The sequence below is a fragment of the Rhodococcoides kyotonense genome (genome assembly GCF_900188125.1).
GTDB classification, from domain to species: Bacteria; Actinomycetota; Actinomycetes; order Mycobacteriales; family Mycobacteriaceae; genus Rhodococcoides; species Rhodococcoides kyotonense.
Map to the genome: position 1 here is coordinate 1 of NZ_FZOW01000017.1, position 55,983 is coordinate 55,983.

The 55,983-nt window shown below is 62.9% G+C and carries 58 protein-coding genes (1 of these 58 only partly in view); 19 read left to right on the forward strand and 39 right to left on the reverse strand.

Annotation, left to right across the window (positions count from 1 at the left end):
* The 4 genes from CHB96_RS23205 to CHB96_RS23220 all read right to left on the reverse strand — a co-directional run.
* Positions 1 to 1,321 (reverse strand): DUF222 domain-containing protein (locus tag CHB96_RS23205; protein WP_141136541.1); only part of this gene is annotated, 1,321 nt, incomplete at its 3' end.
* 247 nt (positions 1,322 to 1,568) lie between these two features.
* The gene (locus tag CHB96_RS23210; protein WP_089250752.1) at positions 1,569 to 1,982 is read right to left on the reverse strand and encodes a hypothetical protein; all 414 of its coding nucleotides are present in this window, start codon (positions 1,980 to 1,982) and stop codon (positions 1,569 to 1,571) included.
* 35 nt (positions 1,983 to 2,017) lie between these two features.
* Positions 2,018 to 2,902 carry an SDR family oxidoreductase gene (locus tag CHB96_RS23215; protein ID WP_089250754.1) on the reverse strand — a complete coding sequence of 295 codons (885 nt, stop codon included), beginning with the start codon at positions 2,900 to 2,902 and terminating at the stop codon, positions 2,018 to 2,020.
* A 118-nt stretch (positions 2,903 to 3,020) separates the two neighbouring features.
* The gene (locus CHB96_RS23220; RefSeq protein ID WP_089250756.1) at positions 3,021 to 3,380 is read right to left on the reverse strand and encodes an Rv2640c family ArsR-like transcriptional regulator; all 360 of its coding nucleotides are present in this window, start codon (positions 3,378 to 3,380) and stop codon (positions 3,021 to 3,023) included.
* 94 nt (positions 3,381 to 3,474) lie between these two features.
* On the opposite strand from CHB96_RS23220, the gene CHB96_RS23225 reads away from it, so the two are divergent.
* Complete coding sequence (locus CHB96_RS23225) at positions 3,475 to 3,906, forward strand: ArsI/CadI family heavy metal resistance metalloenzyme (protein ID WP_089250758.1); 432 nt, start codon at positions 3,475 to 3,477, stop codon at positions 3,904 to 3,906.
* Between the two features lie 6 nt (positions 3,907 to 3,912).
* On the opposite strand, the gene CHB96_RS23230 is transcribed toward CHB96_RS23225, so the two are convergent.
* From CHB96_RS23230 to CHB96_RS29470, 9 genes are all read right to left on the reverse strand, one after another.
* A complete protein-coding gene (locus CHB96_RS23230) occupies positions 3,913 to 4,314 on the reverse strand; it encodes an arsenate-mycothiol transferase ArsC (RefSeq protein WP_089250760.1) in 402 nt (133 codons plus the stop codon).
* Positions 4,314 to 5,360, reverse strand: coding sequence for an ACR3 family arsenite efflux transporter (gene arsB, locus CHB96_RS23235; protein WP_089250762.1), 1,047 nt, complete (start codon positions 5,358 to 5,360; stop codon positions 4,314 to 4,316). Before arsB ends, CHB96_RS23230 begins: the two co-directional genes overlap by 1 nt.
* Entirely contained in the window at positions 5,357 to 5,677 is a 321-nt protein-coding gene (locus CHB96_RS23240; protein WP_089250764.1) for an ArsR/SmtB family transcription factor, read from the reverse strand. The genes arsB and CHB96_RS23240 overlap by 4 nt, the downstream gene beginning before the upstream one ends.
* Before the next feature lie 77 nt (positions 5,678 to 5,754).
* On the reverse strand, positions 5,755 to 6,804 hold the full coding sequence (locus CHB96_RS23245) for a zinc-dependent alcohol dehydrogenase (RefSeq protein ID WP_089250766.1): 1,050 nt from the start codon (positions 6,802 to 6,804) through the stop codon (positions 5,755 to 5,757).
* 38 nt (positions 6,805 to 6,842) lie between these two features.
* Entirely contained in the window at positions 6,843 to 7,868 is a 1,026-nt protein-coding gene (locus CHB96_RS23250; RefSeq protein WP_089250939.1) for an ABC transporter substrate-binding protein, read from the reverse strand.
* Between the two features lie 59 nt (positions 7,869 to 7,927).
* Positions 7,928 to 8,308 carry a polysaccharide deacetylase family protein gene (locus CHB96_RS23255; RefSeq protein WP_089250768.1) on the reverse strand — a complete coding sequence of 127 codons (381 nt, stop codon included), beginning with the start codon at positions 8,306 to 8,308 and terminating at the stop codon, positions 7,928 to 7,930.
* 106 nt (positions 8,309 to 8,414) lie between these two features.
* Entirely contained in the window at positions 8,415 to 9,470 is a 1,056-nt protein-coding gene (locus CHB96_RS23260; RefSeq protein ID WP_089250770.1) for an LLM class flavin-dependent oxidoreductase, read from the reverse strand.
* 87 nt (positions 9,471 to 9,557) lie between these two features.
* Positions 9,558 to 10,622: a phosphotransferase family protein gene (locus tag CHB96_RS23265; protein ID WP_089250772.1), complete on the reverse strand. Its 1,065-nt coding sequence runs from the start codon at positions 10,620 to 10,622 to the stop codon at positions 9,558 to 9,560.
* 19 nt (positions 10,623 to 10,641) lie between these two features.
* Complete coding sequence (locus CHB96_RS29470; protein ID WP_176444460.1) at positions 10,642 to 11,370, reverse strand: AfsR/SARP family transcriptional regulator; 729 nt, start codon at positions 11,368 to 11,370, stop codon at positions 10,642 to 10,644.
* Positions 11,371 to 11,464: 94 nt separating this feature from the next.
* On the opposite strand from CHB96_RS29470, the gene CHB96_RS23275 reads away from it, so the two are divergent.
* Both CHB96_RS23275 and CHB96_RS23280 read left to right on the forward strand, forming a co-directional pair.
* Entirely contained in the window at positions 11,465 to 12,376 is a 912-nt protein-coding gene (locus CHB96_RS23275; RefSeq protein ID WP_176444461.1) for an MBL fold metallo-hydrolase, read from the forward strand.
* A gap of 42 nt (positions 12,377 to 12,418) precedes the next feature.
* The gene (locus CHB96_RS23280; RefSeq protein WP_176444462.1) at positions 12,419 to 13,150 is read left to right on the forward strand and encodes an SDR family NAD(P)-dependent oxidoreductase; all 732 of its coding nucleotides are present in this window, start codon (positions 12,419 to 12,421) and stop codon (positions 13,148 to 13,150) included.
* A gap of 15 nt (positions 13,151 to 13,165) precedes the next feature.
* Here CHB96_RS23280 and CHB96_RS23285 read toward each other — a convergent pair whose 3' ends face one another.
* From CHB96_RS23285 to CHB96_RS23335, 11 genes are all read right to left on the reverse strand, one after another.
* Positions 13,166 to 13,477 (reverse strand): antibiotic biosynthesis monooxygenase family protein, encoded by a 312-nt coding sequence (locus CHB96_RS23285; RefSeq protein ID WP_089250778.1) that lies wholly within the window; start codon positions 13,475 to 13,477, stop codon positions 13,166 to 13,168.
* Between the two features lie 34 nt (positions 13,478 to 13,511).
* Positions 13,512 to 14,606, reverse strand: a complete 1,095-nt coding sequence (locus CHB96_RS23290; protein WP_089250780.1) for an alkene reductase — start codon at positions 14,604 to 14,606, stop codon at positions 13,512 to 13,514.
* Positions 14,593 to 15,024, reverse strand: coding sequence for a nuclear transport factor 2 family protein (locus tag CHB96_RS23295; RefSeq protein ID WP_089250782.1), 432 nt, complete (start codon positions 15,022 to 15,024; stop codon positions 14,593 to 14,595). The genes CHB96_RS23290 and CHB96_RS23295 overlap by 14 nt, the downstream gene beginning before the upstream one ends.
* Positions 15,025 to 15,056: 32 nt before the next feature.
* Positions 15,057 to 15,878, reverse strand: coding sequence for an AfsR/SARP family transcriptional regulator (locus CHB96_RS23300; protein WP_089250784.1), 822 nt, complete (start codon positions 15,876 to 15,878; stop codon positions 15,057 to 15,059).
* A gap of 115 nt (positions 15,879 to 15,993) precedes the next feature.
* Positions 15,994 to 19,059 (reverse strand): AfsR/SARP family transcriptional regulator, encoded by a 3,066-nt coding sequence (locus tag CHB96_RS23305; RefSeq protein ID WP_141136543.1) that lies wholly within the window; start codon positions 19,057 to 19,059, stop codon positions 15,994 to 15,996.
* Positions 19,060 to 19,081: 22 nt separating this feature from the next.
* Positions 19,082 to 20,677, reverse strand: coding sequence for an ABC transporter ATP-binding protein (locus CHB96_RS23310; protein WP_089250788.1), 1,596 nt, complete (start codon positions 20,675 to 20,677; stop codon positions 19,082 to 19,084).
* Positions 20,674 to 21,516 carry an ABC transporter permease gene (locus CHB96_RS23315; RefSeq protein WP_089250790.1) on the reverse strand — a complete coding sequence of 281 codons (843 nt, stop codon included), beginning with the start codon at positions 21,514 to 21,516 and terminating at the stop codon, positions 20,674 to 20,676. The genes CHB96_RS23310 and CHB96_RS23315 overlap by 4 nt, the downstream gene beginning before the upstream one ends.
* Entirely contained in the window at positions 21,513 to 22,469 is a 957-nt protein-coding gene (locus CHB96_RS23320; RefSeq protein WP_141136544.1) for an ABC transporter permease, read from the reverse strand. The genes CHB96_RS23315 and CHB96_RS23320 overlap by 4 nt, the downstream gene beginning before the upstream one ends.
* On the reverse strand, positions 22,466 to 24,067 hold the full coding sequence (locus CHB96_RS23325; protein ID WP_089250794.1) for an ABC transporter substrate-binding protein: 1,602 nt from the start codon (positions 24,065 to 24,067) through the stop codon (positions 22,466 to 22,468). The genes CHB96_RS23320 and CHB96_RS23325 overlap by 4 nt, the downstream gene beginning before the upstream one ends.
* Before the next feature lie 157 nt (positions 24,068 to 24,224).
* Positions 24,225 to 25,268 (reverse strand): LLM class flavin-dependent oxidoreductase, encoded by a 1,044-nt coding sequence (locus tag CHB96_RS23330; RefSeq protein ID WP_089250796.1) that lies wholly within the window; start codon positions 25,266 to 25,268, stop codon positions 24,225 to 24,227.
* Between the two features lie 68 nt (positions 25,269 to 25,336).
* Entirely contained in the window at positions 25,337 to 25,783 is a 447-nt protein-coding gene (locus CHB96_RS23335; RefSeq protein WP_089250798.1) for a MarR family winged helix-turn-helix transcriptional regulator, read from the reverse strand.
* Positions 25,784 to 25,969: 186 nt separating this feature from the next.
* Between CHB96_RS23335 and CHB96_RS23340 the strand changes: the two genes are divergently transcribed.
* From CHB96_RS23340 to CHB96_RS23360, 5 genes are read left to right on the forward strand one after another with little or no spacing between them, the layout of a single operon-like run.
* The gene (locus CHB96_RS23340) at positions 25,970 to 27,460 is read left to right on the forward strand and encodes a DHA2 family efflux MFS transporter permease subunit (protein ID WP_089250800.1); all 1,491 of its coding nucleotides are present in this window, start codon (positions 25,970 to 25,972) and stop codon (positions 27,458 to 27,460) included.
* Positions 27,461 to 27,497: 37 nt separating this feature from the next.
* On the forward strand, positions 27,498 to 28,421 hold the full coding sequence (locus CHB96_RS23345; protein WP_089250802.1) for a zinc-binding dehydrogenase: 924 nt from the start codon (positions 27,498 to 27,500) through the stop codon (positions 28,419 to 28,421).
* A 34-nt stretch (positions 28,422 to 28,455) separates the two neighbouring features.
* Positions 28,456 to 29,424, forward strand: coding sequence for a quinone oxidoreductase family protein (locus CHB96_RS23350; RefSeq protein WP_089250804.1), 969 nt, complete (start codon positions 28,456 to 28,458; stop codon positions 29,422 to 29,424).
* Positions 29,421 to 31,037: an FAD-dependent monooxygenase gene (locus tag CHB96_RS23355; RefSeq protein WP_089250806.1), complete on the forward strand. Its 1,617-nt coding sequence runs from the start codon at positions 29,421 to 29,423 to the stop codon at positions 31,035 to 31,037. Before CHB96_RS23350 ends, CHB96_RS23355 begins: the two co-directional genes overlap by 4 nt.
* A 58-nt stretch (positions 31,038 to 31,095) precedes the next feature.
* Positions 31,096 to 31,872 carry an SDR family NAD(P)-dependent oxidoreductase gene (locus tag CHB96_RS23360; RefSeq protein WP_217899980.1) on the forward strand — a complete coding sequence of 259 codons (777 nt, stop codon included), beginning with the start codon at positions 31,096 to 31,098 and terminating at the stop codon, positions 31,870 to 31,872.
* 6 nt (positions 31,873 to 31,878) lie between these two features.
* Here CHB96_RS23360 and CHB96_RS23365 read toward each other — a convergent pair whose 3' ends face one another.
* Together CHB96_RS23365 and CHB96_RS23370 are read right to left on the reverse strand one after the other, a co-directional pair.
* A complete protein-coding gene (locus CHB96_RS23365; RefSeq protein ID WP_141136545.1) occupies positions 31,879 to 32,919 on the reverse strand; it encodes a methyltransferase in 1,041 nt (346 codons plus the stop codon).
* A gap of 14 nt (positions 32,920 to 32,933) precedes the next feature.
* The gene (locus tag CHB96_RS23370; protein ID WP_217899981.1) at positions 32,934 to 33,989 is read right to left on the reverse strand and encodes a ketoacyl-ACP synthase III family protein; all 1,056 of its coding nucleotides are present in this window, start codon (positions 33,987 to 33,989) and stop codon (positions 32,934 to 32,936) included.
* Between the two features lie 132 nt (positions 33,990 to 34,121).
* On the opposite strand from CHB96_RS23370, the gene CHB96_RS23375 reads away from it, so the two are divergent.
* The 4 genes from CHB96_RS23375 to CHB96_RS23390 are packed head-to-tail and all read left to right on the forward strand — an operon-like array spanning position 34,122 to position 37,963.
* Positions 34,122 to 35,144, forward strand: coding sequence for an acyltransferase domain-containing protein (locus tag CHB96_RS23375; protein ID WP_176444463.1), 1,023 nt, complete (start codon positions 34,122 to 34,124; stop codon positions 35,142 to 35,144).
* Positions 35,145 to 35,178: 34 nt separating this feature from the next.
* A complete protein-coding gene (locus tag CHB96_RS23380) occupies positions 35,179 to 36,444 on the forward strand; it encodes a beta-ketoacyl-[acyl-carrier-protein] synthase family protein (protein ID WP_089250814.1) in 1,266 nt (421 codons plus the stop codon).
* Complete coding sequence (locus CHB96_RS23385) at positions 36,444 to 37,658, forward strand: ketosynthase chain-length factor (RefSeq protein ID WP_089250816.1); 1,215 nt, start codon at positions 36,444 to 36,446, stop codon at positions 37,656 to 37,658. Before CHB96_RS23380 ends, CHB96_RS23385 begins: the two co-directional genes overlap by 1 nt.
* Before the next feature lie 35 nt (positions 37,659 to 37,693).
* Positions 37,694 to 37,963, forward strand: coding sequence for an acyl carrier protein (locus CHB96_RS23390; RefSeq protein WP_089250818.1), 270 nt, complete (start codon positions 37,694 to 37,696; stop codon positions 37,961 to 37,963).
* Between the two features lie 58 nt (positions 37,964 to 38,021).
* Here CHB96_RS23390 and CHB96_RS23395 read toward each other — a convergent pair whose 3' ends face one another.
* The gene (locus tag CHB96_RS23395; protein ID WP_089250820.1) at positions 38,022 to 38,975 is read right to left on the reverse strand and encodes an aromatase/cyclase; all 954 of its coding nucleotides are present in this window, start codon (positions 38,973 to 38,975) and stop codon (positions 38,022 to 38,024) included.
* A gap of 88 nt (positions 38,976 to 39,063) precedes the next feature.
* Positions 39,064 to 39,414: a pentapeptide repeat-containing protein gene (locus CHB96_RS23400; RefSeq protein WP_089250822.1), complete on the reverse strand. Its 351-nt coding sequence runs from the start codon at positions 39,412 to 39,414 to the stop codon at positions 39,064 to 39,066.
* An 898-nt stretch (positions 39,415 to 40,312) separates the two neighbouring features.
* On the opposite strand from CHB96_RS23400, the gene CHB96_RS23405 reads away from it, so the two are divergent.
* On the forward strand, positions 40,313 to 40,813 hold the full coding sequence (locus tag CHB96_RS23405; RefSeq protein WP_245866079.1) for a hypothetical protein: 501 nt from the start codon (positions 40,313 to 40,315) through the stop codon (positions 40,811 to 40,813).
* 300 nt (positions 40,814 to 41,113) lie between these two features.
* Positions 41,114 to 42,040: an SMI1/KNR4 family protein gene (locus tag CHB96_RS23410; RefSeq protein ID WP_089250826.1), complete on the forward strand. Its 927-nt coding sequence runs from the start codon at positions 41,114 to 41,116 to the stop codon at positions 42,038 to 42,040.
* Between the two features lie 29 nt (positions 42,041 to 42,069).
* Here CHB96_RS23410 and CHB96_RS23415 read toward each other — a convergent pair whose 3' ends face one another.
* The 4 genes from CHB96_RS23415 to CHB96_RS23435 form a co-directional block, all read right to left on the reverse strand.
* The gene (locus CHB96_RS23415; protein WP_141136546.1) at positions 42,070 to 42,537 is read right to left on the reverse strand and encodes a hypothetical protein; all 468 of its coding nucleotides are present in this window, start codon (positions 42,535 to 42,537) and stop codon (positions 42,070 to 42,072) included.
* A gap of 155 nt (positions 42,538 to 42,692) precedes the next feature.
* On the reverse strand, positions 42,693 to 43,445 hold the full coding sequence (locus tag CHB96_RS23420; protein WP_089250945.1) for a class I SAM-dependent DNA methyltransferase: 753 nt from the start codon (positions 43,443 to 43,445) through the stop codon (positions 42,693 to 42,695).
* A 342-nt stretch (positions 43,446 to 43,787) separates the two neighbouring features.
* Entirely contained in the window at positions 43,788 to 44,477 is a 690-nt protein-coding gene (locus CHB96_RS23425; protein WP_089250830.1) for a hypothetical protein, read from the reverse strand.
* A gap of 1,363 nt (positions 44,478 to 45,840) precedes the next feature.
* The gene (locus tag CHB96_RS23435; RefSeq protein ID WP_089250834.1) at positions 45,841 to 46,440 is read right to left on the reverse strand and encodes a hypothetical protein; all 600 of its coding nucleotides are present in this window, start codon (positions 46,438 to 46,440) and stop codon (positions 45,841 to 45,843) included.
* A 131-nt stretch (positions 46,441 to 46,571) separates the two neighbouring features.
* On the opposite strand from CHB96_RS23435, the gene CHB96_RS23440 reads away from it, so the two are divergent.
* The 4 genes from CHB96_RS23440 (at position 46,572) to CHB96_RS23460 (ending at position 50,238) form a co-directional block, all read left to right on the forward strand.
* Complete coding sequence (locus CHB96_RS23440) at positions 46,572 to 47,045, forward strand: hypothetical protein (RefSeq protein WP_176444465.1); 474 nt, start codon at positions 46,572 to 46,574, stop codon at positions 47,043 to 47,045.
* 101 nt (positions 47,046 to 47,146) lie between these two features.
* A complete protein-coding gene (locus CHB96_RS23445; protein ID WP_245866081.1) occupies positions 47,147 to 48,454 on the forward strand; it encodes a barstar family protein in 1,308 nt (435 codons plus the stop codon).
* A 1,063-nt stretch (positions 48,455 to 49,517) separates the two neighbouring features.
* Complete coding sequence (locus tag CHB96_RS23455) at positions 49,518 to 50,027, forward strand: GNAT family N-acetyltransferase (protein ID WP_245866083.1); 510 nt, start codon at positions 49,518 to 49,520, stop codon at positions 50,025 to 50,027.
* A gap of 4 nt (positions 50,028 to 50,031) precedes the next feature.
* Entirely contained in the window at positions 50,032 to 50,238 is a 207-nt protein-coding gene (locus CHB96_RS23460; RefSeq protein WP_245866084.1) for a peptide deformylase, read from the forward strand.
* Between the two features lie 119 nt (positions 50,239 to 50,357).
* On the opposite strand, the gene CHB96_RS23465 is transcribed toward CHB96_RS23460, so the two are convergent.
* The 5 genes from CHB96_RS23465 to CHB96_RS29825 all read right to left on the reverse strand — a co-directional run bounded on the left by CHB96_RS23465 (position 50,358) and on the right by CHB96_RS29825 (position 54,096).
* Positions 50,358 to 50,990 (reverse strand): CG0192-related protein, encoded by a 633-nt coding sequence (locus tag CHB96_RS23465; RefSeq protein WP_089250838.1) that lies wholly within the window; start codon positions 50,988 to 50,990, stop codon positions 50,358 to 50,360.
* Between the two features lie 251 nt (positions 50,991 to 51,241).
* A complete protein-coding gene (locus CHB96_RS23470; RefSeq protein WP_089250840.1) occupies positions 51,242 to 51,961 on the reverse strand; it encodes a phosphotransferase enzyme family protein in 720 nt (239 codons plus the stop codon).
* Positions 51,962 to 51,987: 26 nt separating this feature from the next.
* Positions 51,988 to 52,593, reverse strand: a complete 606-nt coding sequence (locus CHB96_RS23475; protein ID WP_089250842.1) for a class I SAM-dependent methyltransferase — start codon at positions 52,591 to 52,593, stop codon at positions 51,988 to 51,990.
* Complete coding sequence (locus CHB96_RS23480) at positions 52,590 to 53,687, reverse strand: glycosyltransferase (protein ID WP_176444467.1); 1,098 nt, start codon at positions 53,685 to 53,687, stop codon at positions 52,590 to 52,592. Before CHB96_RS23480 ends, CHB96_RS23475 begins: the two co-directional genes overlap by 4 nt.
* Positions 53,688 to 53,889: 202 nt before the next feature.
* Positions 53,890 to 54,096, reverse strand: coding sequence for a PLD nuclease N-terminal domain-containing protein (locus CHB96_RS29825; RefSeq protein WP_176444468.1), 207 nt, complete (start codon positions 54,094 to 54,096; stop codon positions 53,890 to 53,892).
* Positions 54,097 to 54,426: 330 nt separating this feature from the next.
* On the opposite strand from CHB96_RS29825, the gene CHB96_RS23490 reads away from it, so the two are divergent.
* The gene (locus CHB96_RS23490; RefSeq protein WP_089250951.1) at positions 54,427 to 54,843 is read left to right on the forward strand and encodes a VOC family protein; all 417 of its coding nucleotides are present in this window, start codon (positions 54,427 to 54,429) and stop codon (positions 54,841 to 54,843) included.
* 34 nt (positions 54,844 to 54,877) lie between these two features.
* Here the strand turns inward: CHB96_RS23490 and CHB96_RS23495 are convergent, their stop codons facing one another.
* Positions 54,878 to 55,753, reverse strand: a complete 876-nt coding sequence (locus CHB96_RS23495) for a helix-turn-helix transcriptional regulator (RefSeq protein ID WP_089250848.1) — start codon at positions 55,751 to 55,753, stop codon at positions 54,878 to 54,880.
* Between the two features lie 22 nt (positions 55,754 to 55,775).
* Positions 55,776 to 55,983, reverse strand: partial view of an SDR family oxidoreductase gene (locus CHB96_RS23500; protein ID WP_089250850.1) — the 3' portion only. 545 nt of this gene lie beyond the right edge of the window; 208 of the gene's 753 nt are visible here — the last part of the coding sequence; the start codon falls outside the window, past its right edge — the gene reads right to left on this strand; the stop codon is at positions 55,776 to 55,778.

A 55,983-nucleotide genomic window follows, 5' to 3' on the forward strand; every position in this document is an offset into this window, starting at 1 on the left:
CGTTGGGGTACAGGGCTGCGGCGACTGCGGGGTTGGCGGCGATGGCGTTCTCCAGTGCGGCGATGAGACTGTAGGAGCCGCGGTAGGTCCCACCCCTACCCTCACCTTCACCCCCGCCCTGACCTTCACTGCTCGCCTGTGTCGAAAGCGTTTTGGGTGCAGGTATTTTCGGGACTCCGAGTCCCTGGCGACGTCGGCCGCGTCCGAGCGGGTGGAAGGTCATATGGTTCCCGGCGCTCGGGTGTCGCGTGGTGACGGGACCGTCGCCCTCGCGATCCGCGCCCTCGGCCTTACTTCCTGCGCCGTTGTTTTCTGTCTTGCGCTCGGCGTCGTCGGCTGGGGTGTCGTGGTCTGGGGTGATGCCGAGTTCGTCGGCGATGTTGCGGGCTTCGGTGATGACGATCTGCCAGTCACTGTTGGCGGCGAGTTCGCGGGCGTACTGGGCGTCGATCAGGCCGTGCCCGGCCAGATAGGCGGGGAGATCGCTCAGGCCGGCGAGGGTGGCGAGGTCGATGGTGATCGAGGTGAGCGGCACCCGACGGTCGGGTAGTTCACGTTTCGCGGTGCACGGGTGGTCTTCGACGTCGCAGGTGCACGCCAGATATTGTTCGCGCTGCATGCACGCGGTATAGGCGGCGGCGAGGCGTTGACTGCGGGTGCGGGGGTCGCGTGGGCAGAGGGTGGCGGCCATTTCGGTGATGGACTGCCAGCATGCGGCGGCGTCGGCGGCTTCGAGGTTCGCTTCGATGGTGGCGATGAGGTCTTTGTCGCGGTAGCGGACTCCGGTGAGTTTCTTGAGGTCTTCGCGGGCGTCGGCGGCTTCGTCGGGTGCGGTGCGTTGGATGATGGCGGCGATTTCGGTGGCGAGCGGTCCCGGGGACAGGCGACGGGCAGCGGCGAGCACTTCGGCTTCGATACGTCCAGTGGCACCCGGAGTTATCGAATTGGTGACTCGGTAGATGGCGCGGACGCGGGCGAGGTCGAGTTCCCCGGCGTCGAATGCTGATTTGATGGCGGGTAGTCGCAGGCGTAGGTCCATGCCGATCTCGGCGAACGTGTCGGCGACGGTTTTGGAGCAGCCGAGGGCTTTCGCGGTTTCGGAGGCGGCGTAGTTGCCGGCGTCGGTGATCAGGTCCCCGATTTGGATGGTTTGGTGGATGCAGGAGTCCCAGATCTGGGCTGCGAGGGCGACTTTGCGGGCGCATGCCTGGTTCTCACGGACCGCGTTCTCGGACAGCTCGGCCAGCAGCGTGGTGTCGATGACCGGTTTCTTCTGCGGACCTGCGTACTTGGCGAATGCGCTGCGTTGGTGGAACGCCATGGATTCAAGCCCCCCGACTCGATTCGAACGTACTTTCGATACTACCGGCAATGCGACGCCTGTCAAGGCCAAAATGACAGCACTGCAACTACTTACGGTTTCGCATGTGCATCCGGGAGTCCGAGGGAACTCAGTTACGCTCGAAGAGCGCAACTGGACGAGATCGAAACCCGTACTTATGCGGGCGAATCGGACAGAAAACTCTGCATAAGCGCGGATTCGGGCCAGGAACAGGCTCGCAGACGTCTTATCGCGCCGTATCCTGATTCCGAGAACCCTTGTAGAGCAACGAAATGCCGGACAGCAGAACAAGAGCCACGCCCACGACGGTCAACGCGATGAACGCCCGCGGAACCCACAGGTCGAGCACGAAAATCTGCCACAGTACCCAGCCGATCGCAATCAACCCGATCACGCCGGCTGCCGTCGACGCCCCAGTGATGTCCACGAGCAGCGCCGCCGCACAGATCAACGGCGCCATACCGAGCACCACCAGCACGAACAGGCCCGAATAGCGGTAGTCCCACGTATGCCAAGCAGGGAGCATGTCGACGCGTAGACCAAGGGAGCGACCCGAAGAATCGGACACCAAGGACACTCCGTTGAACAGTCCTGCGGCTCCGAGCACGGTCAAAACCGCTGCAGTCGACAATTTCCTCACGCACCCAGTGTGAACGACTGCAGCTCTTCTGTCAGTTACCGCCACACATCCGGCTGGGAACCGTCCACATCGGTGAACCCGTACACCCTGGCCAACATGCCGACAGTCACCGACTGCTGATTCCACCGTGTCTTGTCGGGATCGGCTGCAAGCGAGGCGATTCCGCGCCCCACGAAACGAGGCGTCTCCGATTTCGCGAAGTCCGCCGGTGCCGTCGTGCCCACCGCGTCGCGCCACGTGTCCTCGGTGACGCCGAACGCGTCGAGCATCATCTCCGAACGCAGCCACCCCGGCGTCACCGCGACGGCCGTGCATCCATGCGGCGCGAGCTCATGCCCCTGCGAGTAGGCAAGCCGGCTGACCGCGACTTTCGCCAGGTCGTAATACACCGAAATGCGGTAGTTCCGATCGTTGTAATCCTTCGTTCCGTCCGTCATCTCGACCAGCAGCCCGCCCGGCCGGGAGATCAGCAGCGGCAACAAATAATGCGACGTGATGACGTGCGTATCGATCGCCAGCCGAAGGATACGCAGGCCGTCGTCCAGTGAGTGCTCCCACACCGGGGTATTCCATTGCGGTGGAGGTCCTTTGAGAATCTCGGCACCCCAGATGTCGTTGACCAGGATGTCGATGTGTCCGTAGTCGACTCGAATGCGCTCCGCCAACGCGGCAACCTGATGCGAGACAAGATGGTCGACGGCGATCGCAACGCCGGTTCCGCCGAGGGCTGTCACCAGTTCGGCTGTCTCCTCGATGGTTTCGGGTCGGTCGTAGTCCGAAACCAACGTTCCGGTGCGACTCGACCGCCCCGTGCAGATCACCGTCGCACCCGCTTCACCCAGCGCGGCGGCAATCCCCCGGCCGGCACCGCGCGTGGCCCCGGCGACAACGGCAATGGCGTCGGACAGTGGTTTGCTCATGCCTTCGATTGTGCGCCGAGGCGCAGCAAGCGACAGGAAAATCAGCGCTACCGCGGCACCGAGCGTCGTCCCGTTCCGTCGCTCCCGCACAATCGCCTTTGCATCGTCCCCGACCCGGTCAGGCGCAGCAGTTGGGGTTCAGGACCACTCGCAACGCTTCGAGCGACTCCGCCCGCGCCGAGTAGTACACATTCATGCCGCGCCGAGTGGCGACGACCATGCCCGCCTTCTTCAGCTGCCCGAGGTGGTGGCTGACAGTGGACTCGGCCAGCCCGACCGACGTCGCGAGATCGCACGTACATATCTCACCCGCACTGTCGGTGAGCAGCACCGACAGCAGTTTGATACGCGCCGGATCTGCCAGGGCTTTCAGTCGGACGGCGAGTTCGAGGGCGGCGTCGTCGGACATCGGGGCTGCAGAGACGGGCGCACAGCAGATGGGGGCTGTGGCATCGATCAGCGGCAACGTTTTCGGCACGCAGCCGATCGTACACCTTCTTGACATATATCGAATTAGCGGCAGTGTGGGACGGGCACGAATTCGATATAAGTCTCAGAGGTGGAGGAATCTCATGTCTCGCGCACAGCTCGCATTGAACGTCGACGATCTCGATGTGGCAGTCACGTTCTACTCCAAACTGTTCGGTACCCAGCCTGCGAAGTCGAAGCAGGGCTACGCGAATTTCGCCATCGCCGAACCTCCGCTGAAGCTGGTGTTGATCGAAAACCCCGGTAAGGGAGGCACTGTCAACCATCTCGGCGTCGAGGTCGAGTCCTCGGAGAAGGTGCATGCCGAGATCGCCCGGCTCAGCGGCGAGGGTCTGTTCACCGACGAGGAAATCGGCACAACCTGTTGCTTCGCCACGCAGGACAAGGTGTGGGTGACGGGGCCGGCGGGAGAGAAGTGGGAGGTCTATACGGTGCTGGCCGACTCGGACACGTTCGGGTCGAGCCCGCAGCTGCTCGACGACCGATGCTGCGGCAGCGAAAAGTCCTGCTGCTGAGAGTGTTCAGTCGCGGAGGCGTCGGGCGAGTTCGGTGACGCGGGAGGAGATGTCGTCGCGCACCAGCCGCATTCGCTCGATGCCGTCGATCCCGCGTTCCGATGGCTCGTCGGTGTCCCAGTTCAGATAGGTTGGTCCGTCGACTGTCTCGACCGTCGCCTCGCGCCCGAGCGTGACGACGTAGTCGACTCGGGAAAGTAGTTCGGGATCAATGGGTTTCGGCTGTTCACCCGTGAGGTCGACGCCCACCTCCAGCAACGACTGCGCCGACAGTGCGTTCACGGAACTTCCGGGTTTCGTTCCCGCCGAGTGCACTTCGACCGACGGGCCTGCGATCTTCCGCATCAGACCCGCCGCCATCTGCGACTTACCGCCGTTCTTCACGCACACGAACAACACGCTGGCCATCAGAACTCCTTCACGAGTTCGAAGCGCTTCCGAAGCGCGAGAGACACATACACCAGCCCGACGAGCACAGGCACTTCGATCAGCGGGCCGACGACGCCGGCCAGGGCCTGCCCCGACGTCGCACCGTATGTCGCGATTGCCACTGCGATCGCAAGCTCGAAGTTGTTGCCCGCAGCGGTGAATGCGAGTGTCGTGGTTCGTGCGTAGCCCAGGCCCAGTGCTGCGCCGAGGGCGTAACCGCCGCCCCACATCACTGCGAAGTACACCAGCAACGGAATCGCGATGCGCACGACGTCGAGAGGCTGCGACACGATCCGATCACCCTGTAGCGCAAAAAGAATCACGATGGTGAACAACAATCCGTAGAGCGCCCAGGGCCCGATCCTCGGCAGAAGTGTCGTTTCGTACCAGTGTCGCCCCTTCGCTCGTTCTCCGACGACCCTCGACAGGAAGCCTGCGACCAGCGGTATGCCCAGGAAGATGAGTACGGACTTCGCGATCTGCCAGGGCGACGCCTCGATCACGGTCTGGTCGAGCCCTAACCATCCGGGCAGCACCGACAAGTAGAACCAGCCGAGCACCGCGAACATGATCACCTGGAACACCGAATTGACGGCCACCAGCACTGCGGCGGCTTCGCGGTCTCCGCAGGCGAGGTCGTTCCAGATGATGACCATCGCGATGCATCGGGCCAGGCCGACGATGATCAGTCCGGTGCGGTACTCCGGCAGATCCGGCAGAAACACCCAGGCCAGCGTGAACATCAGCAGAGGGCCGAGGACCCAGTTGAGTACCAGCGATCCGATGAGCAGACGCCTGTCGCCGGTCACGGCGCCGAGCCTGTCGTACCGAACTTTCGCCAGCACCGGATACATCATGACCAGCAGGCCGATGGCGATCGGCAGTGAGATGCCGTCGATAGAGACCGTGGAGAGTGCGTCGTCGAGACCCGGTACGACGCGGCCGAGTCCCAAGCCGAGCGCCATCGCGATGCCGATCCAGAGTGGCAGGAAACGGTCGAGCGTCGAGAGTTTCGGCTCGGTCATGCCGGTACTGCCGAAAGATACTGCAGCGCAACCGGAACGGCGCGGTAGTAGACCCACGTGCCGCGGCGTTCTGATTCGAGCAGCCCGGCCTCGCGCAGAACTTTGAGGTGGTGCGAGATGGTCGGCTGCGAGACGTCGAACGAGCCGGAGATGTCGCACACGCACGCCTCCCCGCCCGCATGGCTCGCGACGAGGCTCAGCAGCCGCAGCCGGACCGGATCGCCGAGCGCCTTGAACATCACCGCCAGCTCAGCGGCCCGATCCGCGGACAACGGCTCGCCGACCGGCGTGGACGGGCAGCATTCTTGATTCGACACCTGTCTATATTGACCGCTGTCGAATCAGTAGTCAAAGTATCCTGGCGCCTCTAGGCTCGTCGCGGCCGGAGCGACCGCTACCTCCGCGGATCCACCAGAACCTTGGCGTGCACGCTGGTGCCCGAGTCCAGCTCGTCGAACATGTCGGTCAGCTCGTCGAGACCGATGGTGCCCGTATGCAGTGACAGGACGTCGATGCGGCCCTCGGCGATGGCCGTCATCGATCCGACGAAGTCCTCGTGCGAGTAGGCCAGCGATCCGATGACGGTGAGCTCGCGGCTCTGCCAATCGCCGTAGCTGACCTGCGAATCCGTGCCCGGGTAGCCCAGCAAAGACAACACCCCTCCACGCCGGACGAGCTCGGCCGACGGCTGGAAAAGCTGTGCGACGCCGGTGCATTCGAACAACACGTCGGCACCCAACCCATTGGTGGCCGCGCGCAACACCTCCGCGAGGTCCGCCGGCTCGACGACGTCACGGAACCCGAGCTTGACCGCTGCCTCACGACGGTGCGGCGACGGCTCGGAGATGATGATGCGTCCCGCGCCGCTGTTGCGGGCGTGCTGTGCGGTGAGAAGTCCGATCGGTCCGGCGCCCTGCACGACGACCGTCGACCCGAGCGTCATCGCAGTGCGTTTCACGGCGTGGAACGTGACGGTGGCCGGCTCGACGAGGGCGGCTTCCTCGTCGGACAACGCGTCGGGCACGGGTACGACGCGTCGCGCCGAGACCGACAGGACCGTGCCGAAGCCGCCGTGGACGGGCGCGTCGTCGGTGATGCCGTTGGCCTCGGCGAACGCGAGGTCGCAGTGCGCGGCGTGACCGGCCGTGCACTGCGGGCATCGACCACACGCAGGCCCGACACCGGCAACAACCCGCTGCCCGACGGCAACAGTCGTCACGCCCGTCCCGACGGCGAGCACCGTTCCGGTCCACTCGTGCCCGAACACCGCAGGAGGCAGAGCTGCCGACGAGTACCCGTGGGTGTCCGTCGCGCAGATTCCGCAGTAGGTGATGGCGACGACGACACCGTTCTCCGACGGTTCGGGCATGCGCGGCTCGTCGACCGTCTCGGCCTGCTTGGGTGCTACGACGTGGACGTACCGGTTGGCTTGCAAGACTGACATGGCGTCATCTTACTCTTTAGTCTGTCAAGTAAGTAGGGTCAGTTCGACGCGACTGCGGTGGCCTCGGCGAGCCCGTCGACCAGCGTCGGGAGGAAGAACGGGATCGACAGTGCTGTCGGGCCGATGGCTGCGCCCGCTTCCTGGCCGACGAATCCCGCCACGGCGCCCTCGGCGACCGCGGGGATCTGGCGGGACGTCTCGGAGCTCAGGAACTCCTGCAGGGCGGCGTCGGTGTCGACCTGGGTGAACACGACGTCGGCGTCGATCTTGGAGATGTTCTCGGGGGAGACGGTGGTGGAGAACGGTGAGCTGCCGGTCGTGAGCGTGGTCACCGACGGCGCGGATGTGAAACCGAGGTTCTCGAGCAGCTCGACGCGCGGGTCGGAGGGCAGGAGGAGGTAGTAGACGGATTCGGCCTCGGACACGTAAGCGATTGTGCGGCCGTCGAATTCGGGGTGCTGAGCTCCGGCGTCCGTGACCTGCTGGTCCAGGTCGGCGACGACGTCACGTGCTTGGTCGCTGAGACCGAGAACGTCGCCGGTCGTCGTGATGACGTCGCGCCACGGCGTCGACCACAGTTCTTCGGGCGGTGCGACGACGGGGATGCCGGCCGCTGTCACCGCGTCGTACTCGGCTTCGGTGAGGCCGGAGTGGGGAGCGAGTAGCACGTCGGGGTCGGTCGCGAGGAGCTGCTCGACGGACAGTTCGTACGTCGCGTTGTCAAGGAGTGTGGGCTGGTCGCCGCCCAGCTCGGCGATGGCGTCGGACACCCAGGGGTACATGAGGTCGTCGCCTCCGCCGTACTCGGCAGACGGGATGGCGACCGGGACGACGCCCAGCGCGAGCACCGCATCGGTCGTGCCGAAGCCCCAGGTTGCGACGCGCTCCGGTAGGGCGTCGATGGTGGTTTCGCCGTACATGTGCTGCACGGTGACCGGGAAGGAGCCCGTCGAAATTGCTTCTGCTGGAGCGTCGTTCGTGGTGTCGGAGGACCCGCAGCCTGCCAGCGTCAGGGATACCGCGGTGAGAATTGCGGCCGTGCGGAGGGTTGTTCGGAGCGTCATCGAGATCCTGTTCATTTCTTCGGGCGAAATGTCCAGGTTAGCCTTAGCTTGGTTACTGTCTACACCTGCACCAGAACGGCGGTGGGACTCCTGCCTCCGTACACGACGACGACCACCGGCCCCGCGCCCGTGACCAGCTGCTCGGCCCCGTCGGAGACCCCGGAGTCGCCAGTCCGAAGGTTGACCCACCCGACCTGCACAGCCGTCGGAACGTCGGTCACGCTCGGCGCGGAGCGGTCGATGACTGCGTCGACCCCACCGGCGACGACCGTCGGGTGCGCGGCCAAGACGGCAACTTCCGTGGGCACGCCGGCCGCCTGCAGAGCGCTGACCGGGTCGACGGGTGGGCTCGCGTGCCCGACCGAGCCGACGCCGAATCCGACCAGGACCGCGATCACGGCCGCAACGATCACCGACGCGGCTCTGGTGAAAGCCTTCATCGGTCTCCGATCGTCGCCGCGAGTCCTCGGGTCCAGTGTGACCCGCGAGCGCGGCCGGTGGGATCGAAGTGATCGGATCGTGTCTGGGGCGAAACAATCGGCGAAGCTAACGGAAGTGCGGCAGAACGTGCTCGGCGAACAAAGCGACGGTTCTGCGGGCCTCCTCGAACGGAACGGCACCGGAGATGGCTTGCAGGCTGACGGTGATGTCGCCGTACCAGTCGCGGATCTCCTCTAGCTGGTGGAGTACCTGACTCGGTGTTCCGACGAGGGCCTTGTTGTCCGAGATCTGTTGTTGGAAGTCGCGTTCCTCGGCGCGGCGGGCAAGCTTCTCGTACCCGACGTAGTTCGAGCTCGAGGTGGTCGCCCAGTCCGCTGTTGCCTCTTTCAACGCGCGACCCGCTCGACGTGAATACGCTTCTCCGCGCGTGAATGCTTCGATCGGGTCCTCGGCGATGTACGCGTTGTAGCTCATGTGGACGTCCTCCTGGGTCACCGTGTGACCGGCGGCGGCCGCAGTCTGCCGGTACAGGTCGAGGGTGGCGGTGACGTCGGATCGTGAGTTGATCGACGGGACCAGCATCACCCCGAACCCGCGTCGTGCCGCGTTCTCGGCAGAGGCCCGAGTCTTGGCGGTGGCGACCAGAACTCGGGGGTGGGGCGTCTGAACCGGTCTGGGCAGCATGGTCACCGGACCGAAGTTGTGAAAGTCGCCCGCCCACTTCACATGTTCTTCACCCAGGAGCGCGACGGTCGCGGCGACGCCTTCGTCGAACCTGGCTTGGCTCTCGTCCATCGGTATCTCGAATGCGGCGAACTCGCCGGGAAGAAACGCTCGACCGAAACCGATGTCGAGGCGGCCGCGAGAGATGTTGTCCAGCATCGCCAACTTGCCTGCGAGCTTGAGGGGATGAGTGAACGCCGGAAGTACAGCCCCGGTGACCACCCGAACGTTGCTCGTCCGTGCGGCGACCGCGGCGAGGAACGTGACGGGGTCGGGGCTGTAGCCGCCGTAGTCGTAGAAATAATGCTCGACGGTCTTCACATGGTGGAATCCGAGTTGGTCGGCGAGTACCGCCAGGTCGAGTGCGCCGGCGAAGTAGTCGTCCGCCGCGAGTTCCTCCGGATTGACGGTAGGAAACAGATTGATTCCGAATTTCAACGGTCTCTCCCAGTGGTCGTCGAGTGGGCGGGCAGATTCTCGTTCCAGAAAGGTAGGTTCGGCCGGTCGATTTCGGGTGTATCGGCGCTAGAGAGCACCTGCTTCGTCCAGAACTGTTTCGAGCAGGCGGGTTGCATTGCGGTGCAGTGGAAATTCGCCGCCCGGTGGCACGATGCCGGACAGGCCGAGCAGATGGACGACGCGTTTGGTGACGACACCGAATGCGACGGCGGCCAGCACCTGGAAGTAGGGGAGGTGCCGCAGCGGCTTCCCCGTCCGTGCTTCGTACTTCTCGACGGACTCCTCTGCAGTCGCTAGGCCGGCCAGACGCTCGGCTCCGATCCCTTCGGACAGATGTCTGTCCATGTGCAGGAACCAGGCGACGTCGCTCTCGGCGTATCCGTATCCGGCCATCTCCCAATCGAGCAGGCCCACCACACGTTCGTCGCGGAAGACGATGTTGCCCAGGCGCGCATCACCCCAGACGAGGGTGTCGGGTGCTGGGAGATCGGGAACGTTCTCCTCCAGCCAAGCCAGAGCGCCGTCGTAGATTCGGTGTACCGCGAAGTCGATGCCGAAGAAGTGCCCGTGCTCACGCAGGTACGAAATCTGTGCAGGAACGGACCCGACGTTGATCCCCCCACCCGATGCCACGGGCGGTGGGACAGCAGCCACATGTAGGTCGGCAAGCGAGGCAATGGCGTCGAACCACACCTGACGCTGCCCGGCCTCGGGCAGGTCGCGAAGCCATCCCTGCCGGTGGTACGACGGCAGATCCCGCGGGACCGAACCGTCGAGGTGTTCCATGATCGTGAACGGTGCACCGAAGTACCGTGTGTCGGACTCGGAGAACAACAGGCGCGGCAGCGGCACCGAAGCACCGGCGAGGATCCTCTGCGTGCTCACTTCGGAGTCGAACGAGTCGGTGGGGAAGAGCCGATGTCCTTGCGGCGACACACGCAGCACCGACGGCCGATCATGGACCGTCCCGTCGATCGTCCATGTCCCGTCGAGCAGGATGATCTCGCTCGAGAACCCGTTGGCGGGGATGGTGAGGTTCTCGATGACGACGTCCTGCGCGCCGCGGTCTCGGAGAAAGCTTTCCAGCGCGCGGACGGTGAGCTCTTCGGTCCGCTGAATCGGTACCGGCATATTTGATCGCCTTTCATGTTCACGCGCGACGCAAGGAGAGTTCCAAATCCTTTGTCGCCGAGCTCGGTTCGGTGCGCATTTCGATGTGCAGGTAGTGCGACAGTGCGCGGAACTGAAGAATCGACTCCGCGCGCCTCCCGGTCGACGCCAGCGCAAGCATCAACTGTCGTCGGAGTCGCTCGTCTGCGGGGTACTGCTCGACGGCTCGTTTCAGCTCCGGCAGAGCAGGCCGTGCCCTGTCCAGTTCGAGCATCAGATCGAACCTCCGGTACACGACGTCGATACGTCGTCGCTCGTGCCGAGCCACGAGTGCACTGAGCACGGGACCTCGAGTGATGTCGGACAGCATGGATCCAGGCCACAGATCCAGTGCAGCGGAAAGCTTCTGGAGAGTCCGACCGTCGTCGCCGCTTGCGTCTGCCTGCTCGACCGTCGCATCGAAGACATCGAGGTCGAGCTCGCCGGGATCGACCACGAGTCGGTACCCTGCCTGGTCGAGTACGAGTCTGGCCCGACCGGACGAATCGGCAAGCGCCCGACGAAGATTCATGATGTACGTCTGCAGCGTGGTCGCCGCGCTCGACGGCGGGTACTCGGACCACAGTTCGCGGAAGCACGTCCGGGGAGAGACCGGAGCATTGGCGTTGAGCAGCAACAGGGCGAGAAGCTGTCGTTGTTTGGGGGCCGCGATCGTGTAGCCGAGCTCGTCACGGCCGATCTGAAAATTGCCGAGCACTCGAAATTTCATGGCTCTGTGTCGTCTTTCCATCGGTAGTCGAGCGGGTCGGGGGATAACTGCGTCGGCTGCCCGGACACGAACGGGTGCCGGAGAGGATGCCCCGATGAACGTGCCCGGTGTGACCGAGGAGTTGGTGGCGAAGGACGCGTATGCGTTCGTCCAGCAACCAGGAGGCTGGTGTGTGAGCAACGCCGGCCTCGTGGTCGGGGACGAGCAGGCGCTGATCATCGACACCGCGGCGACGGAGGCGCGTGCACGGGCATGGCGTGCAGCCGTCGACGAACGTACGGGAAACCACGCCCGATCCGTGATCAGCACGCACCATCACGGCGATCACACGTTCGGCAATCATCTGTTCGCCGACACGTCGACGATCGTGTCCCACGTCAACGGTGCGAGCGAGCTCCGTCGAAAAGGCTTGGCGATGACGTCGGTGTGGCCCGGCGTCGATTGGGGTGACGTCGAGGCGACGATCCCTGACACGACCATCGCGACCGATACCGAGTTCGACGTCGGTGGCAGGCGCGTCGACGTTCTCGCACTCGGGGTTTCGCACACATCCGACGACCTCGCGGTGTTCGATCGTGGTAGCGGGGTCCTGTACGTCGGTGACGTCGCGTTCTCCGGTTCCGCGCCGTTCGTGTTGGGCGGGTCGGTGGAGGGATCCATCGAAACGCTGACGTGGCTGCAGTCGCTGAAGCCACGTCTCGTCGTGTGCGGTCACGGCCCTGTGCGGGGAGTGGACGTGCTGGAGGAGAACGTCGCCTATCTCCGCTACATCCAGTTCCTCGCCGAGGAGGCGGTGCGCGGCACTTTGAGCCCTCTCGCGGTCGTCGAGCTGCACGGCCTCGGGCAGTTCGGGTATCTGGCCGAGTCCGAGCGTGTCGTCGCGAACGTTCATCGCGGCATCGTCGAACTGAACGGGGCCGAACGAGGAGCGCACCTCGACTCTGCGCCGATCATGCGAGAAATGGTGCTGTTCAACGGAGGTCGTCCTCTCTCGTGTTACGCGTGATCACTCGAATCGAATCGGAATCCAACAAGGATGGGAATGTTCATGAGTTTGGTCGGTAAGACAGCATTGGTGACAGGTGGTTCGACGGGCATCGGCCTCGGGATAGCTCAGGAGCTTCTCGCGCGGGGCGCGACCGTGGTGGCGGCGTCGCGCAGACTCGACAGCGGCCCGCTCGAGCATGATTCCGGCAGATTCCACGCCGTCGCACTGGACGTCACCGATGCGAAGCAGGTCGGCGAGGTCGTCACCGGCCTCGGTAGCAGGTTCGGTGGGATCGACATCGTCGTCGCGAACTCCGGACTGTCCGTGCCCGGTCTGGTCGCGGATATCGAACCCGATCGTTGGTCGGCCGTGATCAGGACGAACGTCGACGGTGTGTTCAACACCGTCAACTCGGCTCTTCCCTGGCTCGCGAAAAGCGATGCCGGACGGATCATCACGGTGTCGTCGTTGCTGGCCAATTCCGTGTTTCCGTTCTCCTCGGCATACTCCGCATCGAAGGCTGCGGTCGAGTCGTTCACCAAGGTGGTTGCGGCCGAGGTAGGCAAGGACGGGATCACCGCGAACTGCCTGTCCCTGGGATTCATCGATGCCGGTATGGGAAAAGCCTTGCAGGAGAATGCAGGACTGTGGGCGAAATACTCGGCCAAGCTGTCGACCGGACGTCCGGGAACGGCGGCGGAGGTCGCCGAGGTCGCCGCATTCCTGGCGTCCTCGGCGAGCTCCTACGTCAACGGTGCCGTGATCGCCGTCGACGGCGGAATTCTCGGCTGACGACCTCGGCCGGGGTCAGTCGGGCCGTACTGCCGACAGACCCTGGCCGTGCAGTACCACTTCGGTCAGGTGCGGTTCACCGGTCATCACCTTGGTGACGTGGCCGAGACGTTCGCGAAAGATGCTGTCGCTGACCGATGCACGGAACAGTTCCTCCGATTCCCACTCGGCCACGTTATAGTAGACGTCGGGGTCCTTGGTCGACCTCACCAGAAGGTACCGAATCAGTCCTGGCTGGGTCTCCATGTGCTCGGCGACGTGCGCGTAGCTCTTCTCGAGTTCCTGGGCTTCACCGGTGAGCGTCAGCTTGTTGATGAACACGGTCATGAAGATTCTCCTCGTGTGGATACGGAATATGGTTTCAGACAGTCGAACTCGATGCAGCGATGGGATAGTCGATGTACCCTCGGCGACCGCCCTCGTAGAACGTGGTCGGATCGGGAACACTCAGGGGCGTTCGACGGCTCAATCGTTCGGGCAGATCGGGGTTCGCAATGAAGTGCCGACCGAAGGAGACCAGGTCGAATCCGTCGTTCAGCACGGTGTCGGTGCGCTTCAGAGTGGCGTCCACGTCGCTGCCGCCGGTGCCGGCGTTCATGATCGCGAGGCCCGGCCACCCGCGTCGGAGTAGCTTCGCTGTATCGGGATCACTCCCGGCGACGAAATGCAGATAGGCGACGCCGACGTCGGTCAGTCCCTGGACGAGATGGGTATAGACCTCTACCGGCTCGTTCTCGTGCATGTCGTTGAGCGGGAAGCCTGGGGACAGTCGCACCCCGACCCTGTCACCTCCGATCGCCTCGGCCACCGCTGCCGTGGTCTCGAGCACGAATCGCGAACGGTGAGATGCGCTGCCACCGTATCGGTCGGACCGAGTGTTGGTGACGTCACCGAGGAACTGATGCAGCAGATAACCGTTGGCTGCGTGCAACTCGACGCCGTCGAACCCAGCGTCGACGGCGGTACGCGCGCACCGGACGAAGTCGTCGATCGTGGATCCGATGTCGGACCGTGTCATGGGCCGAGGCACCTCGTACTCTCGCGGCCCGAAGAAGGTTCGAGCATGACCTGCGGGTTTCACCGCTGATGGGGCAAGCGGATGCGAACCGTGCAGCGTCGAATGTGTCATCCTGCCCGCATGCATGATCTGCAGGAAGATGCGCCCGCCGCGTTCGTGCACGCTGTTCGTGACGGCAGTCCATGCGGCCGCGTGCTCTGCGGAATGAAGACGAACGCTGTGCGGGTGGCTCACTGCCGCGATACTCGGGTGGGTCGCTTCTGCGATGATGAGGGCCGCAGATGCTCTCTGGCCGTAGTATTCGGCGACGATCGGCTCGGCCGTGCCGTCGCGCGTCGCACGCCCGCGGCCCATGGGGGACATGACGATTCGGTTGGGCAGCTCGATACTTCCCAGTCGAAGCGGCTCGAACAGTCTTGGCGAATCAGGTGTTGTCATGTGTCACCAACCTCCGGCTGACCAGGATGCTGGTGTCGGTGACGTGGAGTGTGTCCTCGGCAGTAGTGTTCAGATACACGCGGGCCTCGCCGTCGGGAGTGGTCTCGAATACCGTTGCGTAGTAGCGAGTCCGGACGGTGTGCGCGTCGACGGGATCGGCGGTTACCATTCCGAACCAGTGTCGTCGCGAGATGCCACGCGCGGCAAGCGCATCCATTCCCTTCTGCATCCCCACCTCGATGTCGACTCGGCCGACCTTCGGGTGCGGTTTGACGTTCTGGCCGAAGACTCCGTCCTCGGTGAAGTCGGCAGCCCACTGCTTCGCGTCGCCGGCGTCCAACGTCTGCACGTGTCGTGCGTAGAAGTCGAGAATGCGAGAGTACGTCGTTGCGTCGACAGTTCGGGTAGCGGTTGTCATGGCAGTAGTGCTCCGTTCGGTTCGAGGAGTTCTCAGGCGGAACGCACCGGCCGCGTGGCCGCGCTCGGACGTGTGATGTGCTCCATGTGTGTCTGTGTCGATGCCAGGATGTCTCGTTGCAGCCGTTGAGCTTTGATCGTCGGATCCAGTCCGAGTTCGGTGTTGAGAAGTCTGCGGAGGGACGAGTACGCCTCCAGCGCCTGCACTGGTCTACCTTGGTCTCGCAGCGCCGTCATGAGTTGTATGTGGAAGGTCTCGTTGAGCGGGTGCCGATGAGTAGCCAGGCGAAGCGCACTCAGGATCTTCCGGCTGTCCCCGATGGCGATCGACGCGTCGAAGTAGAGTTCCGACAGTGCGGTCTGCTCCTCCTCCACGCCGCTGAGGAACACGCGGAGCTCGGGCCCGCATTTCACGTCGGCGAGCGACTCGCCATGCCAGTACGCGAGCGCGGTTGCGGCTTCCTTTGCTGCGGTGTGCAAGTCGTGACGTTCTTCGGCGAGGGACGCACGCTCGGCGGCCGCTCGCATCGACACCAGGTCCAGTTCGCCCGCGGATGTCTGGAAGATGTATCCGCGTTCGGTGGTCACGAGTCTGGATCGACCGTCCGGGGTCTCCGCCAAACCGCTGGTGCACAGTAGCTTTCGAATCTGCATGACGTACGTGTGCAATGTCGATTGGGCACTTGCCGGCGGACGATCCACCCAGAGTTCGTCGATGCACCGGTCCACGGTGACGACAAGATTCGCGTGAGCCAGAAACAGCGCAAGCAACTGTCGTTGTTTCGGTGCTCTCGGCGCACAGTTGGCACGCTCGGGATCGGAGACCGACAGCGGACCGAGGATGTGAAAATTCACTTCGAGTACCTCTTCCTGTTCGTTGGATCCGGCGAAGCGTTCGAATGGGAGCGTGATCGATGCCGCTTACCGATCGCTTAACGCACGCCTTCGCGAAGGAAAGTTGTGCCGAAGGTCACGTTTCGATCGTGCGCACCCAGGTGGACAGCCCCGCACGGTCGGCGATTCGGAGCGCGTCCGCGACGAGTTCGGCGCGCCGGGGCGACGCGCTGCCGGACGGTAACGCCTGCACGCTCTCGAGCCGCGCGAGTTCGATCAAGGCTTCGCACTCGGCCTGGGGATGTCCGATCGATCGGGCGAACTCCGCGGTCTCCTCCAGCCGTCGTCGAGCCGCGTCGTACTGTCCTTGCCCGACGAGGATTCGAGCCTGGGCGTTCCCCAGATTGACCTCGATCGCGGTGAAGCCGCGGGTGCGAGCGATGGTGCGCGCTTCGGTGCAGGTGCGTTGGGCCTCCGCGAATCGGTTGCGCTGCAGCGACAACAGCGTCCACCCGTACAGTGCGAGCGCGAGCGGGAAGTCCGTCGCCTGCTCTCTGCCTGCTTGCACAGCGGAGGTGAGGTGCAGTTGCGCCTCGTCGTACCGACGGAGCGCCACACAGGCGATCGCCAGCCGTGCTCGTGCCGTCGGCAGGGCGTCGACGTTGTTGTCCTCGGTGTAGATCGCCAACGCCTCGGTGTAGTGGTCGTAGGCCCGCCTTGGTGAACCGTCCGCGTGGAAGGCCATGGCCAGGTCGGAGTGGAAAGATGCCTCCATGAGTCGATTTCGTTCCAGCACGCTCAGCTCCAGGCCTTGGAGCAGGAACGAGATCGAGGCGGGGAGATTCTTGCGTGGTCCCTGAAGTTGGTTTCGCGCCAGCGAATGCAGGTGGAACATGTCGTATTCGGTGATGGACATCTCGTCCAACAGCTTCCTGGATTCGCCGAGGTGATCGGCTGCTCCGTCGATGTCGTGCAGACCCTGCATCGCCAGTGCGAGATCGACCTTCATGATCGCGATCCACTTGCGGTCGCCCAGTTCTTCGGCGGCATGCAGTCCTTGCTGGGCGACGGAATACCACTCCGGGTAGTCCCGCTCGGTCATGAAGTACCCGAGCATCGCGTAGGCGATGTCGACGACCTGGACGTATCTGCCGCGTCGGTTCCCTTCCTCCACCGCCTTGCGAAGATTCGTGGATTCGCGGCGCATCCACCTGAGTGTGATGGCGCGCTCGTCCGACGCGCTCGAACACCCTGTGGCAGAGCCCGATTCGGCACGGGCATCAGGCAGCGGCGAAATCAGAGCCGTGGCTTCTCGCGCAGTGCTGACGTACCACCCGTAGAACGCGTCGAGGCTCTTGTGAGAGTCCACGATATCGAGGTCCGCGGTGCTGACCTCTCGCGCATAACTTGCGATCAGGTCGTGGAACTCGAAATCGCCATCGCCCTGGTGTTCGAGCAGACTTGCGTCGGCGAGATTCGCCAACAGCTGCGAGGCCACCTCGATGCTCACCCCTGCCAGGCGTGCGCTGTTGGCAGCATTGAAACGCAGGGTGGGAATCTGGCCGAGGCTCGCGAAGAAGCGCCTGGACAACGCCGCGAGATGCCGATACGACACCTCGAACGCGACGCGGACAGCCGTCTGCGGTGTGCTTCCGAGTTCGAGGGCCGACAGGGCGTCGTGGCCACGCAGACGGGCCGCATAATCGTCCAGTCCGACCCAGGTCCGGCTCGACAGATAACTGCCCGCGATGCGCAGTGCCAACGGCAGCCTGCCGCACAGTTCGGCGATCTCGAGGAGTGTGTCGGGGTTGGGATCGGAGCGCTCCCCGTCGAGTATCGCCGCAAGCAGATCGACGGACTCCTGTGTTGAGAGCGTGCCGATCTGAATCACTTTGGACGCGTATGCGACCCGGAGTTCGGGACGCGACTCTCGGCTGACGGTGATCACCGCACATGTCGACGAACCGGGGATCAAGGGGATGACCTGGCCGTCCTCGACGACGTCGTCCAACACGATCAGTATCCGTCGCTGTGCGACTCTGGTGCGCAGTAGTTTCGACAGGTACTCGGTCTCGCCGCGAATGTCCGTCGTTTCGAGCCCACTCGATTGCAGCAGTTCCGACAGTATTTCGCTCTGTGGTCTCGGATTTCCATCGGGTGAGGCGAGCGAAAGATACCACTGCCCATCGGAATACAGCTCCTCCAACTGGTGAGCGGCTCGTACCGCGAGAGCCGTCTTGCCGACTCCAGGAGCTCCGACGAGCGTCACGACCGGTACACCCGCTCGGTGCTGTAGCGGAGTCAGATACTCGACTACGGTCTCGATCTCGTCGACACGACCGACGAGGAAATCGATGTCCGACGGCAACTGGTGGTGAGTCCGCCATGCAGGATCGCTGTCCGGCAGTGCATCCGGTGGCGATGGGTGTGTCCGCAGTCTGCCGCGTTCGTCGATGATGCGTCGATACAGGTCGCGGATCTCGTCGCCGGGAGCTACTCCCATCTCTCGGTCGAGGTCGGCCTCGTAGGCGAGATAGGATTCCACGGCCGACGGTAGCTCGCCGACGAGATGGAGTGTCAGGACGAGCGCGTGCCGGATGCGCTCGTTGAACGGGAACTCCAGCACCAGCTCGTGAAGTCTGGGCAGCAACTGATCGTGCAGACCCAGTTGCAGCTCGACTTCGACGAGACGCTCTATGGCCCTGACCTTTTCGAACGTCAGATAAGGCACGACATCGCGCTGAAGCGAGCGTGACTGGACCGACCCGAACGGTTCGCCGTGCCATTCCCGCAAAGCGGAATCGAGAAGGTGCCGTTCGCCCGGAAGATCCTGCCCGCGGAGGTTCCGAGCATCCGTGACCGACGTGGTGAATCGATGGAAGTCGACGGCGTCGTGGGGAATCCGCAACTGGTAACCGTCGTGAATTCGGTCGATGGACATCGTGGGGTTCGCTGTCGGTTCGAGCTCGTGCAGTGCGGATCGGAGCCGGGTGATGTGTACTTGCAATGCATTTCGGAAGCGCGCGGGTGGAGCGTCGTCCCACAGGCGGCGCGTCAATTCGTCGATCGAGACCGGAGTGTTCGCCTTCAGCAACAGCGACGCGAGCAGTGTTCGTTGCTTGGACGCGGACAGGTCGAGTGTGCGGCCACGATACTGCGCTGTCAGCGGTCCGAGGATAGTGAAGCGAACTCCCGATGTCATCGTGCCTCCCGGCGTGAGGGGGTCAGGGCACGGGTTGTGCGCGCCCGCCGTGCGATTGCGATGCACCCGCGGGTGCGGGTATGGCGTCGATGAGTTCTCTGGTGTGCACGGACCGCGGCGCCGCGAACAATGCCGACGTCGTGTCGTGGTCCACGATCGAACCGTCGTGCATCACGGCCAACGTCGTGCAGAACGCCCGCGCGACCGACAGATCGTGTGTGATGAACAGGTAGGCGACTCCAGTGTCGCGTTGCAGGTCGACGAGCAGATCGAGAATGGTGGTGCGTGAGCTTGCGTCGAGCGCAGACAGTATCTCGTCGCAGACGATCAGCGCAGGAGACGTGATCAACGCGCGCGCGATCGCGACCCTCTGCCGTTGGCCACCGCTCAGTTGGTGTGGGCGTGCATCGGACAGTGCCCCGGCGTCGAGTCCGACGCGGCCGAGGACGGTGGTCACCAGATCGGAGATGTGTGCCGACGGAGTCCTGTTCAGCCGAAGCGGTTCTGCGACGACGCGGGCTACCGTCCAGCGTGGGTCGAGTGTGGCATCGGGGTTCTGGGGGATGTATGCCACGTTCCCGACCGACAGGGTCCCCCGTGTCGGTGCGAGGTTGCCTGCGACGATCTTGCCCAGAGTGGACTTGCCCGAGCCGGATTCGCCGATCAGTCCTACCGTCTCGCCTGCCTCGATGCGCAGCGAAGACCCACGCAGAGCCCATATCGTGTCGGGCGCGTCGACGTGGCGGTCGTATGTCTTGGCGACGTCGACGACGGTGCACACGGAGGGACGAGGCGTCGTCAGGTGCGGTGCAGTGTTCGGTGCAGACACGGAGTACGTGCTGGCGTGTACCAACTTTCGGGTGAAAGGATGCTCTGCTCTTTCCAGAATGTTCGTGGGCGAGCCGGATTCGGCCACGCGGCCGCGGAACAGGACCGTCACCCGGTCGCTTCTGTCGGTCGCGAGCGCGAGATCGTGGGTGACAAGGAGGAGTCCGAGGCCTCGGTCGACGGTCAGTTGCTGGAGCGTGTCGAGGATGCGCTTCTGGACGGTGGTGTCGAGTGCACTGGTCGGCTCGTCCGCCAGGATCAGCTTCGGGCGCCCGGCGAGCGCGACGGCGATGAGGACGCGTTGCTTGAGTCCACCGGAGAGTTCGTGGGGATAACTCGACAACCTCGATGCAGCACGCGGAAGTTGCGCGGCGTCGAGCAGTTCCACCGTGCGCCGCTGAATTGTCGACCGGTCGAACTTCCCGTAGCTACGCAGTGCATGCCGCACCGTCGCCCCCACCGTCAGAGTGGGATTCAGCGACTGAGCGGGATCCTGAGGCACGAAGCCGATGGTTCTACCGCGGAGCGCGCGGTAACGCCGAGGCGACAGCGTGGTGGTCTCGATACCGTCGACTGTCACCGAGCCGGATTCGACGACGAGAGCAGGAGGGAGCAGACCGTCGATTGCCCTGAGGATCGTCGACTTCCCCGATCCCGATTCGCCGACGAGTGCATGGATCGATCCGCTCTCGACGGCGAACGACACATCGTCCACGATCCGCTGGCCGCCGCGCCTGGTGACGACGGACAGTTCATGGACGTCGAGCAAGTTGGTGCTGTTGATGGTCATGCCCTTCGTCCTTGTGCCCCACGTATGTTCCGACCGATGACGAACAGAGCCAGGACGCACGCGACGATGGTGGCACTGGGCAAGGTGACGAGCCACCAGGCGTTGGAGAGGTGGGCTCGGCCCTCTGCAACGAGCGAACCCCATTCGGGGGTCGGGGGTTGAGCTCCGAATCCGAGGTAGCTCAATGCCGATACCGCCAGAATTGCCCCCGCGAACTCGGGGAGCAGAAGGGTAGCGACGGGCGTCGTCGAATTGGGGATGACGTGGGACCGCAGGACCCGCCAGCTGCCTGCGCCCATATCGCGTGAATGCTGCACGTACGGTGCGAGCCCGACCCGACGGACCTCCGAGCGTGTGATGCGTGCGAGGCTGGCCGCACTTGCGATCCCCACCGCGATGGCGACGTCGACCGTGCCCTGCCCGAGCACGCTGATCACGATGAACGCGATCAGCAGCCCGGGAACGGCCAAGAAGATGTCGACCAGGCGCATCGACACACCATCGACGAATCCGCCGAAATAACCTGCGATCCCGCCGATTATCGTTGCGAGGCTTGCTCCCACGAGCACGGCGACTGCCGCCGCGGCCACCGACACACGAGTGCCGTGTACCACTCGGCTGAAGAGATCGCGGCCGAGCGAGTCCGTTCCGAACCAGTGGTCACCACTGGGCGGGAGGAGTTTGTCGACGATCTCGCCTCGCACGGGATCGTAGGACGTTAAGGAACCCGGAGCGATGATCCACCACGCGAGTGTTACGACGACGACAACGCTCACCACGAGCGTCGGTCGTCGTACGAGGTGACGTGAAGACCGTCCAAGTGTCTGTGCTGCACTCATACTCGAGCCTTGCCACGCCGCCGACGGTCGAGTCGGGGATCGAGGGCGCTGTTGACGGTATCGGTGAGCATCCCGGTGACGGCGAATGTCAGAGCCGCCAACACGGTGATACCGAGTATTACCGGTAGATCACGATTGGTGACAGAATCCGCGAGCAATCGACCCAATCCTGTTCTACCGTATATCGTTTCCACGATGACGGTGCCACCGAACAAGCCTGCCATCAGAATACCGATCTGAGCGATGCTCGCAGGCAGCGCGTTTCGGAGTGCGTGCGCGATCTGTACGCGACTCTCCGACTCGCCTGCGGCTCGGGCTGCGAGAACGTAGTCGGAGTCGAGTGCACTTTCGAGGCCGCGAATGAGCAACTGCGCGAACGCAGCCGCCACCGGGATCGCCAAAGTGATGCTGGGCAGCACGACGGTCGCTGGGCCGTTGGAACCGAAGGCGGGCAGGACCCGCAGTTGGAACGAGAAGATCTGAAGGAGAGTCAACGCGACGATGAAGCTCGCTACCGACAGCCCGAGTGTGGGCAGCGCAGTCAGGGAGCTCCGTATCCCACCCTCGGGCAACCGTGTCACGACAAGCGCGAAGACGAATCCGACCGACACCCCGACCGCCAGCGCGATCGAAGCCAGAATGGCGGTGTTCGCGATCGCACCGAACATCATCTCTCGCACCGGTTCGCCGGTGCGAACGGAGTTCCCGAAATCGCCGCCGAGGTAGCGGACCACGTAATCCAGGTACTGCTCGATCGGACTACGGTCGAGTCCGAGCTCGGTCCGGAGCCGATCCAGTTCTGCCGGATCGACGTCGGTTGCCGTGCCGGTCGCGACGTACATGATCGCGACCGCGTCGCTCGGCAGTAGGAACAGCGTCACGAACGTGATGGTGAAGGCACCCCAGACGACGAGCAGTACGTGTGCGACTCGCGTGAGCGGTCGCAGGGTCACGACCCGGCCTTCCACACGTCGTAGACGAATCCTTGGCGTGAGCGGAATCCTTCGAGTCCGTCCGCTCCTGCGTAGACGTTCGGGTTCTCGAAATCGGGGAAGAACAGTCCTCGCTCCACGAGTGCCTGCTGCGCCTGGGCGGCGGCGGCCGTACGCGCATCGGAATCGGTTGTCGACCTGATGGATTCGAGTACTGGAACGAGATCGGGGGCAAGCTGGGAAATGTTGGACGACCCGACGGTGTCGGTGGCGAAGATGGAACGCAGCACATCGGGATCGTTGGTTCCCACCTGACGGAGGAACAGGTCGAAACGTCCCGATGTGAGAATCTCGGCTACCTGTGCCGGGTCGATCGACTGGAGCACCAATTCGACTCCGATGTCGGACAGTTGCTGCTTGATCAACTCCAGGTTCCTGATGTTGCCGTAGACCACGTCGAGCGACAACCTGGTTCCGTCCTTGACTCGGACTCCGTCGTCTCCCAGAACCCAACCGGCACGGTCGAGGTCGTCCGCCGCGGATTCGGGGTCGTGACCCAGCAAGTCGGATTGATCCGCATAGCCCAATGTCGTCGACGACAACACCGAGGTTGCTTGCAGATAGTTGGGCGTCAATGCCGCGATGACCTCTGTACGGTCGATACCGCGTTGAATTGCGGTGCGGACGACCTCGTCCTGGAGGATCGGGCTCTTGGGATTGAGAACCAGTCCGTTCACCAAACCGGGCTGTGATGCCGAGTCGAGCCAGAATCCGTCCTGCGGTACTTGGACCTCGGTGTCGGCGTCGACCTCGGTGATCAGATCGACCTGTCCGGACGTCAGCGCCCCGAGTCGAGTTGCGGATTCGGGGAGGAAGTTCCACGTCACCGTGTCGAGATACGCCGCACCGGTATGAGTAGCGTCGCCGGGTGCCCAGTCGTAGTCGGGACGTTTACGGACTTCCACGGACTCACCGGGAGAATAGGATTCGATGACGAAGGGGCCCGTGCCCGAGATGTCGCCTGCCCTGCGGCTGTCGAGCGGTTTGCTCAGCGATTCTCTCGAGATGATCCCCAGCGAGGGCGACGCGGTAGCGGAGAGGAAGCCGGCTGTAGGTGCCGTGAAATCGATGCGAACGGTCAGGTCGTCGATTGCCTCGGCGCCCGCATACCCCGTCAGTGGCCCGCGCGACGCAGGCGCCTGGGGGCCGAGTGCCTGCAGGCTGTTGAAGTTTTCGGCGACAACCGTTGCGTCGAGTGGAGATCCGTCGCTGAACGTGATGCCGGGCCGAAGGACGAACGTGAAGGACGTGGCGTCGTCGGAGGCGGACCAGGAGGATGCGAGGCCCTCGGTGAGAGTTCCGTTCTGCTTGTCCTGGCGGACCAAGGTCTCCACGACACCGAGATCCGGTGCATAGGACACCACGAGCTGAGGGTCCAACGTGGTTGGTGCGTAACTGATTCCGATCGACGCAGATCCGCCTTCGACGGGCTCGGTCGATTCGCCGGCGCCGTTGTCGGCCGCACTCTCGGACGAGCATGCCGTCAGCAGGCTGAATGCGGTGATCAGCGCTATCCCCGAGAGCGCCGATCTGCGCACTGTCGAACTCTTCGATTTCATGTCAAGCCTTCGCGTCGATAGGACCAGGACTGCTCACTGCCATCGACGAGTCAGCCGGGCACATCGAACATTAAGTGAGGCGGGAGCGCACCTCAATAGTTCGAATTCCGCTGATCTTATCTATGAGCCCGACGTCATCGAGTTGTTGAAACTCGGATCACGCAGACACAGAGGAACTTCGAGACGCGGTCGATGTGGTCTCGAAGATCTCGGCAAGTGAGCGATAGGAGTCTAGCTTCGCAATCGGGTCGTGGATCGACGAAAGTACGATCAATTCATCGGGATTCAACGCATCCTGTATCGACACTAGAGTCTCGCGAACCTGATCCGGCGTGCCGACGACGCAGCGAGGCCACTCGGCCTCTTCGAATTCGAGCGGATCCGGCAATGAGCGGAGGCCGGCGAAGGCTTCTTCGGGGGACGGGAGGGGGCGAAGGTCACCGATGCGCATCCGCGCGCGAAACAAGCGCTGGCTCGAAAAGAGGTACTGGGCTTCCTTCTCCGTCGGTGCGCAGAAGATCGAGATTCCGATCTGGACCCTCGGCGGACGCCCGTCAGGCGATCGAAAACTGCTGCGGTACTGGTTCACTGCCGCGCGCGTCAGCTGAGGTAGGCCGAAGTGTGCGAACGTGTACGGCAGGCCGAACCGGCCGGCGAGATCTGCGCTGGCAAGACTGGCGCCGAGCAACCACACGTCGGGAGGGGGTGCACTCTGCGGCTGCAACGCAATGCCTTCGTATGGATGACCGCCGGGAAATCTCGCCAACGAGAGAAACGCGAGCAATTCGCTCAGGCGTGCCGCGAACTCGTCGTCCGAGTCGACGACGTGCCTGCCTGCCCTGAGCGCGCTCGACGCGGCCGCGTCGGAACCTCCTCCGCCGCGGCCGATTCCGAGGTCGATTCGCGTCGGACTGAGAGAGGATAGCGATCGGAATGTCTCCGCCACCTTCATGGAACTGTAATTGGGTAGCAGCACGCCGCCCGATCCGACTCGAATGGACGACGTGACGGCTGCGATGTGCGAGACGAGAATCTCCGGAGCCGGACTGGCGAACGACCCGGTCGCATGGTGCTCGGCGAGCCAGAAGCGATGGAATCCAAGGGATTCGGCAGCTCGGGCGAGCTCGACCGTGTTTCGAATCGTCTGATCGGGTGTGGTCCCGCTCGGCACGACGGATTGATCGAGGATGGAAAGCTTCATCGGCGTGTGCACCTCTCGGTGTCATGTCACAGCTGTAACTGTTTTCCGTTGTCGGACAGATGAATTCATCAGGGTAATTCGAATCGAAGACGTGCGACCACGGCGGCTGTCCGGGGCTCGAAGGATGCGCCGTCCAGTGCGTCGGACAGCGCCACGCGGCAGGTTCTCACGGCCCTGACTGCAAGGGCGCGGCCCTCGTCGGTGAGTTGGCAATAGACGCCGCGTTTGTCGAAGTCGCAGCTCACCTTCTGTGTCAACCCTCGGCTTTCGAGGCGTTTGACGGTGCGGCTCATGGACGATTGATCCACGCCGGTGGAATCCGCCAGATCCTGGATGCGGAGTCCCTGCGGGTTGCCTGCGGTCAGCTCGGACAGAACGAAGACTTCGTGCATGGTGAGTTCGTGCTTCCGGGCGACCACCCGGTTGACTTCCTGCGTGATCCGACCGGACAGGACCGTCAGGGCGCGCCACTGATCGAGTTCTGTCGAATCCTGCTGTGACCTGGTGGTCGCCATGAAAGTACCTACACGATCTTCGTGAGCTGTGAATGTATGCGCATTCATCTATTTCTACCAGATTGCCCGGACTTGTCGATCGTAACCGCTTGCATTTGAGCTGTCCATCGCGTCAACTAGATGTATGTGCATGCATCGATTGCGCATCCGAATTTATGAATCAGACATTCGACAGGGGGAACGTTCATGACCAACGACAGCGATATCGATCGGCAGGAACCGCACACGGAAAGTCCGGATACGCGTCTGGACCCGGCGTTCATGCAGATGGCACTGGTCCTCTTGCTGGCCATGCTGATGGCCCTTCTCGACGAGACGATCGTCAACGTCGGTGTGAAGTCGTTGACCGCCGAGTTCGGAGCCACGCTGGCGACGATCCAGTGGGTCACCGCCGGCTACATTCTGGCGGTCGCGGTGGCGACCCCGTTCGCCGGATGGGCCGTCGACCGCTTCGGTGGCAAGCGGATGTGGCTCGCCGCCGTCGGGGTCTTTCTGGCCGGCTCTCTGCTGTGCGGGCTCGCATGGTCGGCTGAGTCGCTCATCGGGTTCCGCGTCGTGCAGGGCCTGGGCGGCGGAATGATCATTCCGATCGTGCAAACGGTGTTGGCCAGGACCGCCGGCGAGGCTCGGGTTGCCAAGGCCATGGGTTTGATCTCGATTCCGTTGACGCTCGGCCCGATTCTCGGCCCGATCATCGGCGGCGTGTTGATCGACGCGGCCAGCTGGCGCTGGATGTTCTGGATCAACGTCCCCATCGGCATCATCGCGCTCGCGCTCGGCGTCCTCAAACTGCCCGCGGACGAGAAGTCCGACGACTCGGTCGCGTCCCTGGACGTGATCGGACTGCTCTTGGTCTCACCCGGTTTTGCGCTGATCATCTACGGACTGACCACGGCCGGCGGTGGCGGTAGCTTCGGTGACATCCGGGTCGTGATCGCGTTCGCGCTGGGGCTCGTACTTCTCGCAGGCTATGTGGTGCACGCCCTGACTACACGGTCCACACCGTTGATCGACGTGCGCATGTTCCGCAACCGGGGCTTCTCCTTCGCGGTCGTCACGATGTTCCTCGTCGGTGCCGTGGCGAATTCGATCTTGCTTCTCACCCCGCTCTATCTGCAGCAATCCCGCGACTTCGACGCCTTCCACGCAGGGCTGTTGCTCATTCCCTCCGGCGTGCTCGGCGCCGCCGGTGCCATCTCGTCGGGCAAGCTCGCCGACAAGTTCACGGCACGAACCACCTCGACCATCGGCATGGCGATCACCGCGGTGGGGGCCGCGGGATTGGTGACCGTCGGTAGCGGGACGAGCCAGATCTACCTACTTCTGGCGGTGGGAATCACCGGATACGGGATCGGGCTGACCGCGCCGGGAACCATGGCGCACATGTACAAGGTCGTGGGTGCCGAACGTGCCGCGCGTGCGACGAGTGCGCTGTTCATCTTCAACCAACTCGGTGGGGCCATCGGAATCGCTTCGGTAGCAGTGCTGTTGGAGACGCGACTCGACGGCGATGAGGGATATCCGGCCGCGGCCTATGGCGGCGTGTACTGGCTTGTCGTGGGCTTCGCCGTCGTCGCAGCGTTGTCCGCTCTGCTGATTCCCGGCAAGTTCCGTGTCACGGCACCCGACAATCCGGCCGGGCTGGACCGAGACTCGACCGAAGAGACGTACCAATGACACACAGGGGTGAACCACGAACACGTAAGGACAATCTGTGAAGGCGATCGTGAGCGACGGGGGATTCGGCACGCGGTTCGAGGATGTGCCGGATCCTCTACCTCGGGACGACGAGATTCTGGTGGAGGTGCAGGCGACGTCGATCAACAGGGCGGATCTGTTGATCGCGTCGAAGCAGCCGCGGGGGACTCAGTTGGGGATCGACTTCGTCGGTACGGTCCTGACGACCGCGGCCGACGGCTCGGGGCCCGCACGCGGGCAGCGAGTCGTCGGTCTCGCGAAGAACAATTCGTGGTCCGAAGTGGTGGCCGTGTCGACCGATCGCGTCGCGACACTGCCCGGTGAACTCGACGCACCGGCAGGCGCGGTACTGCCCGTGGCAGGTCTCACGGCTCTGTACGCCCTCGAACGGGCCGGATCGCTTCTCGGCCGCAGCCTTCTGGTGACCGGTGCGAACGGCGGCGTCGGGCATCTGGCCGTGCAACTCGCGGCGGCGTCGGGCGCGGACGTGATCGCGCAGATTCGTGAGAACGGAAGACAGTTCGCGCTCGACGAGCTGCCCGACGCGTCCCGCATTTCCATCGAGGCCGCCGATTCGGCAGGCGCCGCACCGATCGACGTACTCCTCGACAGCGTGGGCGGCGCAGTCACCGCCGGGGCCTTTGCGCGAATACGTAAGGGCGGCAACGCCGTCTTCTTCGGCAACACGGTTCGCGAGGACCTGCATCTGCGCCCCGACTGGGGCCATGCGCGACCCGGCGTCAGGATCGAATGGTTGTATCTGCTGGACGAGATCACCCGTCGTGACGTGCCTGCAGACTTGAGTGTCCTTGTGCGGCTTGCCGAAACGCGTCGACTGCGCCCGCACATCGGCGGGTCGTTCGCATGGAGCGACATCGACAAGGCGCTTCGGTCCATCCTCGACCGCGAGGTCGGCGGCAAGGTCGTTCTGACGCTCTGATCCACCTCCATCCGACATCAACCGGGAGTTCGACGTGAAAGCATTCTCGTACTACGAATTCGGTGATCCGTCCGTTCTCGTGCTCGAAGACCGACCGGCGCCGACGGCGGGGCCGGCCGAGGTGGCGATCGACGTCGAAGCGATCGGCGTCAACTTCATCGACACACAGCTGAGGAGAAACTCGGCCCCGTTCCCGTCGTCGTTGCCGGGACGGCCTCACGGAGACGTCGTCGGTGTCGTCTCGCATATCGGCACGGGCGTCGACGACGTGAAGGTCGGTGACCGTGTCGCGGCATGGGGAGTGTCCGACGCGTATGCGGAGGTCGTCGCGGTCGATCGCGCCAATGTCGTTGCGATACCGGAGGACATCGATGCTGCGGTCGCCACCGCACTCGCGTCGACCGCCCAGGTCGCATACGGCGTGCTGCAGGTGGGACGCGTCGCACGCGGGGAAGTCGTCGTCGTACATGCGGCCGCAGGCGCGATCGGCCACATCCTCGTCCAGTTGGCCAGGCTCGCGGGGGCGACGGTCGTCGGCACGGTCGGTTCGGCGTCGAAGGCGGACTTCGTGCGTGGGCTCGGTGCCGATCTGGTGGTCGACTACACGCAGCCTGGCTGGGACGACGAGATCCGTGCACGCTTCGGCGGTGTCGACGTGGTGTGCGACAGCGTCGAAGGCAGTGTGTTCGAGCCGAGTCTGAACCTGTTGAAACCGTTCGGCCGGTTGGTGTACTTCGGTTTCGCAGGCGCGGGAACAGACACCGCCAAGGCGTCGATGCTGTCGTTGCTCGGCCTGAAATACGTGGTGGGAACGTCGTTCGATGCCTGGCTCGCAGCTGCCCCCGAGGAAGCAGAGAAGGGTCGTCGGGTCATCACCGACTATCTGCGGTCGGGCGAGCTCGACGTCGCTCTGCACGAGGTACTTCCGTTGGCCGAGGCCGCGAACGCGCATCGAATCATCGAGAACAGGCAGCAGTTGGGCCGTGTGGTGCTGCGGCCATGACGTCGACCGAGTACGTGGACGTCGCTGTCGTCGGGGCCGGCCCGGCAGGGTTGAGTACCGCGATCTTCCTTGCGTTGCAGGGCGTCTCGGCGAAGGTGTTCGACAGACGGGGTGGGGTGTCGACGGCGGTGAAAGCAACGGGTCAGTACCCGCACACCATGGAGGCCATGAGGTTGGCCGGGCTTGCCGACGCGGTGGCGGAGCATTCTCGTCCCGAGCGTTCCGATTTCTCGCTGGTGGTCGCGAAGACGCTCTCGGGCCCCGTCGTACAGACGTTCGCCAGCGGCGACGCGTTGTCCTTCGACTATGCGACGGACGAGAAGTGGGGCACCGCCAGCCAATCGTCGATGGAACGGATACTGGACGCCCGTGCCCGCGAACTCGGGGTGCACATCGACTACTCCACGCCCGTGGACGCGGTCGATCAGCAGAACGAGTCCGTCGCACTGACACTCGGAGACGGTAGAACCGTGCGGGCGCGATACGTCGTCGCCGCCGACGGGTGGCGAAGCGAAGTGCGGCGCCTCAGCGGGATCACGCTCGACGGTCGAGGGGTCGTCGGGAGGGTCTCTCGTGTGCTGTTCCGTGCCGATCTGACGGATCACCTGGCGCACACGCCCGGTGCGGCGGACGCGTCGAGGTTCGCTGCGATCCACGTCGGGCGCACGGTGGTGTTCAACACCGAAGTACCTGGCCTGTACGGCTTTTTCAAGAACTCCGTGCGAGGCTCGGAGGACTACCTCACCGGTAAGGCGCACGACGTCGTCGTGCAGGAGATGCGGGATGCGCTGGGGGCGCCGGATCTCGACATCGATATCGAGGACGTGTCGACGACGGAGATCGCCTGTGGTGTCGCGTCGAACTTCGTTCGCGGCCGGGTGATCCTGGCAGGCGATGCCGCGCACATCATGCCGCCGACGGGTGGGATGGGCGGTAACACCGCTTATACGGACGGCATGTATCTGGCGTGGCGATTGGCTCTCGTCGTACGTGGCCAGGCGGATCCGGAACTGTTGCAGTCCTACGACGCGGAACGACGACCGTATGCGCAGGAGCTGGTGGAACAGCAGTTCGCGAACATGGTCGACCGCATCGCCCCTGAACTTCGCGATCCTTCTGTGGCCCAGCCTCTTCCGCCGGATCGGTTGGTGTTCGGATATCGGTACCCCAAGGGTGCCGCGGTGCACGAGGTGGACGACGGTGGATCGTACTTCGAGGATCCTCGTCGGCAGTCGGCACGTCCAGGATCACGAATTCCATTCCTGCGGTTGGGTTCCGGATCGAATCGAACGTCGACGACGAGGCTGCTGAGCTACCGTTTCACGGTCGTGGCAGGTCGCGAAGGCGACTTCTGGAGAGAGGCACTCGATTCGGTGCAGGCTTCTCTGGGGCTCGACGTCGACTACCTGCGATGGGGGCACGGCTCATGGGTCGGTGACGAGGACGAGTTCGCCCGCGTGTTCGGAATCGGAGCCACCGGTGCGGTTCTGGTGAGGCCCGACCGAATCGTGGCCTGGCGGTCGCTCAGCGGCAACCCGGTGAGTGCCGCGTCAGAGTTGTTGTCTGCGTTCGATGTTCTGCTGAGGTCGTCGAGTGAACGGATCCTCCAGTAAAGATCGAGCGCACGGTGTCACTGTCGGGTACCCGACCACGACGATGGGACTTGAGACTATGGCGAATCGAGCAGCACTGGTAACCGGTGGCACCAGCGGAATCGGCCTTGCGGTGACGCGCAAGCTTGCGGAGGACGGTTTCGATGTCTTCGTCTGCTCGCGCGATGCGGGAGCGGTCAAGGATGTGGTGTCGGCCTTCGAGGGACAAGGGCTCCGCGTCGACGGCATAGCCGCCGACGTCACGAATCCGAAGGACGTGACGAACCTTGTTGCAGCAGCGGTGAGTCGATGGGGATCGGTGGACGTTCTCGTCAACAACGCCGGACGAAACGGCGGCGGTATCACGGCCGACATCGACGACGACCTCTGGAACAGTGTCATCGAGACGAACCTGAACAGCGTGTTCCGAACCACCCGCGAGGTGCTGAACAACGGCAAGATCTTCGCCTCGGGTTCGGGGCGGATCATCAACATCGCGTCGACCGGTGGCAAGCAGGGTGTCGCGTTCGCGGCGCCGTACTCGGCGGCCAAGCACGGCGTCATCGGGTTCACCAAGGCTCTCGGCAAGGAACTGGCCGAGAGCGGTGTGACGGTCAACGCCGTGTGCCCGGGCTATGTGGAAACTCCTATGGCCGAGCGTGTTCGGCAGGGGTATGCATCGCACTGGGGTATCACCGAGGGGGCGGTGTTGGAGAAGTTCGAGGCGAAGATCCCCCTCGGCCGCTATTCGACGCCGGAGGAGGTCGCGGGCATGGTGGCGTACCTGGCAGGCGAACTCGCGGGTTCGGTCACTGCCCAGGCCGTCAACGTGTGCGGCGGCCTGGGCAACTACTGAAGGTATTCAGCCCCTGGCGATCAGCAGACCGTTGGCGCCGGGGGCCGTCTCCAGTAGGTCGAGTTCGTCGATGTGGCGAAATCCCACCTCGGAGAGGAGAGTGCGATACTCGTCGCGCGTTCGATTCCGACCGGCGTGAGTTTCGAGAATCATGTGAATACCGTGCATGACAGCGGTTTCCGGCGTGGACCGCGAGGAGTCGTCGAAGAACGTCTCCGCGACGATGACTGCCCCGCCGGGTTCGACTGCGGCCCTGCATCTCCCGGCAAGATCCACCACGTCGCGGTCCGACCAGTCGGCCAGCACGTTCGAGAGCAGAATCGCGTCGTGGCCGGTGGGTATCGGATCGGTCCAGAAATCGCCGGCAACCAGCGTCACCCCGGTTCTGTCGGCGATGTTCTCTGCGGCGAGCTCGATCGTGGGTGGGCGATCGAACAGAGTGAAGTGTAGTTCGGGGTAGTGTTCGGCGAATTCGAGGCAATAGGCGCCGATTCCGCCACCGAGATCCAGTACGGAGCCGAACCCACCGAAGTCGAAGGACCGCGCGATGATCGACGCGGTCCATCGCGTGCCGGGGTCGAGGGCGCCGCGAAACCTGGCGCGTGCAACCTCCGGATCGGGATGCGAGTCGAGAGGCCGCTGATTGGGCCACGACGTCGGTGCATCGCTGCGGACAGCGTCCGCCAGAGTGGTCCAGCCCTGATAGCCGCGGAAGTCGTTGAACAGCAGGAAGTCGCCGAAGTAGTACGGCTGTCCGCGGACCAGGAAGTCCGCGGCGACCGTGCTGTTGCAGAAGAGGGGCTCGCCGGAATCCTGTTCTGTCCTGGCGACGAGGCCCAGCCCGACGCAGCCGTCGAGCAGTAGTTGTGCTGTTCTGGCGGGCAGGCCCGTCGTGTCGGCGAAGGTCGATGCGGGCACTCCGGACGGGGTCTGCGCAAGTGCGTCGAACGTGCCCACTTCGACTGCGACGGCCAGCAGGCGTGCGCGGCGGAATCCTGCGGCGATGCTCATCAGTGTCATGGGGTTCGACGTGGGTAGATCGGTCATGAGCACCAGCCTCGTCAGCTGCGGTCGAGTCGCGCTCCATTGGCTCTACAGGTGTCGGTGAATCGAAGGATCGCGCAGGTCCAGCTGAACCCGGCTCCGACACCGAGCATCAGGCAGTGATCACCCTCGGCGACGGTACGGGTGCGCAGCAGGTGGTCGAGTCCGGCGATCTGATCGCCGGGTCCGAGGTGGCCGACTGTTCGTGTCCACTCCCACAGTGTCTTCTCGATCGGAATGCCCAGGGGCGTCAGGAAACCGGCTTCGAGCCGACGACGCCCGAAGTTGGGGACGACGACGTGCGCGACGTCGTCGATGGTGAGTCCACTGTCGTCCAGTGCCGCGGCCACGACGTCGAGCAGACCGCGTGACACCCGCGCGACGGTCGTGCCGGAACCCGCGCGGGAAATGTATTGCCGCTTCAACAGATCCAGGTTCACCGGTGTCCGATACTGCAGAGACGTGCGCGCGAACGGATCATCGCCGCGATGCATTCGCTCGAGTTCCGGCTCGGAGCGACTGTGTATCGCGATCAACTGCGCGAAGCCTTCCGTGCCCAGGATCAGCGCCGTGCCTCCGTCTCCGTACACAGTTCCGGGGTCGCTGCGCCAGCGGTCGAAGTGTGGCTGCACGAACCGGTCTCCTGTGGTGATCAACGCGTGGTCCAGCGAGGACGATCCTAGGTAGTTCGCGGCGATCTGCAGCGCTGCCATACCGCCGTTCGACGCCTGTCGGATCTCCAGCGCGAGGGCACGCCGCGCGCCTGTTCTGCGCTGGACGTAGGACGCGGCCGGCCAGATGTCGTGGCCTTGGTAGGTGAAGTTCGCGTGCAGGAGCAGGCCGATGCTCTCGGGGTCGATTCCGCTGTGTTTCAACGCTTTCTCTGCGGCAGAAGCAGCGAGATCGGGCGGGGCGACGTCCTCGGACGTTGCGGCCGACTGCATCGCCGTCGACCGTGCGAGCGCGGGTGCACAGTGGCCTGCCGCGACAGCATCACCGATGTCGACGAGATCACCTATCTGACTCGACACGGCAGCGACGAACAGCTCGGGTGCGGACGTCGGCGAGGTCACGGGCAGCTCCTTCTCACTCGAAGGCTCCAGCATCGGGTCCGCGGCTTCAGCCTCGCTACAACGGCGATGGACTTGCAGCAGCGTATCGATCCTGGACCGGCTCTCGAGCGCAGTGGGCAATCGTTTCGACGCATGATCGATGCTGCGCTCGTATTTCCCGGCCAAGGTGCCCAACAACCCAGGATGGGTGCGGGATTGAGCGGGCGAGTCCGCAACTTCGACGCGCACTTCCTCGAAGCCCTCACCGCGTGGGGTCTCGATACCGACCACCTCGTCAGCGTGTGGTCGGCGAGCGGGTCCGACAGCGGAGTCGATGACGCAGTGGCGTCGCAACCGTTGTTGTTCGCGCTGAACTACGCGCTGGGCAGGTCGGTGATCGACCATGGAGTTCGGCCCAGCTTCCTGCTCGGTCACAGTGTCGGTGAAGTCGTCGCCGCCGTGCTCGCGGACGTCATGTCGCTGCACGACGCGGCAGCGATCATGTCGAATCGAATTGCCCATATCGCCGACGCACCTGCGGGAATCATGCTCGCGGTCAGCGCATCACGTGCCGACGTCGAGCCCTTTCTGTCGGAGCATGTCAGCATCGGGGCGCACAATGCGCCACGGCAGGTGGTGCTCGTCGGGACGACGGAGCCGATGATCGCGGCGGAGGCGCGGATCGACGACGCCGGATTCTTCACCCGTCGAGCGAAATCGAACCTACCGTTTCACAGTCCTGTTCTATTGGAGTCCGCTCTTCGTGCGGTACCGGACATAGAGTCTCGGTCATTGCGCCCACCTACCATCCCCATCGTCTCGGGATACACCGGACAGTTCCTGTCCGACGAGGAAGCGACGTCAGCGCACTACTGGGCGAGGCAGCCGGCAGCGCCGGTGTACTTTTCGGACGCGTTGACGACACTGCTCGACGCCGGGCCTTCGGTGTTCGTCGAATGTGGCCCCGGACGAAGCTTGTCGAGTATCGCTCGTCGTTCCAAAGCAGTGACCTCAGGGGCGACGACCGTGGTTTCGTTGCTGCCCGCTCGTTCCGGCAACGACGCGTCGGATCTGGAGTCGTATCGAGGAGCTCTGGCTTCCCTTGCAGCGCATGGCAAGAGCGTCCAGAGCGACTACACCGATGCTCGAGACCTCGCTGACACAGTGGTCGAATGAATCGTGGCCGTCGCACACAACGATCGGGGTACACATGGCACGCCGGGTAGTCATCACAGGGATCGGCACCGTCGCACCGGGCGATCCGGGCGTCGAGTCGTTCTGGAATCTGATCTCGTCGGGAACCACCGCGACGCGGAGAATCACCCAATTCGATCCCGAAGCGTATCGGTCGCAGATCGCCGCGGAGTGTAACTTCTCCGGTACCGCACTGGGTTTGAGTTCGCGGCAGGTGCGGCAGTTGGACCGAGCGACACAGTTCGCACTCGTCGCCGCACGCGAGGCGATCGGCAACAGTGGTATCGATCTGCACCGGATCCCTCCGTATCGGATCGGTGTTGCCTTCGGAAGTGCAGTCGGATGCACCACCGCCATGGAACGCGAGTACGCAGTGCTCAGCAACGACGGCCAGGATTGGTTGGTGGACAGCGACTTCGCAGTGAACGAACTCTACGACCACTTCGTTCCGAGTTCGATTGCGGCGGAACTGGCTCGCGACATACAGGCTGAGGGTCCGGTTGCTCTGATCTCGGACGGTTGCACGTCGGGACTGGATGCGATCGGGTACGCGAGCGACTTGATCCGCGAAGGAACCGCCGACGTCGTGCTCTCCGGAGGTACCGATGCGCCGATCTCACCGATCACGTTGGCCTGCTTCGACGCGATCAAAGCGACGAGTCCACGCAACGACGATCCCGAGACTGCCTCCCGGCCTTTCGATTCCAGTCGTAACGGTCTGGTACTCGGGGAGGGGGCGGCAGCGCTCGTCCTGGAGGAGCTCGAACATGCCCGGGCGCGCAACGCGCCTATCCTCGCGGAGGTCGCGGGATTCGGTAGTCGTAGCAATGCTTTTCACATGACGGGGCTCCGTGCGGACGGTGCGGAGATGGCGTACGCGATCGACGAAGCGCTGGGGGAGGCGAGGCTCGACGCATCCGAGCTGCACTACATCAACGCACACGGCTCGAGCACGAAACAGAACGACCGACACGAGACGGCAGCGTTCAAGCGAAGTCTCGGACGTTGGGCGTACAAGACGCCGGTCAGTTCGATCAAATCGATGATCGGCCACTCGCTCGGTGCCATCGGTGCACTGGAGATAGCGGCGTGTGCTCTGGCGATGCAGCACGACGTCATCCCACCGACCGCAAATCTGCACGACGCCGATCCTCTGTGCGATCTCGACTACGTGCCTCTGGTTGCACGTGAAACCACGGTCGACGCCGTGCTGAGCGTCGGAAGTGGATTCGGCGGTTTCCAGAGTGCAGTCGTCCTCGCTCGCCACGACAGGAGGAACTGATGACCACCGCCGTAGCCTTCACCGGACTGGGCGTCGTCGCGCCCAGCGGGCAGGATGCCGAAACACATTGGAAGCAAACGGAAACGACCGCGAGCTTCATCGCGCCGATCAGTCGGTTCGACGCAACGGGCTACTCGACGACTCTGGGTGGCGAGGTCCGCGACTTCGACGACACGTCCGGTATCCCGGGCCGGCTCGTGCCTCAGACCGATTACTCGACGAGGCTGTCGTTGATCGCCACCGGTCAAGCTCTTGCCGACAGCGGGATCGACCTCGACGCGATCGACCCGTACCGGATAGGCGTCGTCAGTGCGTCGTCGATGGGCGGATTCACGTTCGGGCAACGCGAACTGCAGAAGCTGTGGAGTCAGGGCCCGCAGTACGTTAGTGCCTACCAGTCGTTCGCGTGGTTCTATGCGGTGAACACCGGCCAGGTGTCGATTCGGCATGGATTGAAAGGTCCTGCGAACGCCGTGGTCTCCGACCAGTCGGGTGGGCTCGATGCACTTGGCCAGGCGCGCAGGCAGATTCGAAAAGGTGCCCTGGCGATGGTCGCGGGTGGCGTCGACGGCGCGTTGTGCCCCTTCGGAATGGCCGGCTATCTCAGCGCGGGTGGGTTGTCGACGGCTACCGATCCGGACGGTGCGTACCTACCGTTCTCGGCCGCAGGTGCAGGTCACGTCCCGGGTGAAGGTGGTGCCTATCTGATTCTCGAAGACTCCGAGCACGCGCGTGCGCGTGAGGCCGACATCTACGGCTATCTCGCCGGATATGCGTCGACCTTCTCGCCCTCGGGGGTGGGCCCGTCGGGCGTCCGGGCGCTCGTGGGTGCGATCGGAACTGCGGTTGCCGACGCCGGTCTCGTCCCTGCCGACATCGACGTCGTGTTCGCCGACGCGCATGGAACGAAGGACCAGGACGACGACGAGATCGGTGCGATCGTGGAGGTGTTCGGTGTTCGCGGGGTGCCTGTCACTGCTCCGAAAGCAGGCATAGGCCGCCTCTATGCGGGCGGAGGGGCGCTCGACGTGGCGACGGCATTGCTTGCGATCCGCCATTCGACGATCCCCGCGACACCCAACGTCGTGGCATCCGACACCGAGTTTCGCATCGATCTCGTGATCGAGTCTCCGAGAGCGAAGGAGGTGAATCACGCGCTCGTCATCGCGCGCGGGCGAGGCGGCTTCACGTCGGCAGTCGTCGTTTCACGTTGATTCGTTGTTGTGATCGAACAGAAAGGTAGAGGGCCATGGCAGAGTTCGGATTGCAGGAGTTGAAGGTCGAGCTGCAGAGGGCGGCAGGCGAAGACGAGGCAGTCGATCTGGACGGCGATATTCTGGAGACGTCGTTCGAGGACCTGGGTTACGACTCCCTGGCCCTGTTGGAAGTGGTCGGGAGCATCTCCCGCGGTCACGGCATCACCATCGCCGACGACCTGTTCATCGAAGTCGAAACACCCAGGCAGTTCATCGATCTCGTCAACACCTCCATCGCCGCACAGCAAGCCGCCGCGGTGTAGGTCCTAGCGATCGCCGATACCGCCGACCGGACGCATCCGGTCGGCGGTATCTTTCCGTTCACACCGCGACGGGGGCTGTCTCCGTGAATCCTTTTGCGGTACGCAATGTTTTGAGACTGTTGGCGCTGAGTGACGACTTCACCAGTGTGCGTGCGCTGTCCACCGTCGCATCGGCGCCGAGGACCTCCCGGATCGCCTCCGGCCGCAACGCCACCACATGCTTCGACGCCGCAAGCACTCCGTCGTCGGTGCGTTGGAACGACCATTCGCCCGTGTGTGCGGCCAGCAGCGCGGGCAAGGTCGTCTGTTTGTACACGATTCTGTTGGACGGGAACGCGATTCGGAACGACTTGGTCGTGTGCGAGTCGCCGGCCGGAGTGATCGTGTCCATTTCCAGTTCTTGGATGCCGTCGTCGGTGGTGTCGAATCGAACTCGCGCCACGTGGTCGAGGCGGTCGAGCCAAAGATCGGCGCGATCGATGAACTCGTACACCGCCTCAGGCTCGGCGTGGATGAGGAGCGAGTCCTCGAACTCGAACACCGTCTCGGCTCGATCCGAGATCTGCTGTGCTGCAACGGCTAGCTTTGCAAGTTCTGCAGCACTGTTCGTCTCTATGGCTTTGTCGATCCAAGCCAGGTTCTCGTCGGTTTCCTCGACGGCCGTGAATTCGTGCGTCAACGTGACCGTGGCGCCGCCGGATGTCGACGGTGTGACGATCCACTGCCCTTTCATCGATCGCACGGGTGGCGCGGATACTTGCTGCTGGAACGTGATGGTGTAGTTCGCCGGGTCGAGCTCTCGCTTGGACGTCCAGGACTTGACCTGTCCGTTCGCCAACGCCCAGATCTGCAACCGTTCGGAGGCCTCCTGCTTCTCGAGAACGTCGACGTGGACGGTCGGCGGGAAAACCGCAGGCCAGGATTGCGCGTCGGCGATGATCGCATACACGTCGTCGGGTGAAGCCTGCACCTCGATGTCGTGGCTTGTTCGATGAACCGGATTGGTGGTCATGCGTGGGCCTCTCGCTAGGGATCTTCCGTTCCCTCAGCCTGTACCGGTCCTGTCCAGCGTCACTACAGCGAAGATGAAGCCGCGCTGTTTATCTATAAGTACGGGTTCGGTGAGGTGGGTAGAAGCTCGGGACGCCTGACGTCCCGAACGCGTCGAGCTGCTCACGAGTGAGTCCCCGGACGTCGGTGAAGTTCGCGCCTTCGATATCCGCGCCGGTCAGCCGTGCACCTGTCAGGTCTGCGCCTGCGAAGCTTGCGTTGGATAGCTGCGCGAACCTCAGGTCTGCACCTCTCAGGTTCGCACCCGCGAGGTCTGCTCCGCCGAGGCGCGCGAAGTAGAAGTCCGCATTCGTGAGATCCGCGTCGACCAGAAACGCGGTCGTGAAGCGGACTCCCGCTGCCGTGACTCCAGCAAGATTCGGGGCGCTAGTCGACGACATTCAGCTGCCCTCGCGTTGTCGCGGGGAATTCGGTGTGCACAGCCCCAGCTCATCACCAGGGTGCATATGTTTTGCAAACCTACTTATGCGGATGACGCGCCGGGACTCGGCTGCACGGGGCCTGCGGCCCGAGAAATTCGGCGGTCGGAGAAATTACCTCCCCTATTTGGGATTCGAACCCCCTGCAGAGGGTTCGTATCCCAAATAGGGGAGGCAATTTTGCGCGGGATGACTCCGATCAATGCCGAACCCCCACTTATGCAGACGAACCCCCCCGTTTTGCCTGCATAAGTGCGGACTCGACGGGTAGCGCCTAAGCCTGAGCCCGAACCTTCGAGTTGTGCGGCAGGGTGACAAGTCGCCCGAGGCACGTCGCGGCTGCAGTGGAGGCAACCAGCAACTTTTACGCGCCCGACCCAGCCTGAAAGAATTGTGCGCGAGGGGAACTGATCCGACTCTCTCAGAAAGATCAGAGCTACCGCGACACCGGGCGTGGTCCCGTTCCGTCGCTCCCGCACAATCGTGTCGAGCATCGTCCCCCACTCGGAGGTGCGTGCGAAATGCCGAGTCCGCACTTATGAAGCCGATTTGGCCCAATTCGCTTGCATAAGTGCGGCTTCGGCGCGACGCAGTAGCCACCCGTCGAAGCATAAGTTACGCGCACACGTGACTCGGTTGGTCGAGTGCTATGGGAATGGCTACGCCTGTCGCGGTGGCCAGCCGAGTTGCCTGTCGGCCAGTGGCGAGTAAAGCATCTCGAAGGCGCCATATACTCGTCGCGGAGCGCAATCGCGCATGTCGATAGATAGGAAATACGACTGAGTGGATTGCTTGTGGCTGGTCACAAGCTTGGTTGACGTGGTTGACATGACAGGTGCGGGCGGGCAGCATCAACCGTATGTCGACCGAAACGGACTTCGATTCGATGGCGCACCGGCTGATCGAGGCCAGTGGGGCATCGGATGAACGTGATCTCGAGTATGCGAGGGCGGGCCTCGACGACATAGTCAGCGGTTTGAGAGCGCGCCGCGCCTGGACCGAGCATGTGGGCGATATCTTGACTTCCAAGCAGGCGTGTGACTTCGCGGCTTGGACGCGTTCGGCGTTGAGCAAGGCCGTCGGCGAGAACCGGGTTTTGAGGTTGGAAGGTAGTAACGGTAAGTACGGTTATGCGGCGGCCGGATTCACCGATTCCCGTCCTGCGAGACCCATCCCCGGCATCCAGGATGTCCTGCGAGTGTGGTCCGTGCAAGATCCGCGTGGATGGTCCACAGTTTCTTGGTTCACCACTGAGCAGCCGGAATTGGAAGGACGAACTCCGAGGCGCGCGCTTCTCGATGGCGATCCCTCCATGGTTGTTCGCGCTGCACGGGCGGCGGTCAGCAGGCTCGCTGCGTGAGCGCTGATCGTGCCGCCCTACCGACGGAACGAAGCATCAGGTGTGAAGGTTGGATGGTTTCGACTTGTGTCCACTCCAAGCCGGGCGAGTTGAACGGATGCGTGACCATCTTCGGCAAGATCAACTCCGATGAAGCAGGGCCGCAGTCGTATTCGATCATGCCATGCTCACGGATCTCGTGCAGAGTCCCTAGGCGGGAGTGCCGTTCATGGCCGGATGACGTCACGAGATCGTCGACGGGAATCTGGGAGCTTCTCGGCTGACGGACGCGTCGCGTGGCTCTTACGGAATACTGAAGCTATGCCCAGTTACAGGTGGACGGTTGTATTCGATACAGGACGCTTCAGCGAATTCTTCGACGGATACGAGGCATCGCAGGTCGCGGCGACCACCGCCGCTGTGGACTGCGCGCGGCGTGTCCGGGATGCTCGCGGCAGGGACTTCGCTCTGCATCTGCGAATTCAAATCGAAACCGGCGGCCCCGGCGACAAGTTTGGTCTGTCGATGGCACTGGTCGATCTGGATCTCGACGACGAGGACCTGATCGCGCGCGTAGACGCAGGGGCAGCCGAAGAGAGCGCACGCGCGAAGAGTCTCCAGAACGCGGTGCAGGCAGCGAAGAATTTGGGACCGACGGCCTCGCCTACCGAGCCGAGTTCTGTTGCTGTGCAGTTGGATCGGCTTCGGCATGCCCTCGGCAGTATCGGGGCACCAGTAAATCGAGGGGAAACGGTAGCGATCGAAAAGGCGCGACTGGTCGATGCGTACACCTGGCCTGACGAATTGATCGAGTTTCTTGCAGCAGGCAAGCCAGCAGCGCGGCTCACTCCATACGGCGGCCTGTACGCGCTCGGTGACGCGGTCACCGCCCGCGAGTACTTGATCGAGTCCCGGGACTACCTTCGGACGCAGTTGGACTATCCCGAGTTGGAACACTTTGCACAGTGGTCGAGCGAACCGGCAGGGTCTCCGACTTCTGCATTCCTGGACGGGTTCGTCCCTATCGCCGGTGACGATAGTGAGTATGTGATCGTCGATCTTCGCGACGGCGACCTACACGGGTGTGTGGGGGTGTACCAACGTGAGGGCGACGTCAGCGGCCCGACGTGGGTGTCGATCAGCGCAATGCTGTCCGACTTGGCCGACAGCCTCGAGTCCGGGGAGGCGTTCGACAGGGTATGGATCCCTGAGGTATCCGAGTCGAACGTGACGTGGGATGCGCCTTGAGTCGTTCCGTCGTTCCCGCACAATCACTTTCAGTGTCGTACCCCAGTCCGAGGTGGAACTGGAACGCCTCTTCTCACTACTGAACTCGCTACTGCCAGCAGCAATGCAAGTCCCAAAGCAGGTGGCGTACCACCGAGGGCAGAGAGAGCGTTCGGCGTCGACGATCCGACGGCAGTCATGATTCCTATTGCGGTGCACACGAACAGAGCGCCGACGACCATCCACCACACGCGTGGCCTGGGGATGAGAGCCGGAAGTAGGCAGAGAGCGACGGGTACGGCCAGTACCACGCCGAGCGGCCATCCGAAGTAGTTCCACAACGAAAGCTGCGAGCAGTCCTCGGCAGTCGCGACGCCCTGTACGGGCAGGCCGAGTTCGCAGCTGGTGATCTGATGCATCGGCCACGACGCCACGGAAATCCCGAGCGCAACGGCGCTAGCCGCCAACGCAATCCATGCGACACGAATCCACTTCACAGGGTGGGATGCCGATCTCACGCCGGTAACAGTACGTGATGTGTGCGTCGGGACCGGTCGGCCCGCCCCTCCGGACCGCTTGGATGTCACATTCATATGCTCAGATCGTATGGGTGAACCATTCAAGCGGTAGGGCGCCTGCGTGCCAGCCAAGGACGCCCCAACAGCTCGATCGTTCACCGCTTCTTCCAGACGGACACGTGCTTTCTGCTGTCTGCGGTGAACTCCGAACGGTCCCAGTCCGCCCAGCGGTATTCGAGTTTCATTCCTGCAATGCGCGCCATGAGATCCATCTCGGCAGGCCAGGCGTAGCGGAACGGGATGCGACGGAATGTTCCGGCCCCTTTCGGCGATACCGACACGTGGGTGGACGTGAATTCCTGTGTCACCACGTCGTATTGGTCGAACCCGAGGTATCCGCCGCCGTCGGCGTACGGATCGACCGCAAACGGAACAGTGTCCTGCCCTGGCGGCAAGCGTCGTGTGTCCGGCGTCGACACCTCGACGAGGAACCGCCCGCCTGGCCTCAGATGTGCGGCTGCGTTCCTGAAGACGTCGACCTGCCCGTCCTGTGTAGTCACGTTGCTGATCGTGTTGTACACCAGATAGACCAGCGAGAATTCGCCGTCGACTCGTGTCGTGGTCATGTCGCCGATCGTGACGGCAACGTTGCTGCCGCCGGGCTTGTTCGTGATCCGAGACGCCATGGCTCGGCTCAACTCGATACCGCTCACCTGCACGCCGCGCGCGGCCAGCGGTGCGCCGATCCGGCCGGTCCCGACGGCGAACTCGAGCACCGGACCGTCGGCCAGTTGCTCCAGTGCATCGACGGCAGCTGCCACCACTTCGGGCGCGTTGACGCCACCTGCGTCGTCGTAGGTCTCGGCGATACTCTCGGGAAACCAGCCGTCGTCTGCCTCGGTATTCATAGTTGCCAGACGGTACACATGCCGATGCACGTCGAGCACTCGAATTTCGGCGTATCGGTTATCGATCCCACCGCCCACATGCGAAAGACGTTGACGCGGGGGATATGCGAAGACGAAGAAGAGATACGACATCTTCCGTACTGCTACCTTGATCCGAGGAGAACACCGACAACGCGGCGGCAACACCAGACTCGTACGCGCACTGTATCTTTCGGTGTTCGCTTTCACTTCGAGAGCCGGCATCTCGCGGGTACTACGACCGAAAGAGAGCAGAAGGAAAATACGTTGGGCGCGGAAGTAGACGGCAAAGGCGCTCCGTCAGGCAGCGAAGTCCCGAGGAAGCTAAGGCCCTTCGATCACCGGTTCCTCGGCCTCGAGCAGTTCACGGTCCTCGGGATCGAGGTTCTCGTTGGGGTCGAAGTCTCTGGTCAATGCTGCGTCCCCGGTGTAGGTTTCGGGGTCGAGCGCTATCTGTAGCCCTTTGGCCAGCGGCGTGGCGGAGACCGGATATGCGTCGTCTCCGACGAACGCAGCGGCGACAGCATCGTGTGCAAGTGCCTCGCCGAGCACCCGCCCCTCGTACAGCGCATCGAATGAGGCGTTCCTGTCCCAGCGTCCAAGTGCTGCCATGTTGCAGACCTGGAAGTAGTTGACGACTATGTCCTGTGTGTTCTTCCACTGAGCTCCATGACCCTGGGCTTCGGCATGACGCTGCAGTTGGCTTCGGATGGTCAGGGCATTAGCTGCGCGCATCGGCGGTGCGGTACGGACGTCGTCGATGTAGCTGTCGAAGCCAGGAGAGGCGAAGTGCTCGACGACGTCGAGCACTTCGCGCCAGTTGGCGCCGAACTGGCGGGCGAGCACTTCGTCGGTGACAGTGAAGGATTCGATGTGCGCGACCCGTGCCTGGTCGTCATGCGTCGCGTTGCCGTACAGGCCGTCGGCATTCGCCTGAATGAGCCAAGAGACGACTGCGACGGCCGCGTCGCCTGGGTAGGCACTCGCGCGGTCGAATGCCTGGTCGATAGACAACTCACCATTAGCGGAGTACGGGCCGGGCGCGACACCGTTTTCACGTAGAAGTTCGCCAGTCCGCTCGACGTGTAATTGCAAACGGCTAGTTGCGTCCAGGGATGGAGGGTCGGCAGTTGCCGCGGAGCATGTTCCATCGGCGGCGGACGGCAGTGAGGTCGAACCGTCGACTGGCGCCGAAGCCGAGGACGTCGAGCGATCAGGGCTCGGCGTGGTCGACCCGCGATCGCCTGAGCTGCACGCAACGCAAGCCACGACCATCGTCGCGATCGTCGCCGCACCTACTATTGGGTTTCGCCATGACTGCACGGTTGAGGCCCTTCGTTTCAAACGGTTCGATGCACAACGTCGTGGTTGAGAATACGGCGCACAGTTGGGACGGCCGACTCGCGGCTTGTCTCCGCGACGCTTAGTTGAATCGAATGTCGAACCGGATACGGCCGCAGGAATTTTGGTTGAGTCATCCGCTTCCGTTGTAGGTCCACACGAGCTGGCCGTCGACTACATCGGAACTCCAGACCTCAGCAAATCTCGCGCTGGTCTCAAGGGCGTCTGCGAGGTCAGTGAGTATCGCGCTGATGGAGATTCACTGCGGCCCGCCGTCGTCAGCGCCTACCTTCTCGAACTCGCTCTTACCGTCGTCCAGCTTTCCACCTGAACGAACGGGTCAACGGTTACCTAGGTGAGGACCCACCGGGGCAATCGTCTGAGGCGCTTCCAGTTCCGACCCTCAACCCGTGCAGGCGACAACGGCATCGAACGGGGCCAGAGCTCGACGCTGCACGTCAAGCAAACGGAGAGCTGTTCGCGAACATCAACCCAGAGTCCTGAACCTGAATCGACTTCGGCGTAAGCACTGGTCTAGCCAGGGGCGGGGGCAAGGTAGAACGTTCCGACTGCGGGGCTGACTTGGTTCGCAATGTTGGCTGTCACCAGTATTTGCCCCGACCCTGTGTAGACATCAGTTCGGTACCCATCGTTGGCAGGTATCACCCCTGACGTGCCTCGGCTGAGGTTCACCCACGTCCATGTGACACCGTAACCTTGTGCGACGCTGAATGATTCAGGAAGTGAACCAGTACGAGGCGACGCGGTGAAGAGCTGGAGAGGAATGCCTCCCAGATCCAGAACCAGGCCAGGGATTTGCAGGTCGACGGGTGACTCTGGATTCGCCAGGCGAACTTCGTCAGCTGACGCGACAGCGGTAGTACCGCCGACGAGGGCGACAGCACTCAGTGTGCCCACAACGCACGATCTGATGATCGAAGTCCGAAGTTTGGACGCGGTCCTCGTTAAGGTCAATTTGGTCTCCTTGTCAGGGCTTGGGTGGCAGCGGGTCCCCGGTTCATTCCTAGATGGCTGTTCATTTTAGGGTGCTACCTGGTTGCAGACCGAAGCTGTCGAAGTCCGCGTTGTCTTTTCCGGTGTAGTCGGCGCTACTACCAGCTGTTGACCTCGATCCGGTGTCGGACGATGTCGCTGGCTCGCTCCATATCTGCAGTCGGTAGCGTTCGCCTACGGCCAACTCTGAGAACGTGGTGTACGGATTTATGAAGACCTGCGTGAGCGTCTTCGGAGGGAAGACTTCCCGCGCGGCTCTGACGTGCACAGTTCGAGTGCCAGCGGGAGTGAGTACCGCAGCCAATTCGCCGAAGCACTCACCCAACGTTCCCGCTGCAAGTCTCTGACTGCCGAAGTATGTTGTGTAGCTTGACTGTTCGACACTTTCGGTCACGGCGTGACTCGTATGGGGCGGGGGTTCGCTGCTATACGCGTCGACCTCGACCAGCACGAACCCGTCTCGAACGACGGTGCCGATTGCCATTGCTCCCACGCCCGGAAGTAGCAGTCCCCCTGTTCGCGGGATGGAAGAGACCTGATCGTCGAGGATTTCGTCTGCGATGTAGAAGCACGAATTCTCCACTTCGATGACACCACGGAGCGTCCCGCTGATCTCCTGCATCCGCTTATCTCACCACATCCTGGAAGACTCGCGTGCGAAGTGCCGGGTCGAGAGCATCGACTGGCCTGCTCTTCCGCTCGTCGGGAAATAGAAGAACTCGAGACAGCTTCAGTAGCTGACATACTCGCATCGTGAATCGATTCTTCCCGGATCTGGAGCGAGTGTTGACTGCGACCTGGAATCCGTCCCGCGGAGTCGAGGTCACGCATGCAGACCTGCCTGATCCGTGGTTGCGCGCTCTCGATCGACTCAGCCACGACCTTCATGTGCGCCAGTACGGTGGCGACATCGAACACATCGACTGGGTGGCCGAGTACGACCCAGACGGGGGAGCTGTGTGGTTGAGGAGCTCGGTGACCATCGTCGGCCAGCGAGCGGGCGGGCTCGGAGGAAACGGAATGGGAGCGTCTATGGACGCTCACGAAGATGTCGCATTGTGTTCGATGGCCGATCTCGTTCAGACCGAGGTCGCCGAGGTGGGCACCGCGTGGCCGTGGGGTGATGCTGGCGGTTTCATGAGTCCTGCGCTTGTTGACGAGGCAGCTGTGTGGGTGGACAAGGGAGGCAACACCATCCGCATCGGTGACCTCGCCGACGTCGGTTGAGTGCCCGGCCGCGATGAATCCTCGACGTTCACGGGTGGTTCTCTGTCGCAAGTGATTGTGACCGCCGAAGCTTCGTGTGGTTCTCATGACATGCTCGGGGCATGTCGATGCCCTTTTCGCAGGATCAGCCGGCCAATCGTCTCTACAAGCGTGAGCTTGCCGATCTGCGGGTACCGCTGCCGCGTTGGTGGCCTGGGCGACTGAATGCAGAGGTGGTCGGTGGTGACCTCGAGTCCGGTGCTGTAATCATGCACCTACCTGTCGGGGGCGACCCCTACCTTGCGAGAGTCCGGGCAGATGGCGCACCGGGAGGTAATACGGGCACGACGCTGGCCGAACTCGATCGCACAATGACTCGGTACGAATGGATTGAGGGTGAATGGAAGTACATCGTATTCTGCCGCGGACAGCTCTCCTACGAGGATCTCGGTCATATCAAGGTGTCGATGCGCGCGACGCCACTCGAAACATCAAGCAGGTCAGTCGTATTCGATCCCACTGACGACGAACTATTCAACCTGCAGCGGCAAGGGTTTGACTGGAGACTGCTGCAAAATGGCTTCGTTCACACGTGCCGGGACCGGTTCACTCTGGACACGGCCGCCGGCCACCTCGTCGATCTCCACTATCTGACCCATTCCTTCGACGCCAGCGTGTGGCATGACATCGTCGACATGCACACCGCATTCGCCGAGACGATGTCGTTTCCGGCTTACTACGGACGCAACCTCGACGCACTCAACGATGTCCTCAGCGACGTAGGCCGCTACAGCTACGGCAGCGACCCGCACAGCGCGGGGACAGTCGTAACGATCGCTGGCTTCGACTCGCTGCTGGAACTCGATCGACGTACCGCGCTCCTCGTGCTCGACATTTTCGCCCGCCAGGCGCGACTGGCAGCACTGTACGGGCACGCCATGCTGTGTCTGATCGAAACGACCAACCATGAGTTCGACCGAGTCGGAGGAATGGGGGTCTCGGGGGTGAGCGTGAGCGAGTCCCCACCCGATCCGCCTCGGCCCTTCGATGAGTCGGTTGTGGTGGTGTTCAGCTTCGACATCTACGCTACCCCGGCCGAAGCCGAGCAGTACGCAGTCGATCTGCAGACGGCAACAGCGCAGGTGCTCGACGAGATCGGGCGTTATCAAATTCGATCCGAGATCGCATCGTCCGACCACGCAACCAAATTCGAAGAGTTTCATTCACGCTCTGGCCCTCAATGCATGCCCGGTCAAAACCTGGTGGATGTCAGCATCGGCGTCCGTGGTCGCGGTGACCAGAACGTGCTCGGTGAAGATATCTATCACGCGGTGACAGCGGCAAGACTGCGGTTCGTTCAGATGACGGACAGAATCGCTGCTGGACCAGACCTCGAACGTGTGCTCGCCCTCTACCCCGATCTTGTCTGACGACGGAACGGCTTCCCCGCCGCCAAATTCGACCGCGCTCTCCGTCAAGGAAGTCGCCTTCATCCATGCTGTGCCGACGGCTGAACAGTCGTCTGCCCCCAGACCCCATCGTGCTCTGCGTGCAGCAAACGTAGACCACGCTCGCACGTGGTCATATTTGATGGTGAATAGTCATGCAACGTGGCCAGACAACGAGAGGACGAAGAACGAAGTGCGTCGTCGCCTATTCGGTGGCTGAAACGGACGCGAGAAGGTTCGGAGTCGGAGTGTGCCAACCTAGGTTGTGCACGTTGACGACAGCAGTGACTGGCCGAGTGACTACCGACCGACCGCAGAGGATGGACCGTTCACTCTGGCAGTCGACGGTGAGGTTTTCACTGTGGAAGTCCGGGCAGACGGAGGGAGCTCGTACAACTGGGATTCCGGTCCTAACGAAGGCTACGGAATGGACAGTAGTCATCCCATGGCTGCGGGGCGTCCCGACGTTGTTGTGCAGCCGCTGACGATGGCTCAGCACATCAAAACAGTCCGAAATTTTCTCAGCGCGATCGATCGTGAGACTGGCTACTTAGGCGATTAGGACGCTGTAGCAGCCAGTCTCAAGATCGAGCAGGTGATTTAGATCTTGCGAAAGAGATAGAGGCACTCGGGCGTGTTGGCGCCACCTGCGTCGTCGTAGGTCTCGGCGATACTTTCGGGAAACCAGCCGTCGTCTGCCTCGGGATTCATAGTTGCCAGACGGTACACATGCCGATGCACGTCGAGCACCCGAATTTCAGCGTATCGGCTACCGATACCAGGGCTTCCCGACGACGTTCTCGATGGAATTCGACGCCACTCGGAGGTGTACGAGGACGCCCAATCCGCACTTATGCAGACGGAATCGCGCAATGTGCCTGCATAAGTGCGGATTCGGCGCGACCCGGTATCAAGCGTGGTGGACATGGAAGCGGGAGCCGTCGACTCCGCAACCATTGCGGCAAGTGTACTGCGATGTGGCATAGTCGATTTCATGCAGATCGAGACAGAACGGTTGATCCTGAGATAGTACCGTTCAACGGATGTGGGTGCCCTTCTGCGGTACTACGGCGACCCGGATGTCTGCGCGTTCTTGTGCCATGGGCCTTGGGACGAGGCGCAGGCTCGCATCAAGGTCGAACAGCGTTGCAGAAGAATGAGTCTCGATGCCGGTGGTGTGAACCTTGTGGTCGAGGTCGACGGCGTTGTGGTCGGAAACATCGCAGCGTGGTTCGCTGCAGGTAGAGAGCGAACTGTGGAGTTGGGGTGGGTGTTTGCTGCTGATGCGCGCGGCCGTGGGTATGCCACCGAGGCGATGCGGGCATTGCTCGATGACGTGGTGTTCGTGGTGCCGGAGGTGCATCGGGTGATCGCCGAAATGGACGGACGCAACACCGCCTCTGCAGCGCTTGCGGAACGGCTCGGTATGAGGAGGGAGGCCTACTTCGTCGAGGACTGGTGCTGTGGAGGTCAGTGGACGGACACGGCGGTGTACGCCATGTTGAGACGGGAGCTTTACGTTGACCATCTCCGGCTCGGCGATCGGGGACAATGAAGCGATGCCTGTATCCGAACTCCTTCGCCTCGGCACTGGGCGACCGATCGTCCGTTGGGGAACTCCCGTGCTACACACCCCGGCTCGGCAAGTAGTTGACTTCGGCAGCGATCTGCTCTCCGACATGTTCGCGACCAACTCTGCCGCCGATGGCGTAGGGCTGGCAGCGCAGCAAGTGGGAGTTGACATCGCGGTGTTCATCTACGACTGAAGCGACGAGACCGGGACGCGGGGCACGGGCGTCGTACGCGACCCAGAGGTCGAGCTACCGGAACACGACGTTGTCGCCGAACAGTACGGAAAAGATTGGCCTGCACGCTAAGTCGGAGTTCAGTTGGGCAATGCAGCTGCAAGCAACAGAGGGTCCGCTTGCCCTGGCCACGTTCCGGTCAGGTGCTGACGGCCCGATTGCTCGATGGCTGTGGCCGGCAAGCGAAATACCTCGATCTGGAATCCGTCGGTGGCGATAGTCGAGGTAGTGCCGACGAGTGAAACGGTGACGTGATCGACCAATGGTGCAGGGGATGCACCATTTCCGGTTCCGGCGACCCGCGTCGTCACCTCCAGCTTTTCGGGTGGTGCGGAGTAATCGAATGTGAGGTCAGCCTGCGTACCCCCGGTGATGATCGCGGTTGTAAGAGCTTGTGCGTAAACGGGATCTCCGACGGCGTCGTACACCCAGCGGGTGCCGAGCACGGAGTGTTCCATCGTCGTGACGAGAGATCCTTCGCCTCCGGCTAGAGCGTTGCCACGATATGTCAGGGGCACCTGAAATACCCGTCCACCGCTCGACACGATGAAAGTCTCGACACCCACGGCGCCGGCCGGGTCGTCGAACCGGAAGGCGCCTTTAATTTCGACCTCCGACGAAGCGGGTCCGTCGAACCACTGCTGGGAGGGAAGCCAAGCGGCCAGCATCTCGAGTTTGCTCGGAGACAACGTTGCTGCATGAATGAGCGCCATAAGCTCGACGCTATCGCAACATCTCAGCCGGAAACTGTCCCGTCCATGATCGGGCCTACTTTCGTTCGCAATGAAGGAGGCGGCGTACCCGACCAGTGCGGAGGATATGTCGTCGGATAGATTCAGTCCCTTTGCGAGAGTTCGCTTCGCACGAGATGCGCACACGATCTGCGGGTTACGCCGAGGTACGCACGTGCTGCGCACTCGGTTACGCAACTCGTAGCGACGCTTATCGTCCGACCGAGGCCACTCTACGAAACCAAGGGGATCAAAGACTGCGCGTACGACGGCTCGGCGGTCCAACAGGTCGCGATCTCCCACGCCCACACCGCGCGTTGCTCCGACGCAGTGCTCGGAAGGTCGAAGAGCGGGTCATCGACTCGCGCTTCATCCCAGTCGATCAATACACAGCGACCGCGACTGTCGATGACCGCGTTCCGCGGCCCGCAGTCACCGTGCACAACCCCAAGGGATTCCGCCCTCAGCGCCGATCTCCACGCGTCTCGGACAGCTCGGACGAGATCTGCGGGCATCTCGGACAGGTCGACGTCACCACCCATGTTGCTGGTCAACAGATCTGAGGCCGATGCAAACCCGGGCCGCTGTGGCCATCCGATCGTCGCGGAGTGAACCTTTCCTACTGTCTCTGCCAATCGCGGATCGCCGGAACGAGGCTGTGTGCCTTCGATGTATGGGTAGACGTGCCATCCGTCGACGTCTACCCGCCCATCTGCAGCCGGGATCAGAACTGGCACATCGATGCCGGCCTGATGCAGATGCTGCAACAGATTCCACTCCCACACGCGAGACGCTTCGGTCCTGCGTGAGCGTCGCAGAACCACTCGACGGTGACGGAGGAGTCCCGACCACACTTCCGTCCTAGCTCCTCCTCGTAGTTGGCCGGTTACTTCCAGGCCGGGCCAGCTCGAACGAAGTAAGTCTTGGAGTTCGATCGACGTCGGCTGATCCATTCACCCATGGTGCACCAGAAATACGTTTACGTGGACGGCTTGTTCCAGATCAATGCGTATCGCCATAACGACAGTCTTGACCATCTCGCGCCCGGTAGGACTCGGCCTGCACTGCGCCGAACGTCGGCGTACGTATGCGGGGGCGGCCAGACCATCGGTGCGGAATGCTCCCAGAAGCCAAAGCGGCGTGTGCAGCGACGATGCTCGACGACGCCAGCGAGATCGTGAAGAACGTCGATCGGCGTGGAAGAACGAGCCAAGCCGACCACTGCGACAACGCCACCGGGTGCGGTGAGTTCAGCGAATTTGGTGAAAGTCTGGTCCAGGTCGGGCAGGTGGTGGACAGTGGCGACGGAGGCGACCACATCGAACATCGCTGGTGAAAATGGATGATACAGAACGTCTCCCTGTATCCAAGTCACCGAATCGTTCTCGCTACGAGCGTGTCCCAAGACGTCGGCGTCGACATCCAGACCGGTCACATTCGGCACGACAGCTCGCAAATCCGTAGCCAGCAGACCATTTCCGGTGCCGACGTCCAATGCCGTTCGAGCACCCGTCGGCACAGCGTCGAGGATCAGCCGGTGATAGTGAATGTTGTTGTTCCATCGCACGCCCGCGCCGCTGGTCATACACGCACCGATCCGATCCCGAACAAGATTCGCTGGACTGCACCGTGCATCCCGGACGACGACGATGCCTGCCGCTGCAATTCTGCAGCGTGAGAGGAGAATCGACCGTCCCGCTGCAGTTGTTCGACAGCCTTTTGTATTCGCGAAGGTTCGACGGTTTGGCGAGCGATACCGATTCCAATGCCGCTCCACTGAACTCTGGCGACCACGTCGGCCTTGTCTTGCGACCTACCGACGGCAATGACCGGCACCCCATGGCGAATGGCGAAGCCGACACCTCCGTAACCGCCGTTCGTGATGAATCCCGACAAGGCCGGAAACACGGCGTCGTACGGTAGGGCGTCGGCGAGAAACACGTTGCCCGGCAATGGCTGTTCGAGTCCGCTCGCGTCGGTGCCCAGCGCGACCACCACATTCACTTCTCTGTCCGCCAAGGCATCGATGGTCGGCCGAATGAGCTGACTGAGATCACGCTCTGCGGAACCCTGCGTCACCAAGAAGGTAGGTCTTCGCGTGTCGAGATCGTCCCACCATGATGGAAGCGGCTGAGTGTCAACATCACTCACCGACACAGGTCCGACGAAATGTACCTTCGCTGCATAGCTTTCCGGCAGCGGATACTCGAAACCAGGAACCGTCAGCTGAACGATGTCATCGACCAGGGTCAGCCAATCCAGAATGGAGACAGGAAGTTCTGATCCGACGGTGTCCTGCGCAGTGTGTTGCAGCGAGCGCAGCACCAACGTACGTACCGCCGCATTGACAGCCGAATTCCGAAATCGACCCAGCCACGACCGTGCAGGTGGCCACCCCAGCCCGGCAGGCGGTCGACCGTACCCGGGTAGCGACAGAGGATTACTGCCCAGCGCCACAACCCGCGGCCGAGATGTGCTCGGACGCAGCAGTAGTGGGACCGCACCGAAGAACATCGTCTCGACGACAACGACGTCGATCGACTCTCGATCGGTGATCTCGTCGATCGCTTTCGACTGTTCTGCGATCGGCCGGATGAAGATGTGTTCGAGGTCGAACTGCGCCCGTCGTGCGCCGTTGAGCGAGCCCCGCGACGGAAATGCGCTGTCGAGATTTGTCACGTCGAAGTCGACCGACGTTGGGAGCGGTACCCAAGTGGCCCCTGTTGAGGCGACCTTCGATTCGAAGGCTCGTCCAGTGAGGATGTGAACCTTGTGCCCGAGACGCACGAGTTCGGCAGCGATTGGCAGCATGGGTTCGATGTGCCCGCTGAAAGGTCCCGCGCAGAACAGTATCGACGCCACGCGTTCCACTGACATGCGCTTACGCTCGCTGACCGTTGGGCCGTCCCCCGAGAAGCCATACGAGTGGGCCGACGACTGGGATGACCACGATCGCGGCAAGCCAACCGGCGCGGCGGCCAGCGGTGCGGGATGAATCCGATAGGCATGTCGCGAGGGCAGCGAGAAAGACCCCTGTGTAGAGAGTGAGCACCGCGGCGACACCCCAGGCTGCCAATGCGTCGTGCACGTGATCCCCCTCGAGTCTTACGTCTTCGCCGAACCTTTGGCCCGCGCTTTCACCCCGAAGTAGCTCATCAGGGCGAGCATTTGAACCCAACGCGTCGCCTCGATCGACACAGTAGACCAACAGGTCTGGTCTTGTCATTCATGGGCTAAGGCACCTCACGATTTGAGTCGAGAACGCTGCCTTGTCGGTTTGAGGTGCGCGCGATCGAGGCCGCCGTATCGGGAATGCAGGCCCGTTGAACGTCGCCGAGTGCCGATCACGTTCCGGATCCAAAAATCCAGGTCGCGCAGTACGATCGGGTCCCTGAACTGCTTCATGAGAGGAGTGCTCATGCTGCTGGACGGAATCAACCATGTCGCGGTGATTTCTGGTGACATCGAACGACTGAAGTCGTTCTGCCGCAGTGTATTCGAAGCGGATATCGGCCCGACGAAGCCGCACGGCGAAGACGGAGGCGAGACGATGGCCATGATCAAAATCGGTCCGCACACCGAGCTCGACGTGGTGACCATCGAAGGGAACCACGAGGCGGATCGTCAGACTCCGACGTGGGGACGCGGACGACTCGGTCACCTCGGACTGCAAGCGGCGTCCAGGGAGGCTTTCGAGACAATCTGTCAGCGACTGGTCGAGCACGGCGCGGGTGACGGTACCGTCAACGCCTTCGGCGGTGTGCTGAGCAGGTTCTTCCGCGACCCCGACGGTCTCGAAGGTGAAGTGCTCGTTCCCAAATCAGCTCGCAACTGACCTTGGGATAGGCCAGAGCGGCCATCTAGTTCGGTCAGGAGAGACGTGTTCCGGTCTCGTTCGAACCGATCTCTTGTGTGCCGAGGGTGCCGAGAAGTTCCAGCTTGTCGTGGGTGTCCGTACCGGGTGCTGCACGGAAGAGGACGAGCCTTTGCCCGGACGGCGGGCTGATGACGACGTCGCATTCGCAGTCGAGCAAACCCACCTGCGGATGCTGCAATCGCTTGCGTGTATTAGTCAGAGTGTCGACATCGCCGAGTTCCCAGATCCGCGTGAATTCTTCACTGGTGCGGTGCAACTCGTCGATCAAGCCAGTGGTCCGTGTGTCGTCGGGGCGTCGTGTGGCTGCCACGCGCAGGTCGGCGACATAGGTGCGGCTCAGCTGGTCGCGGTCGTTGGGGGCGTACAGCGCGCGGTAGTCCGGGTCCAGGAACCAATGCCAGATGAAGTTGGCGTGGAAGCCGCTTTCACCGACGAGCTTGCCGAGTAGCGCGATGTTGAGGGCGTTCTGCCCGACGATGTTGTGCATGTCGTCGGCGATCAACGCAGGTACTCGTGGTGCGAGGGCGTCCAGGACGGTCATCAATCCCGGGTCCGCGTAACCGAGTGCGACGGCCGGCTCGGGTGGGTGGTGTCCGGCGAGGACGTACAGGTGGTCGCGTTCGGTGAGTGTCAGGCGTAGTGCGCGTCCGATCGCACCGAGCATGGCCGGGGACGGTTGAGGTCCGCGGGCTTGCTCGATCCGTTCGTAATAGTCGGTCGACATGTTCGCCAGCATCGCTACCTCGTCGCGGCGCAGGCCTGGGGCCCGACGGCGCGGCCCAGCGGTCAACCCCACCTCGCCGGGCCGCAGGCGGTCACGACGGGTGCGGACGAACTCTCCGAGTTGCTGTTGCTGAAATCGAGGCATGAACTGGCAATCTGTTTCAGGGTCAGTGGCTGCGGCCGCTGAGGGCGCCGAGAACCTCGTCGTAGCGACCTTCGGCGGTGGCGTCGCGCAGCCACTTTACGCGCTCGACCAGGATCTCCGGCGCGTCGGGCTGTGAGGCGAGCAGAGACATGACCTCGTCGAGGAACTCGTCGTAAGGCATGGCCGTCGGGCTGTCTTCCTGGCCCATGAGCGTCGTCTGGACGGCTGGG

What these genes read in the sequence shown, in the direction of transcription:
- CHB96_RS23215 (WP_089250754.1), bottom strand. Translation starts at nt 2,902, where the DNA reads ATGAGCAAACCACTGTCCGACGCCATTGCCGTTGTCGCCGGGGCCACG.
- CHB96_RS23225 (WP_089250758.1), top strand. Translation starts at nt 3,475, where the DNA reads ATGTCTCGCGCACAGCTCGCATTGAACGTCGACGATCTCGATGTGGCA.
- CHB96_RS23230 (WP_089250760.1), bottom strand. Translation starts at nt 4,314, where the DNA reads ATGGCCAGCGTGTTGTTCGTGTGCGTGAAGAACGGCGGTAAGTCGCAG.
- arsB (WP_089250762.1), bottom strand. Translation starts at nt 5,360, where the DNA reads ATGACCGAGCCGAAACTCTCGACGCTCGACCGTTTCCTGCCACTCTGG.
- CHB96_RS23245 (WP_089250766.1), bottom strand. Translation starts at nt 6,804, where the DNA reads ATGTCAGTCTTGCAAGCCAACCGGTACGTCCACGTCGTAGCACCCAAG.
- CHB96_RS23250 (WP_089250939.1), bottom strand. Translation starts at nt 7,868, where the DNA reads ATGACGCTCCGAACAACCCTCCGCACGGCCGCAATTCTCACCGCGGTA.
- CHB96_RS23255 (WP_089250768.1), bottom strand. Translation starts at nt 8,308, where the DNA reads ATGAAGGCTTTCACCAGAGCCGCGTCGGTGATCGTTGCGGCCGTGATC.
- CHB96_RS23265 (WP_089250772.1), bottom strand. Translation starts at nt 10,622, where the DNA reads ATGCCGGTACCGATTCAGCGGACCGAAGAGCTCACCGTCCGCGCGCTG.
- CHB96_RS29470 (WP_176444460.1), bottom strand. Translation starts at nt 11,370, where the DNA reads ATGAAATTTCGAGTGCTCGGCAATTTTCAGATCGGCCGTGACGAGCTC.
- CHB96_RS23275 (WP_176444461.1), top strand. Translation starts at nt 11,465, where the DNA reads ATGAACGTGCCCGGTGTGACCGAGGAGTTGGTGGCGAAGGACGCGTAT.
- CHB96_RS23280 (WP_176444462.1), top strand. Translation starts at nt 12,419, where the DNA reads ATGAGTTTGGTCGGTAAGACAGCATTGGTGACAGGTGGTTCGACGGGC.
- CHB96_RS23285 (WP_089250778.1), bottom strand. Translation starts at nt 13,477, where the DNA reads ATGACCGTGTTCATCAACAAGCTGACGCTCACCGGTGAAGCCCAGGAA.
- CHB96_RS23290 (WP_089250780.1), bottom strand. Translation starts at nt 14,606, where the DNA reads ATGACAACACCTGATTCGCCAAGACTGTTCGAGCCGCTTCGACTGGGA.
- CHB96_RS23295 (WP_089250782.1), bottom strand. Translation starts at nt 15,024, where the DNA reads ATGACAACCGCTACCCGAACTGTCGACGCAACGACGTACTCTCGCATT.
- CHB96_RS23305 (WP_141136543.1), bottom strand. Translation starts at nt 19,059, where the DNA reads ATGACATCGGGAGTTCGCTTCACTATCCTCGGACCGCTGACAGCGCAG.
- CHB96_RS23310 (WP_089250788.1), bottom strand. Translation starts at nt 20,677, where the DNA reads ATGACCATCAACAGCACCAACTTGCTCGACGTCCATGAACTGTCCGTC.
- CHB96_RS23315 (WP_089250790.1), bottom strand. Translation starts at nt 21,516, where the DNA reads ATGAGTGCAGCACAGACACTTGGACGGTCTTCACGTCACCTCGTACGA.
- CHB96_RS23325 (WP_089250794.1), bottom strand. Translation starts at nt 24,067, where the DNA reads ATGAAATCGAAGAGTTCGACAGTGCGCAGATCGGCGCTCTCGGGGATA.
- CHB96_RS23330 (WP_089250796.1), bottom strand. Translation starts at nt 25,268, where the DNA reads ATGAAGCTTTCCATCCTCGATCAATCCGTCGTGCCGAGCGGGACCACA.
- CHB96_RS23335 (WP_089250798.1), bottom strand. Translation starts at nt 25,783, where the DNA reads ATGGCGACCACCAGGTCACAGCAGGATTCGACAGAACTCGATCAGTGG.
- CHB96_RS23340 (WP_089250800.1), top strand. Translation starts at nt 25,970, where the DNA reads ATGACCAACGACAGCGATATCGATCGGCAGGAACCGCACACGGAAAGT.
- CHB96_RS23355 (WP_089250806.1), top strand. Translation starts at nt 29,421, where the DNA reads ATGACGTCGACCGAGTACGTGGACGTCGCTGTCGTCGGGGCCGGCCCG.
- CHB96_RS23360 (WP_217899980.1), top strand. Translation starts at nt 31,096, where the DNA reads ATGGCGAATCGAGCAGCACTGGTAACCGGTGGCACCAGCGGAATCGGC.
- CHB96_RS23365 (WP_141136545.1), bottom strand. Translation starts at nt 32,919, where the DNA reads ATGACCGATCTACCCACGTCGAACCCCATGACACTGATGAGCATCGCC.
- CHB96_RS23375 (WP_176444463.1), top strand. Translation starts at nt 34,122, where the DNA reads ATGATCGATGCTGCGCTCGTATTTCCCGGCCAAGGTGCCCAACAACCC.
- CHB96_RS23380 (WP_089250814.1), top strand. Translation starts at nt 35,179, where the DNA reads ATGGCACGCCGGGTAGTCATCACAGGGATCGGCACCGTCGCACCGGGC.
- CHB96_RS23385 (WP_089250816.1), top strand. Translation starts at nt 36,444, where the DNA reads ATGACCACCGCCGTAGCCTTCACCGGACTGGGCGTCGTCGCGCCCAGC.
- CHB96_RS23390 (WP_089250818.1), top strand. Translation starts at nt 37,694, where the DNA reads ATGGCAGAGTTCGGATTGCAGGAGTTGAAGGTCGAGCTGCAGAGGGCG.
- CHB96_RS23395 (WP_089250820.1), bottom strand. Translation starts at nt 38,975, where the DNA reads ATGACCACCAATCCGGTTCATCGAACAAGCCACGACATCGAGGTGCAG.
- CHB96_RS23400 (WP_089250822.1), bottom strand. Translation starts at nt 39,414, where the DNA reads ATGTCGTCGACTAGCGCCCCGAATCTTGCTGGAGTCACGGCAGCGGGA.
- CHB96_RS23405 (WP_245866079.1), top strand. Translation starts at nt 40,313, where the DNA reads ATGTCGACCGAAACGGACTTCGATTCGATGGCGCACCGGCTGATCGAG.
- CHB96_RS23410 (WP_089250826.1), top strand. Translation starts at nt 41,114, where the DNA reads ATGCCCAGTTACAGGTGGACGGTTGTATTCGATACAGGACGCTTCAGC.
- CHB96_RS23420 (WP_089250945.1), bottom strand. Translation starts at nt 43,445, where the DNA reads ATGAATACCGAGGCAGACGACGGCTGGTTTCCCGAGAGTATCGCCGAG.
- CHB96_RS23435 (WP_089250834.1), bottom strand. Translation starts at nt 46,440, where the DNA reads ATGCAGGAGATCAGCGGGACGCTCCGTGGTGTCATCGAAGTGGAGAAT.
- CHB96_RS23445 (WP_245866081.1), top strand. Translation starts at nt 47,147, where the DNA reads ATGTCGATGCCCTTTTCGCAGGATCAGCCGGCCAATCGTCTCTACAAG.
- CHB96_RS23460 (WP_245866084.1), top strand. Translation starts at nt 50,032, where the DNA reads ATGCCTGTATCCGAACTCCTTCGCCTCGGCACTGGGCGACCGATCGTC.
- CHB96_RS23465 (WP_089250838.1), bottom strand. Translation starts at nt 50,990, where the DNA reads ATGGCGCTCATTCATGCAGCAACGTTGTCTCCGAGCAAACTCGAGATG.
- CHB96_RS23470 (WP_089250840.1), bottom strand. Translation starts at nt 51,961, where the DNA reads ATGGATCAGCCGACGTCGATCGAACTCCAAGACTTACTTCGTTCGAGC.
- CHB96_RS23475 (WP_089250842.1), bottom strand. Translation starts at nt 52,593, where the DNA reads ATGACCAGCGGCGCGGGCGTGCGATGGAACAACAACATTCACTATCAC.
- CHB96_RS23490 (WP_089250951.1), top strand. Translation starts at nt 54,427, where the DNA reads ATGCTGCTGGACGGAATCAACCATGTCGCGGTGATTTCTGGTGACATC.
- CHB96_RS23495 (WP_089250848.1), bottom strand. Translation starts at nt 55,753, where the DNA reads ATGCCTCGATTTCAGCAACAGCAACTCGGAGAGTTCGTCCGCACCCGT.